55 protein-coding genes, 1 other RNA gene and 1 riboswitch (2 of these 57 cut by a window edge) are annotated in these 57671 nt (G+C 45.5%); of the genes, 2 read left to right on the top strand and 54 right to left on the bottom strand.

Annotation, left to right across the window (positions count from 1 at the left end):
* The 32 genes from ABE547_RS10240 to ABE547_RS10085 all read right to left on the bottom strand — a co-directional run.
* On the bottom strand, nt 1-756 hold the start of the coding sequence (locus tag ABE547_RS10240; RefSeq protein WP_347378683.1) for an FAD-dependent oxidoreductase. Its footprint begins 936 nt before the window's first position; only the first 756 of its 1692 coding nucleotides appear in the window; the start codon lies at nt 754-756; its stop codon lies off the left edge, out of view.
* Between the two features lies 1 nt (nt 757).
* Nucleotides 758-1078, bottom strand: coding sequence for a rhodanese-like domain-containing protein (locus ABE547_RS10235; protein WP_347378682.1), 321 nt, complete (start codon nt 1076-1078; stop codon nt 758-760).
* 14 nt (nt 1079-1092) lie between these two features.
* Nucleotides 1093-1398, bottom strand: coding sequence for a thioredoxin (gene trxA / locus ABE547_RS10230; protein WP_347378681.1), 306 nt, complete (start codon nt 1396-1398; stop codon nt 1093-1095).
* Nucleotides 1399-1467: 69 nt separating this feature from the next.
* Complete coding sequence (locus tag ABE547_RS10225; protein ID WP_347378680.1) at nt 1468-1857, bottom strand: rhodanese-like domain-containing protein; 390 nt, start codon at nt 1855-1857, stop codon at nt 1468-1470.
* Nucleotides 1858-2583: 726 nt separating this feature from the next.
* Nucleotides 2584-4512: a lysine--tRNA ligase gene (gene lysS / locus ABE547_RS10220; protein WP_347378679.1), complete on the bottom strand. Its 1929-nt coding sequence runs from the start codon at nt 4510-4512 to the stop codon at nt 2584-2586.
* A gap of 81 nt (nt 4513-4593) precedes the next feature.
* A complete protein-coding gene (gene greA, locus ABE547_RS10215) occupies nt 4594-5076 on the bottom strand; it encodes a transcription elongation factor GreA (protein ID WP_347378678.1) in 483 nt (160 codons plus the stop codon).
* Nucleotides 5077-5395: 319 nt separating this feature from the next.
* Complete coding sequence (gene dusB, locus ABE547_RS10210; protein WP_347378677.1) at nt 5396-6352, bottom strand: tRNA dihydrouridine synthase DusB; 957 nt, start codon at nt 6350-6352, stop codon at nt 5396-5398.
* 22 nt (nt 6353-6374) lie between these two features.
* Nucleotides 6375-7148, bottom strand: a complete 774-nt coding sequence (locus ABE547_RS10205; RefSeq protein WP_347378676.1) for a type III pantothenate kinase — start codon at nt 7146-7148, stop codon at nt 6375-6377.
* A 10-nt stretch (nt 7149-7158) separates the two neighbouring features.
* Nucleotides 7159-7509, bottom strand: a complete 351-nt coding sequence (locus ABE547_RS10200) for a DUF6145 family protein (protein WP_347378675.1) — start codon at nt 7507-7509, stop codon at nt 7159-7161.
* Nucleotides 7502-8482, bottom strand: a complete 981-nt coding sequence (locus ABE547_RS10195) for a biotin--[acetyl-CoA-carboxylase] ligase (protein WP_347378674.1) — start codon at nt 8480-8482, stop codon at nt 7502-7504. The genes ABE547_RS10200 and ABE547_RS10195 overlap by 8 nt, the downstream gene beginning before the upstream one ends.
* Nucleotides 8483-8493: 11 nt before the next feature.
* A complete protein-coding gene (argF, locus tag ABE547_RS10190) occupies nt 8494-9486 on the bottom strand; it encodes an ornithine carbamoyltransferase (RefSeq protein WP_347378673.1) in 993 nt (330 codons plus the stop codon).
* Nucleotides 9487-9525: 39 nt separating this feature from the next.
* A complete protein-coding gene (locus ABE547_RS10185; RefSeq protein ID WP_347378672.1) occupies nt 9526-10470 on the bottom strand; it encodes an SPFH domain-containing protein in 945 nt (314 codons plus the stop codon).
* Nucleotides 10464-10907 (bottom strand): NfeD family protein, encoded by a 444-nt coding sequence (locus ABE547_RS10180; protein WP_347378671.1) that lies wholly within the window; start codon nt 10905-10907, stop codon nt 10464-10466. Before ABE547_RS10180 ends, ABE547_RS10185 begins: the two co-directional genes overlap by 7 nt.
* A gap of 75 nt (nt 10908-10982) precedes the next feature.
* The gene (locus ABE547_RS10175) at nt 10983-11783 is read right to left on the bottom strand and encodes an RNA methyltransferase (protein WP_347378670.1); all 801 of its coding nucleotides are present in this window, start codon (nt 11781-11783) and stop codon (nt 10983-10985) included.
* 49 nt (nt 11784-11832) lie between these two features.
* A complete protein-coding gene (locus ABE547_RS10170) occupies nt 11833-12480 on the bottom strand; it encodes a TrkA family potassium uptake protein (RefSeq protein WP_347378669.1) in 648 nt (215 codons plus the stop codon).
* Between the two features lie 61 nt (nt 12481-12541).
* Nucleotides 12542-13921 (bottom strand): potassium transporter TrkG, encoded by a 1380-nt coding sequence (locus ABE547_RS10165; RefSeq protein WP_347378668.1) that lies wholly within the window; start codon nt 13919-13921, stop codon nt 12542-12544.
* Nucleotides 13922-14500: 579 nt separating this feature from the next.
* A complete protein-coding gene (locus tag ABE547_RS10160) occupies nt 14501-15190 on the bottom strand; it encodes a response regulator transcription factor (RefSeq protein ID WP_235248821.1) in 690 nt (229 codons plus the stop codon).
* Nucleotides 15183-16679 (bottom strand): HAMP domain-containing sensor histidine kinase, encoded by a 1497-nt coding sequence (locus tag ABE547_RS10155; protein WP_347378667.1) that lies wholly within the window; start codon nt 16677-16679, stop codon nt 15183-15185. Before ABE547_RS10155 ends, ABE547_RS10160 begins: the two co-directional genes overlap by 8 nt.
* A 100-nt stretch (nt 16680-16779) precedes the next feature.
* Nucleotides 16780-17967, bottom strand: coding sequence for a methionine adenosyltransferase (gene metK / locus ABE547_RS10150; protein WP_347378666.1), 1188 nt, complete (start codon nt 17965-17967; stop codon nt 16780-16782).
* A gap of 214 nt (nt 17968-18181) precedes the next feature.
* A riboswitch (SAM riboswitch) is annotated at nt 18182-18280 on the bottom strand.
* A gap of 82 nt (nt 18281-18362) precedes the next feature.
* Nucleotides 18363-18533 carry a hypothetical protein gene (locus ABE547_RS10145; RefSeq protein WP_347378665.1) on the bottom strand — a complete coding sequence of 57 codons (171 nt, stop codon included), beginning with the start codon at nt 18531-18533 and terminating at the stop codon, nt 18363-18365.
* Between the two features lie 69 nt (nt 18534-18602).
* Nucleotides 18603-19799: an MFS transporter gene (locus ABE547_RS10140; protein ID WP_347378690.1), complete on the bottom strand. Its 1197-nt coding sequence runs from the start codon at nt 19797-19799 to the stop codon at nt 18603-18605.
* Nucleotides 19800-19878: 79 nt separating this feature from the next.
* The gene (locus tag ABE547_RS10135; protein WP_347378664.1) at nt 19879-21171 is read right to left on the bottom strand and encodes a UDP-N-acetylglucosamine 1-carboxyvinyltransferase; all 1293 of its coding nucleotides are present in this window, start codon (nt 21169-21171) and stop codon (nt 19879-19881) included.
* Between the two features lie 211 nt (nt 21172-21382).
* Nucleotides 21383-21892 (bottom strand): shikimate kinase, encoded by a 510-nt coding sequence (locus ABE547_RS10130; protein ID WP_347378663.1) that lies wholly within the window; start codon nt 21890-21892, stop codon nt 21383-21385.
* A gap of 66 nt (nt 21893-21958) precedes the next feature.
* Complete coding sequence (locus ABE547_RS10125) at nt 21959-22315, bottom strand: hypothetical protein (RefSeq protein WP_347378662.1); 357 nt, start codon at nt 22313-22315, stop codon at nt 21959-21961.
* A gap of 34 nt (nt 22316-22349) precedes the next feature.
* Entirely contained in the window at nt 22350-22637 is a 288-nt protein-coding gene (locus ABE547_RS10120; protein ID WP_347378661.1) for a hypothetical protein, read from the bottom strand.
* Nucleotides 22638-22698: 61 nt separating this feature from the next.
* Nucleotides 22699-23190, bottom strand: coding sequence for a tRNA (cytidine(34)-2'-O)-methyltransferase (locus ABE547_RS10115; protein WP_347378660.1), 492 nt, complete (start codon nt 23188-23190; stop codon nt 22699-22701).
* 71 nt (nt 23191-23261) lie between these two features.
* The gene (locus ABE547_RS10110; RefSeq protein ID WP_347378659.1) at nt 23262-24431 is read right to left on the bottom strand and encodes an aminotransferase class I/II-fold pyridoxal phosphate-dependent enzyme; all 1170 of its coding nucleotides are present in this window, start codon (nt 24429-24431) and stop codon (nt 23262-23264) included.
* Nucleotides 24431-24937, bottom strand: coding sequence for an Lrp/AsnC family transcriptional regulator (locus tag ABE547_RS10105; protein WP_347378658.1), 507 nt, complete (start codon nt 24935-24937; stop codon nt 24431-24433). Before ABE547_RS10105 ends, ABE547_RS10110 begins: the two co-directional genes overlap by 1 nt.
* Entirely contained in the window at nt 24876-25823 is a 948-nt protein-coding gene (locus ABE547_RS10100; RefSeq protein ID WP_347378657.1) for an AIR synthase-related protein, read from the bottom strand. The genes ABE547_RS10105 and ABE547_RS10100 overlap by 62 nt, the downstream gene beginning before the upstream one ends.
* Before the next feature lie 32 nt (nt 25824-25855).
* On the bottom strand, nt 25856-27463 hold the full coding sequence (locus tag ABE547_RS10095; RefSeq protein ID WP_347378656.1) for a VanW family protein: 1608 nt from the start codon (nt 27461-27463) through the stop codon (nt 25856-25858).
* Nucleotides 27464-27633: 170 nt separating this feature from the next.
* Nucleotides 27634-28260: an endonuclease III gene (nth, locus tag ABE547_RS10090; protein ID WP_347378655.1), complete on the bottom strand. Its 627-nt coding sequence runs from the start codon at nt 28258-28260 to the stop codon at nt 27634-27636.
* A 2-nt stretch (nt 28261-28262) separates the two neighbouring features.
* Entirely contained in the window at nt 28263-30041 is a 1779-nt protein-coding gene (locus ABE547_RS10085; RefSeq protein WP_347378654.1) for a DUF4080 domain-containing protein, read from the bottom strand.
* Between the two features lie 144 nt (nt 30042-30185).
* Between ABE547_RS10085 and ffs the strand changes: the two genes are divergently transcribed.
* Nucleotides 30186-30448, top strand: an RNA gene (gene ffs, locus ABE547_RS10080) — signal recognition particle sRNA large type.
* Between the two features lie 109 nt (nt 30449-30557).
* On the opposite strand, the gene ABE547_RS10075 is transcribed toward ffs, so the two are convergent.
* The 10 genes from ABE547_RS10075 to ABE547_RS10030 form a co-directional block, all read right to left on the bottom strand.
* Nucleotides 30558-31496: an LCP family protein gene (locus tag ABE547_RS10075; protein WP_347378653.1), complete on the bottom strand. Its 939-nt coding sequence runs from the start codon at nt 31494-31496 to the stop codon at nt 30558-30560.
* A 69-nt stretch (nt 31497-31565) separates the two neighbouring features.
* Nucleotides 31566-33125 (bottom strand): polysaccharide biosynthesis tyrosine autokinase, encoded by a 1560-nt coding sequence (locus ABE547_RS10070; protein WP_347378652.1) that lies wholly within the window; start codon nt 33123-33125, stop codon nt 31566-31568.
* Nucleotides 33126-33130: 5 nt separating this feature from the next.
* On the bottom strand, nt 33131-34594 hold the full coding sequence (locus ABE547_RS10065; RefSeq protein ID WP_235250674.1) for a polysaccharide biosynthesis tyrosine autokinase: 1464 nt from the start codon (nt 34592-34594) through the stop codon (nt 33131-33133).
* The gene (locus ABE547_RS10060; RefSeq protein ID WP_347378651.1) at nt 34581-35495 is read right to left on the bottom strand and encodes an immunoglobulin-like domain-containing protein; all 915 of its coding nucleotides are present in this window, start codon (nt 35493-35495) and stop codon (nt 34581-34583) included. Before ABE547_RS10060 ends, ABE547_RS10065 begins: the two co-directional genes overlap by 14 nt.
* A gap of 56 nt (nt 35496-35551) precedes the next feature.
* Entirely contained in the window at nt 35552-36307 is a 756-nt protein-coding gene (locus ABE547_RS10055) for a CpsB/CapC family capsule biosynthesis tyrosine phosphatase (protein WP_347378650.1), read from the bottom strand.
* Between the two features lie 155 nt (nt 36308-36462).
* Nucleotides 36463-38259 carry an ABC transporter ATP-binding protein gene (locus ABE547_RS10050; protein ID WP_235250670.1) on the bottom strand — a complete coding sequence of 599 codons (1797 nt, stop codon included), beginning with the start codon at nt 38257-38259 and terminating at the stop codon, nt 36463-36465.
* A gap of 63 nt (nt 38260-38322) precedes the next feature.
* Nucleotides 38323-39495, bottom strand: coding sequence for a radical SAM protein (locus tag ABE547_RS10045; RefSeq protein ID WP_347378649.1), 1173 nt, complete (start codon nt 39493-39495; stop codon nt 38323-38325).
* Nucleotides 39496-39737: 242 nt separating this feature from the next.
* A complete protein-coding gene (locus ABE547_RS10040; RefSeq protein WP_347378648.1) occupies nt 39738-40142 on the bottom strand; it encodes a hypothetical protein in 405 nt (134 codons plus the stop codon).
* A gap of 18 nt (nt 40143-40160) precedes the next feature.
* A complete protein-coding gene (locus ABE547_RS10035) occupies nt 40161-40481 on the bottom strand; it encodes a PqqD family protein (protein ID WP_347378647.1) in 321 nt (106 codons plus the stop codon).
* Between the two features lie 176 nt (nt 40482-40657).
* Nucleotides 40658-41113 (bottom strand): hypothetical protein, encoded by a 456-nt coding sequence (locus ABE547_RS10030; RefSeq protein WP_347378646.1) that lies wholly within the window; start codon nt 41111-41113, stop codon nt 40658-40660.
* A gap of 308 nt (nt 41114-41421) precedes the next feature.
* Between ABE547_RS10030 and ABE547_RS10025 the strand changes: the two genes are divergently transcribed.
* Complete coding sequence (locus ABE547_RS10025; RefSeq protein WP_347378645.1) at nt 41422-42141, top strand: LytTR family DNA-binding domain-containing protein; 720 nt, start codon at nt 41422-41424, stop codon at nt 42139-42141.
* Nucleotides 42142-42192: 51 nt separating this feature from the next.
* Here the strand turns inward: ABE547_RS10025 and ABE547_RS10020 are convergent, their stop codons facing one another.
* From ABE547_RS10020 to ABE547_RS09965, 12 genes are all read right to left on the bottom strand, one after another.
* Nucleotides 42193-43461, bottom strand: a complete 1269-nt coding sequence (locus tag ABE547_RS10020) for a nucleotidyltransferase family protein (protein WP_347378644.1) — start codon at nt 43459-43461, stop codon at nt 42193-42195.
* 17 nt (nt 43462-43478) lie between these two features.
* A complete protein-coding gene (locus ABE547_RS10015; RefSeq protein ID WP_347378643.1) occupies nt 43479-44381 on the bottom strand; it encodes a hypothetical protein in 903 nt (300 codons plus the stop codon).
* A gap of 25 nt (nt 44382-44406) precedes the next feature.
* A complete protein-coding gene (locus ABE547_RS10010) occupies nt 44407-45786 on the bottom strand; it encodes a polysaccharide biosynthesis tyrosine autokinase (RefSeq protein ID WP_347378642.1) in 1380 nt (459 codons plus the stop codon).
* Between the two features lie 3 nt (nt 45787-45789).
* Nucleotides 45790-47286 carry an AAA family ATPase gene (locus ABE547_RS10005; protein WP_347378641.1) on the bottom strand — a complete coding sequence of 499 codons (1497 nt, stop codon included), beginning with the start codon at nt 47284-47286 and terminating at the stop codon, nt 45790-45792.
* A 37-nt stretch (nt 47287-47323) separates the two neighbouring features.
* Nucleotides 47324-48121, bottom strand: a complete 798-nt coding sequence (locus ABE547_RS10000) for a hypothetical protein (protein WP_347378640.1) — start codon at nt 48119-48121, stop codon at nt 47324-47326.
* A gap of 210 nt (nt 48122-48331) precedes the next feature.
* On the bottom strand, nt 48332-48469 hold the full coding sequence (locus ABE547_RS09995) for a hypothetical protein (RefSeq protein WP_347378639.1): 138 nt from the start codon (nt 48467-48469) through the stop codon (nt 48332-48334).
* A 349-nt stretch (nt 48470-48818) separates the two neighbouring features.
* On the bottom strand, nt 48819-54371 hold the full coding sequence (locus tag ABE547_RS09990) for a sialidase family protein (protein ID WP_347378638.1): 5553 nt from the start codon (nt 54369-54371) through the stop codon (nt 48819-48821).
* A gap of 62 nt (nt 54372-54433) precedes the next feature.
* A complete protein-coding gene (locus tag ABE547_RS09985; RefSeq protein ID WP_347378637.1) occupies nt 54434-55585 on the bottom strand; it encodes a radical SAM protein in 1152 nt (383 codons plus the stop codon).
* Nucleotides 55585-56457, bottom strand: coding sequence for a hypothetical protein (locus ABE547_RS09980; RefSeq protein WP_347378636.1), 873 nt, complete (start codon nt 56455-56457; stop codon nt 55585-55587). The genes ABE547_RS09985 and ABE547_RS09980 overlap by 1 nt, the downstream gene beginning before the upstream one ends.
* A gap of 13 nt (nt 56458-56470) precedes the next feature.
* Nucleotides 56471-56716, bottom strand: a complete 246-nt coding sequence (locus tag ABE547_RS09975) for a hypothetical protein (RefSeq protein ID WP_347378635.1) — start codon at nt 56714-56716, stop codon at nt 56471-56473.
* A 23-nt stretch (nt 56717-56739) separates the two neighbouring features.
* Nucleotides 56740-57423 (bottom strand): hypothetical protein, encoded by a 684-nt coding sequence (locus ABE547_RS09970; protein ID WP_347378634.1) that lies wholly within the window; start codon nt 57421-57423, stop codon nt 56740-56742.
* Nucleotides 57423-57671, bottom strand: the 3' portion of a protein-coding gene (locus ABE547_RS09965; protein WP_347378633.1) for a PqqD family protein. 111 nt of this gene lie beyond the right edge of the window; only the last 249 of its 360 coding nucleotides appear in the window; the start codon falls outside the window, past its right edge; its stop codon occupies nt 57423-57425. Before ABE547_RS09965 ends, ABE547_RS09970 begins: the two co-directional genes overlap by 1 nt.

The raw sequence follows: 57671 nt of genomic DNA, 5'->3' as shown, positions 1-57671 counted from the left end.
AGCAAGATGTGTATCCGGAGTGACACCAATGGCAAGAACTACCATATCTGCATGCAGCGGCGTCTCATCTTTCAACAAAATATCTATTCCGCCATCTTTTTCTTCAAATCCTTCTACCGTATGTCCCAAAACAAGCTTCACTCCATGTTTCCGCATCCCACTGTGGATAAAAGAAGCCATATCTGCATCAAAGGGATTCATGAGCTGCTTCGGACGCTGGACAATGGTCACATCTATGCCAAGTTCCTTTAAGTTTTCTGCCAGCTCCAGTCCGATGAAACCACCACCGGCTAATACGGCAGACTTCGGCTGATGCTTATTGATGTACTCTTTGATACGGAAGGTATCTTCTACCGTACGCAGGGTAAATACATTTTCAATTCCTACACCCGGAATCCGTGGCTGCGTTGGCTTTGCCCCCGGAGAGAGGATCAATTTATCATAGGATTTCTCAAATTCTTCCCCGGTTTCCAGATTTTTTACAGAGATTGTTTTTTGATTCGGATGGATCGCAGTCACCTCATGATGAACCTTCATATTGATTCGAAAACGAGTAAAAAAGCTTTCCGGTGTCTGAAGTGTCAGTTCTTCCGGATCTGTAATGACATCACCAATATAATACGGCAATCCGCAATTTGCGTAGGAAATATATCCCGAACGTTCAAATACCGTAATTTCTGCAGTTTCATCCAATCTGCGAATGCGTGCAGCTGCGGTTGCACCACCTGCCACACCGCCTACAATTAATACCTTCATCTTATCGTTCCACCTTTCCTGTATAGGAAGAAATTCCTCCAATGTTGGTTATGTTTGAGTATCCCATACGCTTCAACGCATTTACTGCCTGGCTGCTTCGAGAACCAGAATAGCAATAGACAAATAACGGCGTTTCTTTTGTTGTGACCACTGATGTAACCTTATCTATCATCTGCAGTGGTACATTTTTACTTTTCGGAACATGTCCTTCTTTATATTCCTGGGGTGTACGCACATCCAGTAAAACAGCTCCTGAAACAGATTGATACTCTTTTATGCCCTCATTGATATCTTTTTGTTTGAACAGATCGAAAAATCCCATATTTATGCCCCTCCTTACAGCATTGCAAGAATTGTGTTCTTGGGTTTTGCTCCCATAGATTGATTGACAATTTTTCCATCTTTGATAACAATCAGTGTAGGAATGCTCATAACGCGAAACTGGCTTGCAAGCTCCGGCTGCTCATCTACATTGATTTTTCCAATTTTGATATCAGAGCGTTCCCCTGCGATTTCTTCCAGGATTGGACCTACCATACGGCAGGGGCCACACCATGGAGCCCAGAAATCTAAAAGTACCGGTTTGTCGGAATTTATAACTTCATTTTGAAAATTGTTTCTAGTGATATTGATAACAGACATATGCTCGTCCTCCTTGTCTCTTTTTTGATTTTACTATATCCAAATAATTTTATATCTTCTGTGATGATGTTACTTTTCTGAAACAGTATCTCCTGTCCAGTCATTGATGCCGCCAATTTCCACGATATTCGTATATCCCAATTCTGCCAGTTTTCCAGAAGCCTGTTTGCTTCGGTTTCCACTGCGGCAGTACACCAGAATCAGCTGATCCCTGTCCGGCAGTTCCTGAATATCCTCCGAACCAATCGTTTCGTTTGGAATATTAATTGCATTGGGAATATGTCTTTCACGATATTCTTCCGGTGTCCGGACATCCAGGATAATATAACCACTTTCTTCTTCCATCAGGGTTACAGCCTCATCCATACTGATCTGGCGGTAGCTGTTTTCCTGTTCATTGGATGCTGTACAGCCTGCCAGAAAAAATATAAGCAATAAAAATGAAACCCATCTTCTCATTATAGTTCCTCCTTGTCTTTATAATTGCAGTATACAGAATTTCTTCTTTTCTTTCTGTGATGACATCACAATTCGAGAAATATGGATATCCTTTCCATGTTTGATATTAATCTTCTGAAACGTCTTCAGTCGGCTAAACTGCTTGTGAACATCATGTTCACAAGCAATCTTTGATTGGGCAAGCATTTTTTCAGTCTCGCATTTCTTGATGGTATCTTTTTCAGCCCTTTTCATGGAACATTTCCACTTTCCAATATTTGATGGTAATTTTTGATTGTGTTTTCATGTAAGATATCATTCTCCTTCTCTATGATGGTAAATCAAATTGATTTTTTCATGTAGATTATCCATATTTCTCTCCATGATGGAAAAGCAAGCTGAATTTGTCATGTAAATTATCCATATTCTTTCCTGTGATGGAAAAGCAAGCTGAATTTGTCATGTAATCTATCCGTAATCCTTTCCCGTGATGGTAAAGCTTCTTAGTAGGAACAGCTTGATGCCAAATCCCGCCACCTGACACTGAATCCCGCCGCCAAATCCCCATCATCGCAAATACAATCCAACACAAGCACTTCACCGTACCGTTTTTCTCATGGCAAAAAAGACCTGTGGGCATCTCTGATATCACTCCCTGATATCCTGATACTCCACAGGTCATCTATAATCTGTCTTTCTAATATCTGTCTTTCTAATATCTGTCTTTCTTATCTAATTACATCAATCTTAGTACAGTTTTGCTCCTGCCGGAATGTGATCATCCACCATCAGAAGATGAAGCTTTTCTTCTCCTTCTTCCTGATGTACTGCGCTGATCAGCATACCGCAGGAATCAATTCCCATCATCTTTCTCGGCGGAAGGTTTGTGATTGCGATACAAGTCTTTCCAATCAGCTCTTCCGGCTCATAATATGCGTGAATTCCACTTAAGATTGTGCGGTCTTCACCTGATCCGTCATCTAAAGTAAACTGCAGAAGCTTCTTAGACTTTGGTACAGCAACACAATCTTTCACCTTCACGGCTCTGAAATCGGATTTGGAAAATGTCTCAAAGTCAACATCATCCTTGAACAAAGGCTCGATCTCTACTTTGGAGAAATCAATGACTTCTTTCACTTCCGCAGCCGGTGCTGCCTGTGCCGCATTATTAGCCTCATTCTTTGCAGCACCCTGTGTCTTCATTGTCGGAAAGAGCAATACGTCTCTGATCGCTTCTGATCCGGTCAGCAGCATACACATTCTGTCGATACCGAATCCAATTCCACCTGTTGGCGGCATACCGATCTCCAGTGCGTTCAGGAAATCTTCGTCTGTTGTATTGGCTTCATCGTTACCCTGTGCAAGCTGTTCTTCCTGATCTCTGAAACGTTCTCTCTGGTCGATCGGGTCATTTAACTCGGAGTAAGCGTTGGCCATCTCCCATCCGTTCATGAAGAATTCGAAACGCTCTACGTAGTTCGGATCCTCCGGTTTCTTCTTAGTCAGCGGAGAGATCTCGATCGGGTGATCCATAACGAATGTCGGCTGAATCAGGTGCTCTTCTGCGAATTCCTCGAAGAACAGGCTCAGGATATCACCCTTCTTATGTCTCTCTTCATATTCTACATGATGCTCATCTGCAAGTGCTCTTGCCTGCTCCAGTGTCTCAACTTCATTCCAGTCAACACCTGCATATTTCTTGACAGCATCCACCATGGTAATTCTCTCGAACGGTTTTCCAAGGTCGATCTCAATGCCCTTGTATACGATCTGTGTGGTACCCAGAACTTCCTGTGCCACATGGCGGTACAGGTTCTCTGTCAGATCCATCATTCCGTTATAATCGGTATATGCCTGATACAGCTCCATCAGTGTGAACTCCGGATTATGTCTGGTATCCAGACCTTCATTACGGAATACACGTCCGATCTCGTATACTCTCTCAAGACCTCCTACGATCAGTCTCTTTAAGTATAACTCCAGAGAGATACGGAGCTTGAAATCTTCATTCAATGCATTGAAGTGTGTCTCGAACGGTCTTGCAGCAGCACCTCCGGCATTGCTTACCAGCATCGGAGTCTCTACCTCCAGGAAGCCCTGTCCGTCCAGGTATCTGCGGATCGCGCTGACGATCTTGGATCTCTTAATGAAGGTGTCTCTTGCTTCCGGATTCATGATCAGGTCTACATATCTCTGACGGTAACGCATATCCGTATTGGTCAGTCCATGATATTTCTCCGGAAGGATCTGGAGACTCTTAGAAAGCAGTGTTACAGCAGATGCATGAATGGAGATTTCACCTGTCTTTGTCTTGAACACTTCACCTTCGATTCCAACGATGTCACCGATATCCATCTTTTTGAACTGTTTATAAGACTCTTCCCCGATGCTGTCTCTTGCAACGTAAGACTGGATATTGCCGCTCTGGTCAAGAATATTGCAGAAAGAAGCCTTACCCATCACACGTTTCTGCATGATACGTCCTGCCAGGGATACATGTTTTCCTTCCAGCTCTTCAAACTTCTCTTTTACCTCTGCTGCATGAGCGGTTACATCATATTTTGTAATCTGAAATGGATCCTGTCCATTTGCCTGAAGGTCTGCCAGTTTCTCACGGCGAACCTTTCTTAACTGGTTAATATCTGGTTCTTGTCCTTTTTTCTGCTGTTCAGCCACTTTTTTCTTCTCCTTCCTTATTTGAATTCAGACCTCTCGGATGCGAGGGGCCTGAACGAATGTCTGTCTGAGTGGTAATGCTTACAAACTGCGGCTGATGTGTAATACTTCGTATTCCATCACACCTGCCTGTGTCTCAACTTCAACAGAATCTCCTACTTTTTTCCCGATCAGAGCCTGACCAACCGGAGACTCATTGGAGATCTTACCTTCCAGGCTGTTTGCCTCTGTTGATCCAACAAGCTTGAATTCCATCTCTTCATCAAATGTCTTATCATATACTTTTACGGTACATCCAACATTGATCTTGTCAAAATCTACTTCATCTTCAACAACTACTTCCGCATTCTTAAGGATGCCTTCCAGCTCTTCAATACGAGCCTCGATGTCACGCTGCTCATCTTTTGCTGCATCATACTCGGCATTCTCAGATAAGTCGCCCTGCTCTCTTGCTTCTTTGATCTTCTGAGCAACCTCTTTACGCTTTACAACCTTCAGGTTCTCGAGCTCATCTTCCAGCGCTTTCAAGCCTGCATACGTAAGTAATTTTTTCTTTGTTTCCATGTGTCCTGCTTCCTTTCTTTCCTTAAAACTTTCTCGGTCCTCAAAAAGCCCTTTTCATCTATCTGAAATATCCCCTGCATGTCTGTTTTCACTGCCTGTCTGATCCGGTCATATATGTCCGCAAAGGAATAATAAAGATACTTTCACAATTCCATTATTATACATAATCGACTACAACGTGTCAATCATTTTTCTCTTATTATCTGTCAATCATTTTTCCTTACTACCAACCATTATTTTCCCTTATTATCAGTAATGACAGAGAACTGTGATTATGGATTCAGTATATGTCAGATCGATCTCTTTTATGATCCTTTTTCTAAGACAATCTTTCGTCCAGAAGCTGCTCCAGTTCCTCATAAGACTCCACCTGATTGATCTCATCCCGAAGCTTTGCAGAGCCTTTCATGCCTTTGGTATACCATGCCACATGCTTTCGCATCTCACGGATTCCCAGATAATCTCCTTTAAATTCAATCTGCAGCCTCGCATGACGGAGCATCGTTGCCTTAATAACCTCTTTTGACGGTCTTGACGGCAGTACTCCCGTTCTGTCATATTCTACAAGTTCATGGAAGATCCATGGATTCCCCTGTGCTCCGCGTCCGATCATGACTCCGTCACATCCGGTCTGTTCCCGCATGGCAAGCGCCCGTTCCCCGGAAGTAACATCTCCGTTTCCGATGACCGGTATGGAGACCGCTTCCTTTACCCGACGGATAATCTCCCAGTCAGCCTTACCGGAATAATACTGTTCTCTCGTTCTCCCATGAACAGCCACCGCAGATGCCCCTGCTTCTTCGATGACTTTTGCCACCTCAACCGCATTGACATGATCATCGTCAAACCCCTTTCGGATCTTGACCGTGACCGGCTTCTGAATGGCTCTGACCGTCTGACTGACGATCTCATAGATCAGCTTCGGGTCCTTCATCAGTGCAGAACCCTCTCCATTTTTTACCACTTTCGGAACCGGACATCCCATATTAATATCCAGGATCTGAAACGGAAGCTCTTCAATCTCCTTTGCCATCTCACTGATGATCTTCGGATCGGATCCGAACAATTGCAGAGACACCGGATATTCCTGGGGATGGATGGAAAGCAGAACTTTCGTATTCTTATTTTTATACTGCAGTGCTTTTGCACTGATCATTTCCATACAAAGAAGACCTGCTCCCTGCTCTTTGCAGAGCAGGCGAAACGGCAGGTCTGTGACTCCGGCCATCGGAGCCAGAATATATGGATTCTCCAACTGTACATTTCCAATCTTCATGCTACGTCGGTCTCCTGATTCTCTATCGTCTCTTATTCTTCTCGTATATGATCCGCAATCCCTTCAGTGTAAGCTGGGAATCATACACATCGATCACATCCGTCTCGGCTGCAATCATCTTTCCGAGGCCACCGGTCGCTACAACCTTCGCATTGGTATATCCGGATTCCTCTTTCATCTTATTAACAATGTATTCCGTCTGTCCGATCTGGCCATACACAAGGCCGGCCTGCATACTGGAGATGGTCTCTTTGGCAAGAATGGAATCCGGTTTTACAATCTCAATCGACGGAAGCATTGCCGCCTGTCCCCACAGAGCCTGTCCGGATGTCCGGATTCCCGGTGCTGTTACACCTGCCTCAAAGGTTCCGTCCGGTCCCACAAGATCATAGGTGGTAGCTGTTCCAAAGTCCAGAACGATCACCGGGCCTCCATGCAGTGTATATGCTCCCACTGCGTCTACGATACGGTCTGATCCGACCTGTCTTGGGTTCTCCGTCACGATACGGATGCCTGTTTTGATTCCTGCAGATACCACGATTGGTTTGATTCCAAAGTACTTGATGATTGCACTTCCAAGGGAATGCATCACAGCCGGTACTACAGATGCGACAATGACCGCCTTGATCTTCTTGCTGTCGATTCCCTGACACTCCACCATCTCTTTGATCGTAATTCCGTACTCATCCGATGTCCGTTCCATTTTCGTTGTCATGCGGAACGTTCCACGAAGGTTTTCTCCTTCAAAAACGCCCAGTGTGATATTGGTATTTCCCACATCGATTACCAGAAGCATCTTTTTCCTCCTATTCCTCTGCCGGTTCTTCTTCCACATCTTCTCCCAGGAAGAAGACTCTGTAATATAACTGCAGCGCCTGCAGCAGATCCTGTTTTTCTCTCTGAAGCTCCTTGATCTTCAGCTGACTTCCGATATCGTCAAACATCGGATCAAATTCTTCGGATGTCACTTCGAAGCAGAGTTCTCCGTCTTCTTCGTACACCAGTGTCAGAATTCCTCCCACGTCATGTACATAGAGTACACACATGATCTTCAGCTCATCCTTGACCTCCTGCGGGAGCTGTTCAAAATCCGGGTTCAGATAATATTTCTCTTCATAAGCATTTGCTCCACACAGAACGACTTTTCCATCATACATATCCATACACTCCTCTTACCGATACTTCTCCGGCATATATCTCTTTTTCCTGCCCATCCACGGTCCTTACGATCAGTTCTCCGGTCCTGTTGATTCCCAGTGCATGCGCTTCATACTCATTTCCCGGCTCCAGTACCCTGACTTCTCTTCCCAGATTGACCAGCATCGCGTTATATCGATCCTGAAGACCTGAGAGGTCTTCCGTCTCCATGAACACTTCATAGAACTGCTCAAAGCATTCCATGATGGTGGCAATCAATACAGAGCGCCTGACAGAACTTCCAGTCTCGATCTTAAGCGAAGTAGCCGTATCACGAATCTCCTCCGGAAATGTCTCCTGATTCACATTGATACCGACACCAATGACCACATAATTAATATAATCAATCTCGGTACTCATCTCAGTCAGGATCCCGCAGACTTTCCTGCCATGAACGATAATGTCATTCGGCCACTTGATCTTTGTCTCAAGTCCGGTCACCTTACGGATTCCCTCTGCCACAGCCATTGCCATGACCAGTGTCAGCTGCGGTGCCTTCGTCGGAAGAACATCCGGATGCAGAAGAATCGTCATATAGATGCTGCTTCCGGCCGGAGATACCCAGACACGCCCTCTTCTTCCTTTTCCTGCCGCCTGCATATCAGCGACAAACAGTGTGCCGTGCGCTTCTCCTTTTTCTCCGTACGCTTTCGCCTGGTTATTCGTGGAATCCGTCTCATCGTAATAGACAACCTTTTTTCCCGCCCATGTGGTATTCATAAGGCTTTCGATCTCTGCTCTCGACATCACATCCGGACTGTCTATAAGGCGGTACCCTTTATTGCGTACCGCCTCTATCTGATATCCCTCTTTTTTCAGTTGTTCGATCACCTTCCAGACTGCCGTGCGTGACACATGAAAGTGTTCACACAGCTGCTGTCCGGATATGTAGGCGTCATTTTCCTTTAATAAACGTAATATCTCTGATTTCATACTGCCGGTTCTTATCTCTCTCCCAAAGTTGCGACCATCACAGCCTTGATGGTATGCATGCGGTTCTCTGCCTCATCAAACACCTTAGACTGTGGAGACTCAAATACTTCATCCGTTACTTCCATATCATCCAGTCCGTATTTGTCATGAATCTGCTTTCCGATCTTTGTCTTCAGATCGTGGAAAGACGGCAGACAATGTAAGAAGATCGCTTTTTCACCAGCATTTTCCATTACCTGTCTGGTCACCTTATATGGAGACAGCTCACGGATTCTTTCTTCCCACACTTCATCCGGCTCACCCATGGATACCCATACATCTGTATAGACCACATCCGCATCTTTTGTACCATTCTCGATATCTTCGGTCAGCGTGATTGTTGCACCGCTTTCCTTGGCATATCCCTGACAGGTTGCTACCAGCTCTTCATTCGGGAAATAATTTCTGGATGTACATGCCACAAAATGCATTCCCATCTTGGCACATGCAATCATCAGTGAATTACCCATATTGTATCTGGCATCTCCCATGTATACCAGCTTGATTCCTTTTAAATATCCGAAATGTTCACGGATGGTCAGAAGATCTGCCAGCATCTGTGTCGGGTGATATTCATTGGTCAGACCGTTCCATACAGGAACACCGGCATATTTTGCCAGTTCTTCCACGATCTCCTGCCCAAATCCGCGGTACTCGATTCCGTCATACATTCTTCCAAGCACTCTTGCCGTATCCTCGATGCTCTCCTTCTTGCCGATCTGAGATCCGCTCGGGTCAAGATAGGTTGTTCCCATCCCCATATCATGCGCTGCCACTTCAAAAGAGCAGCGGGTTCTGGTACTCGTCTTTTCAAAAATCAACGCAACATTCATTCCTCTGTACTTATCAATCAGAACACCGTTTTTCTTCTTTTCTTTCAGATCTGCTGCCAGATCCAGAAGATAGGTAATCTCCTCCGGTGTATAGTCTTTCAGTGTCAGAAAATTTCTTCCTTTTAAATCCATTCTTTTGCCCTCGCTTTTTTCTCGTGTGTAATTACAGTTTTATACTTCTTCCTTTGCACCCACTTCTGCCAGAGACTTTACAAGTCCTGCCACACCCTGGATCTCAGACGGGATAATGATCTTTGTTGCCTTACCGTCTGCCGCTTTTTCAAATGCTTCCAGGCTCTTCATCGTAAGTACTGCCTCATCTGCTCCTGCTTCCTTCAGGAAACGAATACCGTCCGCATTGGCTTTCTGCACCTTAAGGATCGCCTCCGCCTCACCTTCCGCCTCACGGATCATAGCTTCCTTCTTCGCTTCCGCACGCAGGATCGCCGCCTGCTTTTCTGCTTCCGCATCCAGAATTGCAGATTCCTTCTGTCCTTCTGCCACAAGGATGGTTGACTTCTTCTCTCCTTCTGCTCTCAGGATCGCTTCTCTTCTTTCACGTTCCGCCTTCATCTGCTTTTCCATGGCATCCTGAATGGCTGCCGGCGGAATGATATTCTTAAGCTCTACACGATTGACCTTGATGCCCCATGGATCCGTCGCCACATCCAGAGAAGCTCTCATCTTGGTATTGATCGTCTCTCTGGAAGTCAGTGTCTGATCCAGCTCCAGATCGCCGATGATATTACGAAGTGTGGTTGCCGTCAGGTTTTCGATCGCCATGATCGGATTCGCAACACCGTAGCAGAACATCTTCGGATCTGTGATCTGGTAAAATACGACCGTGTCGATCCGCATCGTTACATTATCTTTTGTGATCACCGGCTGCGGAGCAAAGTCTACCACCTGCTCTTTTAAATCCACTCTTTTTGCCACACGATCAATGATCGGAAGCTTAAAATGAAGTCCGGTACTCCAGGTTGCCTGATAGGCACCCAGTCTCTCGATGACCAGCGCCTGCGCCTGTCTTACGATCTTAATACAAGAGATCACAAGCAGGATCACGATCACCAGTAATATCACACCCATAATCTGTCCAATTATTCTTCCTAACATTCTCTCTCCTCTCTGGCCCTCACAATCAGTTTCACGCCCTGAATCCCATTTACAACAACTACCGTATTCTTTGCAAGCTTTCCATCCGGTTCATCCGTCTTTGCGGCCCATTCCTGACCTCTGATCTCAACCCGGCCTCTGGCCTCCAGGGTATCGATATCTTCGATCACCAGTGCACGCTGCCCGATCAGGCTCTCCGCATTGGTCTTAAGCCTCTCCTGGTTAAAATACTTTACCGCAAGCGGCCTCGTCAGAATCAGAAGAAGCGCTGATACCACTACGAACACAACAATCTGCACGGTATTGCCGAATCCCAGAAGTCCTGCTGCCAGCGCCATCAGTGCGCCTCCGGCAAACCAGATCGTTGTCAGTCCCATTGTAATGATTTCAATCACCAGCAAAACGATAAATATTGCCAGCCAATAGATCGTCTTCATATTCTGTCCTCTCTTTTTACTCCTAGTATTACTATTCTTTTATATTACTATACTCTCAGAAAGAAAGCAAATCTTTCACAGCAGTTCCTGATCCCGTCTCTGCCGCCCTGCTTCAAACATCAGGATACTGGCAGCGATTGCCGCATTCAGGGATTCCACCTGTCCGCACATTGGAATTTTGATATATGCATCTGCCTCATCCGCAACCTCTCTTCGAAGTCCGTTTCCTTCATTTCCAATCAAAAATGCGCAGGAAGTCCGGTAATCTTCCCTGTCATAATCCCGTGCGCCCTCCAGATGCGCAGCATACGTGCGTATCCCGCGGGCTTTGAGGTTCCGGATCTCCTTCACCAGATCCTTCACATGCAAAAACGGCATACGGTACACAGAACCCATGGTAGAACGAATCGTCTTTGGATTGTATACATCCACGCATTCCTGATCCATAATGATTCCCGTGACCCCGGCTCCCTCTGCAGTCCGCAGGATCGTTCCCAGATTGCCCGGATCCTGCAGGCGGTCCAGCACCAGGATCAGTGGACACGTACCGCCCATGACCTCTTCCTCTGTATATTCCATCTGGCTGACCACGCACAGGATCCCCTGCGGAGTCTTCGTATCCGACGCATATGCATATACCGTATCCGACAGTTCCTCCGGTCGGATGCCGGACGTTCCAAGCACCTGATCCACCACCGCTCTTTCCTTCTTATAAAAGGATTCCGACACATATACTTCCTTCAGCTGTCGAAGCGGCACTTCCCGGAACATCCGGATGCCTTCTACGAGGAATACCTTTTCTTCATCTCTTGCCTTTCTCTTTTTCTTCAGATTCACCAGGCGCTTGATCCTGGCATTTGAAGTGCTTGTAATCATGCAGCTTCCTCCCTCATCTCGATAGATATTTCCTGAATACACATGCCTTTTAATCCTGAATCTCCTTCAGCATTTCATTGGAACCCACCAGAATCAGAACCATTCCTTTTTCCAGCTTTTCTGCCGGATCAAAATTGATCTTCACCTCTGCTCCGATCTCGATCCCCACTACGTTGATTCCGTATTTTTTTCGGATATCCAGTTCCTGCAACGATCTGCCGATCCATTTTGTCGGAACCGCAATCTCTACCAGGCTGTAATCCGGCGACAGGGAGATCCATTCCGTAAAGTCCGCAGACATCAGAGTCTTGGCGAGCCGGATCCCCATCTCCTTTTCCGGAAAGATAACTGCATCTGCACCGATTTTCTTCAGAACAATCGCGTGAAGCTCATTCTTCGCCTTAGAGATCACATACGGAACCCCGATCTCCTTACATACCAGTGTAGCCATGATGCTGGCCTCCATATTATCCGCAACCGCGACCACGACTCCGTCAAGGTTCCGTGCTCCGAGGGAACGGACCACTTCCGGATCCCCAAAGTCCGCTCTCATCGCATAGGATACACGATTCGCAACCTCTTCGATCCGCTCCATATCGTCATCCACGGCTACAACCTCACAGCCCAGACCCTGCAGTGCGACCGCCACACTTTCTCCGAAGCTGCCCATTCCGAATACCGCATACTGTTTTTTCATACTTTCTTCCTCCATCGTCTGTCTTCCACATATATTCTATTCATATTCTAATCTGATACGATTATCCTACCATGATCCGCTCTGACGGCAGCTCCCGGATCCGGTCTCTCGGATTCGGTTTTCCCGCAAACAAAAGCGCAAGCGTCATCGGGCCGAGTCGTCCCGCAAACATCATGATCATGATCACAAACCTGCTCGCCACAGATAACCCCGCTGTCACATCGGCTGTCAGCCCCACGGTACCGATTGCAGACGCCGTCTCATACATGATATTTAAAAATGGCGTGCTGTCGGGTTCAAAGATGGCAACCAGCGTCGTCCCGGTCAGGAATATGGTAAATGCCAGCATAATGATCGTAATTCCCATGCGGAAATTGCTTCTGGATATCCTGCGTCCAAAGCATTCCGTATCGTGTCCGCCCCGCACCAGTGTAATGCAGGTAAGAACAAGCATGGTAACCGTCGTTGTCTTCACACCACCGGCCGTTCCTCCCGGCGATCCTCCGATAAACATCAGGATCATACATACGAATCTGGTCTCCTCATGCATACTCGCCTGCGGTATCGTAAAGAATCCCGCGGTTCTCGTCGTCACTGACTGGAACAGAGAAGTCATCAGTTTTCCGCCAAAGCTCATCTGCCCGATCGTCTCCGGATTCTGATATTCCAGCACAAGTGTCAGCAGCGTTCCGATCCCCAGCAGCACTGCGGTTGTCACGATCGCCAGCTTAGAATGCAGCTTCAGGCGCGTGAACCACCATCGTTTCGGCACCTCGTGCCTGTGGATTCGTTTCCCATTTTCAATCACATCATACCATACGGTAAATCCCAGTCCTCCAAGAACGATCAGAAGCATGGTCGTAATATTTACAAGCGGATTCAATGCATACTTTGCAAGACTGGAATCTCCCAGAATATCAATTCCCGCATTACAGAATGCCGATATCGAATGGAACAGTGCATATCCTGCTCCTTTCACCGGACCGTATTCCGGAATAAACTGAACAGCATACAGGAGCGCACCGGCCGCCTCGACCAGAAGTGTTCCTGTCAGAATCCTTTTTACCAGACCCACCATGCCGCCGATGGAATCCATATTATAGGTTTCCTGAATCAGGACTCTCTCTTTTATCGTAATTTTACGTTTTAATATAATAAAAAATGCGGTCGCACAGGCAATCACTCCCAGACCGCCGATCTGGATCAGTATCAGAAGTACCACCTTCCCGAACAGTGTAAACTGTGTCGCAGGCGTCACCGTCACAAGTCCTGTCACACATACCGACGTTGTCGCCGTAAACAACGCATCCAGAAATGTGATGGGCTTCTGATTGCTGACCGGCAGCCATAGAAGAACTGCTCCCGCCAGAATCACAGCAAGAAATCCTCCCACCAGGATTCCCATCGTATTCCATCTGATACTCCGCTTTTTCTGTTTCATTCATCCGTCCCCGTTCTGTTAAGATTAAGATACTATAATTCTTCACTATGGCATCATTATATTGATTATACAAAAAACTGTCAAATAGAATGAACATCCCGACTCGATACAACGATACAACTTGCAGCCGGGGTATCCCCTGCTGCAAGCTAAGCCTCCGGCGGATCGCAGAAGCGCGCAGATGAAAGCTCCTTTGAAGCGCGCCTCGAGGCAAGTACGCCGGTGGCGTACTTGAATAACACGCTTTATGGGCGTATCTTGAAAAACGGAACGATTTCCCCCAACAAATCTGAGTTTTTAATGAAAACTGAGGAGATAATGGGCATTGCTGCTATGTTAATTAACAATTGCCCAATTATATTGAAAACAGATTGAAGGATTTCACATAACCGTGAAAAAAGAGGAGATCATAAAAGAAAAATAATATATATGCCCAACAGGCTCATCCAGCCACGGTTCAGTAAGACCATTTTTCAAAAGCCGTCTTTCTTTATAAACATCACGCCCCCTATATACAAAAAAGGAGCCACCGGTCTACAGATGAATCCATCATCTCTTTCGCAGTGACTCCCCTTCTTCTTATATTTTAAAACGATATCCTACTCCCCAGATGGTCTCAATATACTGCGGATTCGACGTATCCATCTCCACCTTCTCGCGGATCTTCTTGATATGCACCGTCACCGTTGCGATATCCCCGATGGATTCCATATCCCAGATCTCCCGGAACAGTTCTTCCTTGGTGTATACATGGTTCGGATGACTCGCAAGGAATGTAAGAAGATCAAACTCCTTGGTCGTAAATGTCTTTTCTTCCCCATTGATCCATACGCGTCTTGCAGTCGTATCGATCTTCAGTCCACGAATCTCAATGACCTTGTTCTTTTCCACCGCGCTTCCAGTCAGCCGGTCATATCTTGCCAGATGTGCCTTCACTCTTGCAACCAGCTCACTCGGGCTGAACGGCTTGGTCATATAATCATCCGCACCAAGACCCAGGCCACGAATCTTATCAATATCATCCTTCTTTGCCGATACCATGACGATCGGTGTATTCTTCACATCTCTGATCTGGCGGCAGATATCAAACCCGTCAATCCCCGGAAGCATCAGATCCAGAATAAACAGGTCATATTCTTCATTCAGCGCCTTCTTGAGTCCTGTCTCACCATCATTGGCAACCTCAACCGTAAATCCGCTTAATTCCAGATAATCCCGCTCTAATTCTGCAATCGCTTCCTCATCTTCTACAATCAATATCTTACTCATGAATCGGTACCTCCTGATATTTTCTGAGAACAAAATACATCGTCGTTCCAGTCTTTTCTCTGCTGGTAGCCCATATCTTGCCTCCATGTTCCTCTACAATCTTCTTTACCACCGACAATCCTATACCGCTTCCTCCGGTCGCAGAATTCCTCGATGCATCTGTACGGTAAAACCGGTCAAATATATTCGGAAGATCTTTTGCGGCGATGCCCTTGCCGTTGTCTTCCAGTTCTATCTGTACGAAGTCTCCCACATCTTTTACCCTCAGATTGATGACACCTTTTGTTTTATCCATATATTTCAGAGAGTTATTAATGATATTGTGGATGACCCGCTTAATCTGTTCCGCATCCGCGATCACCTTTACGCTGGGGTCTACATAATTAAAATACCGGAATTCTACATTACTGGATTCCAGTTCCAGCGACAGATCCTCCGCACAATCATCAAAATATGCATTTACAGAGACAATATTAAAATTATAAGGGATCTTATTCGTGTCAATCTTGGAATACAGCGTCAGCTCATTAATCAGGGTGTCCATCTCATTTGCCTTGTTATAAATGGTTCTGACGTATCTGTCCACCTTCTCCGGCGTATCGGCAACACCATCCATAATTCCCTCTGCATATCCCTTGATCGTCGTAACCGGAGTCTTCAGATCATGAGAAATGTTGCTGATCAGTTCCTTACTCTCTTTATCGTACTTCACTTTTTCTTCCGCACTGTCCTTCAGCCTGCGGCGCATCTCTTCCAGATCCTGACATAAGCTTCCCAGCTCATCATCTGCATCCGGACGCAGTTCAAAATCAAGATTCCCCTCCTTGATATTCTGTGCCGCCGACTGCATCTTCCTGATCGGTCCCATGACAGCCCGATAGATCCACAGGACAAAACATGCCGTCGTAAGTATCAGTGCAAGGATAATTCCAAACACGATATCCCAGAAGAATTCCCGCACTTCCGGAATGACATTGGTAAGGTCAGACACGATAAACGCACTTCCCCGTTCGCCATCGGCATACAGAAAGTCCACCTGCTTAACCAGTGCCTGTGCATCTCCGCCAAGATACGTACCATTTTCCGATGTATAAGTTGATTCTCCATATGCAGGAAGCTGACTGATAACTTCCGACGCTTTTTCCGAATCCGTTCCCACATACACAATAGTATTGTCTTTTCGGACTACCAGATATGCTTTCTTTTCTTCTATTTTACGATTAAATACATCCAGACAGGTCGCATCTTCCATCTTCTGAGGCTCCTGCCGCGACATTTGTGTCAATTCATGATACGGCTCTTCCGTCACTCTCGACAATACCTGCAGTGAATTCGTAAACGATTCAAATGTTGCATCCGTGATTCCATACGTTTTTTCAATGGAACTCATCTGGTACATACTCAAAAGCCATATGATCGTAACACTCAGAACGATCGGGATGATCGTCACCGTAATAAACGCAATGATCAATCTTGTTTTCAGCTTCATACACAACGTCCTCCGCTAAAAGTATAGCATGAAAAAAGGCGCTTCACACCAAAGCGCCCATAAACATTTCTAAAATTTTTATAAAAAATCCACTGTATACTTACAGATACTTTTTCAGATCTTCCACCTTGTCAAGCTTCTCCCATGGGAACTCAACATCTGTACGTCCGAAGTGTCCGTATGCAGCAGTCTGCTTGTAGATCGGTCTTCTGAGATCCAGCATCCTGATGATTCCGGCCGGACGAAGATCAAAGTTCTCGCGGATCATCTCTACCAGCTTCTCGTTACTGATCTTTCCGGTTCCAAATGTGTCCACCATGATAGAAGTCGGATGTGCCACACCAATTGCATAGGACAGCTGAATCTCACATTTCTTCGCAAGTCCTGCTGCAACGATATTCTTTGCAACATAACGTGCAGCATAAGCTGCGGATCTGTCCACCTTGGTACAGTCCTTTCCGGAAAATGCTCCGCCGCCGTGACGCGCCATTCCACCGTAGGTATCTACGATGATCTTTCTTCCCGTAAGTCCGCTGTCTCCGTGAGGTCCGCCGATTACAAAGCGTCCCGTCGGATTGATAAAGAACTTGGTTCCTTCATCTACCATTCCTTCCGGAATGATTGCATCAAATACATACTTTTTGATATCTTCGTGAATCTGTTCCTGTGTCACATCCGGATCATGCTGTGTTGACAGAACAACTGCATCCAGACGGGAAGGAACTCCATTTTCATCATATTCAACTGTAACCTGTGTCTTTCCATCCGGTCTTAAGTATGGAAGTGTTCCGTTCTTTCTTACTTCTGTCAGACGGTAAGAAAGCTTGTGTGCAAGTGCGATCGGGTACGGCATCAGTTCCGGTGTCTCATCCGTTGCATAACCAAACATCATTCCCTGATCTCCGGCACCGATTGCCTCGATCTCTTCATCAGACATCTTATTCTCTTTCGCTTCCAGCGCCTTGTCAACACCCATTGCGATGTCACTGGACTGTTCATCAATAGCAGTAATGACTCCACATGTATCAGAGTCAAAACCGAACTTTCCTCTGGTATAACCGATCTCTCTTACGGTATCTCTTACAATTTTCTGAATATCCACATAAGCGTTGGTCGTAATCTCACCCATGACAAGTACAAGTCCTGTTGTGGTACATGTCTCACATGCCACACGGCTCATCGGATCCTGCTCCATGAGTGCATCCAGAATCGCATCCGATATCTGATCACACATTTTATCCGGATGGCCTTCCGTTACTGATTCAGACGTAAATAATCTTTTCTCCATGTTTTTCTCCTTTCCTACTGAAAGAGACCTCCCTTACATTCACCGCTCTTTTCCATTCGAAGAGTGTCTCTTCCCGCTTACTTTCTCCCGGATCGATACTGCCTTTGCATCCGGTTCTCCTCATCGGTAATGATTGTGAAAAGCGTCCGGACTTTGCAGGCAGAAAAAACAGCCCGCAGATAAGCGGACTGTTTTATATCATCATAAACCAATCCTCTTATTGTTCGATCACTCGCTCAGGTTGGCACCTTCCGTTCACCGGGGTTGCCGCAGTTTCACAGATCCTTTGTATCTCCGCTGCTCTGAATAAGAGAAAGTTTGCTTCATTCATTATAATATTTTGTAACAGTAAGACTGTACACCCTTTTCAACACTATGTCAATAGGTGTCTGTGCCTATTTTCCCTTTTTCTTATTATCTCTTACAATCAGAACGATACCGATAATAAGTGGAAGGAAAAATCCAATCAGCTGGAATAATCCCATAGAAAATAAATTTCCGTTCACAATGGATCCAAATACTGCAATCGCCTGGATAATAAATAATACAATACTCACTTTATTCATAAATACAACTCTCCTTTTATAAAATTTTCATGTATTATATTAATATTTTATAAAGTCAATGTCAATCCTTTACAACACCTTCGCCATAATGAATCCTGCCACGCATGCAATTGCTGCGATCAGGAACGAACACGTCAGGCCTGCAGCGTCCAGTAATCCGCTGCACATCACAGACACCAGACCATATCCCAGCATGACCGCTCCAAAGTTCATTCCCTGATACTGCATTCCGAAGCGGTCAGATACCAGTACCGGGAATACACTGACCACACCCCCGTATACCAGACAGACCACAGAGATCAGTATAATAAAAAGAAAGCCTCTTGCAATGATAAGCCCTGACACCGCCACTGCTGCAAGGGCGTACATGATCCGGATCACTTTTGTCCGTTCCACCTTATCCGACAGCCACGGGAGCGCAAACCGACCGGCAATGTTGGCAAACGAAGCAATCATGACACCAGCAAGTGCCTGTGCACTGCTCAGTCCCCGTTCCATTCCCAGAGACTTCATAAGTGGATTCACAAGAACATACGCCGGAACAGCCAGCGCCATTGTAAGGCTGATCAGATAATACTCTTTTGTCGCCATCATCTCCCGCGTCGTATACTGACGTACTCCTGAATGTTCACCATTGTTTTCCACACCGTTTTCCACCGGATTTTCCCCATATAATTTCTCACGTGCTTCCTCACATCTTTCCGGCAGCGGCTCTTCCATAAAAAATGCACCCATACACAGGATTCCATAGATGACAGTAACCATCAGCATTGCATAACGGTATCCATGCAATTGCAGGACATAATCACACAGCGGGTTCATGATGACTCCCGACACACCGACCACGCCGACCGTAATCCCCGTCACCAGCCCCTTTTTATCCGGAAACCAGGCCTGCGGAACAGCAACCAGCATGCTGAAGGCGCAGCCCGATCCCAGGCCTCCCAGCGCACCATATCCCAGAGAGATCAGCCACGGCATCTGATAAGGCGCCATGGCAGCAAGAAAAAATCCCCCGCACATTACCAGACTTCCTGCAAGGATCGTCCTTTTCGCTCCGATCCGGTGCTGCAGATATCCGCCAATCATATTCCCCAGCGCAAATATGGCGATAATAATCGTAAACGGCAGACTTGAAGCCGCCAGAGACAGCTCATACTCTTCCCTCACATAAGGCTGGAAAACCGTCCAGATATAAGGATTCCCATGCACAAAATTCACGACCGAAGCAATCAATAATATAAAATACCTGTTTTTTCTCCACATCTTATCCACACACATTCCCCATTTTCCACTTTAAAAAGGGACGGAGGATTTTTAAAAATCCTCCGTCCCTTTTTAAAGTTTAGCCAACTTTTAATTTGAATTTCTGAATATCTTTTTCTGACGCCACTTTTTCAATCATTCCACCAAGGCTGCGAAGTTTTTCCTCGAATCGTTCATAACCTCTCTGAATATATATGATATCATCCACGATTGTGATGCCCTCTGCTGCCAGTCCTGCGATACACAGCGCAGCACCTGCACGAAGATCCGGTGCGCTGACTCTCGCTCCGGAGAATCCCTCCACTCCTTCAATCGTTGCTGAATTTCCTTCTATCTTGGCATTTGCACCCATTCTTGCCAGTTCGTCCAGATATTTGAATCGATTTTCAAATATGCTTTCCGTGATGATACTTGTCCCCTTGCACAAAGCCAGTGTAACGCCGATCTGCGGCTGCATGTCTGTCGGGAATCCCGGATACGGAAGGGTCTTCACGTGTGTACTTGTAAGTCCTCCTTTGGATACGACACGAACCGCATCATCAAACTCTTCTACCTCACATCCGATCTCTACCAGTTTGGCAATCGTTGCCTCCAGATGTTTTGGGATGACATTCAGCACTGTCACATCGCCTTTGGTGGCTGCTGCCGCAAACATAAAGGTTCCTGCTTCTATCTGATCCGGAATTACGGAATATTCTGTACTGTGCAGACGGGAAACACCACGGATCTTGATCACATCCGTTCCCGCACCTCTGATATTGGCTCCCATGCTGTTCAGGAAGTTCGCCACGTCTACGACATGCGGCTCTTTTGCCACATTCTCCATGATCGTTGTTCCCTCAGCCATCGTTGCCGCCATCATAACATTGATGGTCGCACCCACACTTACTACGTCAAAATAAATATGCTTTCCTACCAGTCTGTCGGCTTCAGCAATAATCTTGCCGTATTCAATCTCTACATCTGCTCCCAATGCGCGGAACCCTTTCAGATGCTGGTCAATCGGTCTGCTTCCGATATTGCATCCGCCCGGAAGTGCTACTTCCGCACGTTTGTATTTTCCAAGTAATGCTCCTAAAAGGTAATAAGACGCACGAATTTTTTTGATATAATCATACTCAATATCAACATTGCAGATACTCTTTGCATTAATCTTTACTGTATGCCGGTCAATCCGGTGTACATTCGCGCCAATTCCTGCAATCGCGTCCAGAAGCACATTAATATCATTTACATCCGGCAGATTATCTATCAGCACAGTTTCATCCGTCATAACCGCTGCAGCAAGAATTGCCAATGCCGCATTCTTCGCTCCGCCAATCTCCACTTCTCCAACAAGCGGATGTCCGCCTTTAATAATATATTGTTCCATCTTACACCTCTATATTACTATCTATTCACTCTCTCAAATCTCTGTCTTACCATCTATATTCGTGGCTATTATATCATAAAATTCCAAATTGTAAAATATTTTTTACAATTATGTAATCTGATTGTAACACTTCAGCCATCACCAGGCCTACGGACACGGCATTTCAGCATGACTGCAGCCGTCTGACCAATGATGGCTGAACCGGACAATATCAGAGAGTTTTATTCGATTCCAGCGCATCCAGCACCTTCTCAATCGTATCTTCCAGCTTCAATCCGTCTTCACACACTGTCACATCAGCATATTTTTCAAAAAGCTGTACCCGCTCATCATAGAGAGCCTTCAGGGTCTGCCCTTCTCTGAGTACTACCCCGCGGTTTTTTGCATTATTCAATCTCTGATTTATTGTTTCAAATGATGCCTGCAAATATACAACCGTACCGATTTCTTTGTAATGCCGCATCGCATTCTCACAATAAACAACACTTCCTCCCGGAGAAATAACCGTGTGCGTTGCATCAACCCCGGCATTTACACGGTCTTCCACTTCCAGAAACCCTTTCGTTCCTCTTTCTTCAATAATATCCTTCAGTAATTTTCCCTCTTCTTCCTGTATCAGAAGGTCTGTATCCATAAACCGGTATCCCAGGCGCTTCGCCACTACCACACCTACCGTACTCTTTCCCACCGCAGGCATTCCGATAAATATAATATTGTCCATAGCAGTCTTCCTCCTTCTACAGTCAAAATCACTCTTCCGAATGATTGATCTGTAGTATTACGTCCTTTAATATAATTTTCTCTTATATCTTCTGTGTTCTTGTCTTCTGCGGCACAATTCCTGATACACCATTACCTCCACAAGATCCTGTAGCCATTTCCCCGGATCTTTTTCTTCCTCTTTTGCACGATCATAGATTCTTCTGCACATCAGACGAAGCTGCAGCCGGTCCGGATACTCATCATACAGCATACTTCCGTCATATTCCATGCGGTCGCATTCTTCTTCTATATATGGAACCATGCGTTTTGCCGTATCCGGATAGATACTTTTCATATAGTCATAGTCCCGACGATATAATCGTTCATCATCATATAAAAGCGGTATCGGATACGCCATATAAAAGGGAAGTTTCTTCTCCATATTTATACGCTCCTTAAAACGAATATCTATCCTATCATATGCCCGCTCTTTCCTTTTGGTGAATGCTGCGGATGATATATTCCGCCTGTTCCCGGTCTTTTGCCGGTACCAGAATCTCGTACTGATTCATATAATTCCGGTTCATCCCAACGCTTCCCGCGGTCCCACGGGAAGTCCCCCGTCCATTTCCCAGAAACTGTGTATCATGATTATGTACTCTGCATTTATATTTGATTCCTTCTCTTCCTAATGCATCTCTGATATCTCCGCAAAGAGACATATCATATCCGATATACACGGACTCCATTTTTTGGAACAACATACCCATGCCCCCAAAACACCTTGCCGCCAAACGACTTCTCTATGGCATATCAGCTCTTCTGCTACCACTGCAGCCTGTGCAGACGGCCTTCCAGATTCATGCCGGCAAATCCATTCTGCCTCAGCGCCTCATACAGGACGATCGCCACCGAATTCCCCAGATTCAGAGACCGGATGTCTCCTACCATCGGAATGCGTACACAGTCCTCCTTATGGTGTATCAGAATCTCTTCCGGTATTCCTGCACTTTCTTTTCCGAACATGATATAACAATCCGGTTCATAAGATACGTCTGTATACACTTTTTCAGCCTTCGTTGTAGCCATATAGATTCTGGCGCCCGGATTTTTTTCAAGAAAATCATTATAATCAATATATGTTCTCACATCCAGCTGCTCCCAGTAATCCATCCCCGCACGTTTCAGACTCTTTTCATTCAAACGGAATCCCAGCGGCTCGATCAGATGCAGCCTGGTATTCGTTGCTACACAGGTTCTTCCGATATTTCCCGTATTTGCCGGTATTTCCGGCTCATGCAATACAATATTCAGCATAACGCTTCTCCTTTTCATCTGATTTATGCAACCTGTCAACGCAATCTGTTACTCTCAACAGATTCTCTTCTCTAACGTTCATTTCTCAAACGCCCGATAAAGCTTCCCAGACGCCCGATCGCCTCTTTCAGATCCTCCAGCGAATATGCATAAGAAACTCTTATATATCCTTCGCCACACTCTCCAAACGCACTTCCCGGAACAACAGCTACTTTTTCTTCCTCCAGGAACCGCATCGCAAATTCTTCTGAAGTCATGCCGAATTCCTGGATATTTGGAAAGATATAGAATGCTCCAAACGGCTCAAAACAATCCAGACGCATTCTGGCAAATTCATGCATCAGAAAACGCCTTCTCTGATTATAAGCCGTCCGCATCTGCTGTACTTCATCTTCACAGTGTCTCAGTCCTTCCACTGCCGCATACTGGCTGTTCGTCGGTGCACACATGATCGCGAACTGGTGAATCTTCACCATCTGTTCTGTGATCACTGCAGGTCCGCATATGTATCCCAATCTCCATCCGGTCATGGCAAATCCTTTGGAGAATCCATTGATCACCAGTGTCCGTTCTTTCATTCCCGGAAGGGAAGCGATCGACACATGATCGTACTTATAAGTCAATTCCGAATAGATCTCATCTGAAAGCACATACAGATCATGTTTTCGGATGACTTCTGCGATTGGTTCCAGATCTTCTCTGGTCATAATAGCTCCCGTCGGATTATTGGGATAAGGCAGTACCAGAATCTTTGTCTTCGGCGTAATGTAAGACTCCAGTTCTTCTGCCGTCAGTTTAAATTCATTCTTTTGCTGAAGTGGAATGACAACCGGAACACCATCCGCCAGAATGGTACATGGCAGATAGGATACATAGCTTGGCTGTGGAATCAGCACCTCATCTCCCGGATCCAGCATTGCACGAAGTGCAACATCGATCCCTTCACTTCCGCCTACCGTTACCAGGATCTCATGATCCGGATCATAATTCACCTGAATCTTTCGATTTAAATATTTTCCAATCTCTATCTTCAGTTCTTTGAGTCCTGCATTGGACGTATAAAAGGTACGTCCCCTTTCCAGAGAATAGATTCCCTCCTCCCGGATTCTCCACGGCGTATCAAAATCAGGCTCTCCTACGCCAAGAGAGATTGCATCCGGCATCTCACTTACGATGTCAAAGAATTTACGAATTCCAGATGGTTCAATGCCGGTTATTTTTCTTGATAGTGGATTTCTCATTACGGTGTCACCAGCATCCTTTCTGATTTTTTCTTTTCAATCATAAGCGTTCCGTGATCTTTGTATTTCTTCATAATAAAATACGTCACGGTGCTGACTACATCCTCGATCGGCGCCAGCTTACTTGAAACAAATCTGGATATTTCCTGAATCGTCCTTCCCTCGATCAGAACCATCAGATCATATCCTCCGGAGATCAGATATACCGCTTCCACCTCCGGATAATTGCTGATTCTCTCTGCCGTCTCATCAAATCCTTTATCTCTCTGCGGCGTTACCTTTACCTCGATCAGCGCATTTACATACTCACTGCCTGCTTTATCCCAGTTGATCAATGTATGATAGCCACAGATGATCTGTTCCTTTTCCATGGCTGCCATCTCATTGGCAATCGTTACTTCATCCGTTCCCAGAAGAACTGCCAGTTCTCCAATCTCTACTCTGCTATTCTTCTCCAGATACAGAAGGATCTGTTTTCTGATCTCTGCTGTCTTTCCTGTCTCCATCTGTCTTACCTCCATCAAATAACCGAAGAATCTCATCTGGCGCCGGACGGTCTATATACCGCACTTCTTCTCCGTTATGTATAATTTTATCATTATTGTCCCTGGTGCGTCCGATTACAGACGCCGGAATCTTCTGTTCTCTCAGCGCATCTGCCAGTACTTCCCCATCGTCAGTTACCATAAGAAAACTTCCTGTGGATATCAGCTGATACGGATTCAGGCGAAAATGTTCGCAGACTTCTATCGTCTCCTGCAGGATAGAAAATTGTTTCATATCCAGCTCCAGTCCCGTATCCAGTTCTTTTGAAAGTTCCCACAGTGCCGCCAGAATACCGCCTTCCCTGATCTGACGTACGACAGATACGCCCCTGGCTTTTGCAACATCAATTTCCCGCAGCGCAAATATCTTCTGCCTGTAAGAAAGTATCTGATTGATAAATGCCGGGGCAAAACGCATCTTTAACTCTTTTTCTCTTTCTTCTGCAATTCTGAGCATGCCGTCCATACCGACCCAGCCCACAAGGACAATGTCCTTACCGGCTCGTGCGGTTTCCAGGCACCAGGGCTCTTCCTTCGGCGCGTGTGCAATTCCCGTAACGATCGCCATTGGATAATTCACAACCGGATTCTGTTCACCTGTAAGTTCCATCAGTTCTATCTGCTGCTCTCTGCAGGCTTCCTTAAGCATCTTACGCATTCCGTTGATCCTGGACTTATATACATACGGCGGAAGCAGAATGCGGGCACTGACACCACAGCAGGGCGCACCTGCAGCAGCCAGTGAATTCACTGCCTGTGCGAGTGCATGAACGCCGATATATTTTGACTGACCACATACATAAGCCGTCTCACTTATCATCTGCTCTGTCTGTGTCTCTACTTTCATCTGCTGCCGATTTCCTTTCCATCACTATACTTTTACTGCGAATTCGAAGTCTGGTCTTCCCCACCCGACTCTTCTCCAGTCGATGCCTGGGACGATGAACCCGATGACGAATCCGACGATGCACCGGATGCCAGATTGGCCGCCTCATTGATTGCCGCATTAATCTTATCCAGATCCTGTGTTGCAATCGCATTTCTCACCAGCACCGTCGCGGCAGGATTATTCGATGCCGTTCCGATCTCTATGATCTGATCCGATTTTTCGTAGGTACTGTTATTCACGATCTCCCGTTTGACTTCCTTACCGTTTTTATACTCTATTTTCCACAGCTGTGCCACTTTTCCGGTGTGCGGACTTCCGGAATACTTCATGCTTCCAAGCGCCGCCTGCGAGTTTTCCTGATATACGACTCCGTAATCTTCCGTTTTCAGTGTCTCACTTTCAAATTCGATCGTACGGTCCGGATCCCTTGTTTCTTTTCCATATATGGTAAATCTGAGCTGATTGTTATCATCAATCTCACCTTCCAGATAGATCGGTGTCTCATAACTATTCTGGAATACAAAGTCCAGATAATCACCCGCGATCGCCGCGTCTCTGGACGGGTCGACATAAGCAACCAGCATAGAATGCGGATATCTTTCAATCACTTCAAGTTCTGCATACAGTACTGCATTATACAAAGTAGTGGATACCTGGCAGATTCCTCCGCCATAAGAATTCACCACCTGCCCGTTTTCATACGATCCGGCTTCCACATACCCATGTTCTGCGTCATATGGCGCCGTCACGTCATGCACGGAAATCTTCTCTCCCGGCATCAGGATCTTACCGTTGAGATGTTCCACGCCGGTCTTCAGATTCTGCCACCGTTCTCCTCCTCCGGCATCTGTGGAAAATGTACCCAGTACATCCTGAATGCTTTCCAGATCTGTCTTCACGATCGACGGTTTTTCCGTCTTCAAAGGCAATTTCACGGAAAACTCGCTGTGATCCCATTCTCCGTTTAATTTCTTTTCTATCTTTTGAATCGCGGCCTTCATATCGACCGTCTGCCCATCCTGCTCTTCCGTAATCTTAAATGCATTTCCTTTTCTGACGATCTGCGCATCTTTGGCATGCTCCGCCAGCGGAACTGCTCTCTGCGTGATCACCTGCTTTGCTTTCTCATCATCCAGCGAGATCTCACAGGCAAATACTTTCTTCTCTTTCTTCAGCCTGCCAATCTGCCGGCTTCGGATCCAGACGCTCCCCGTCTTGCCATACTCGACCGCCTTTTTGGTAAGTTTATCAATATCTGCATATTGAATCCCCATCTCCTCAAGCGTCGCTACCGTATGCTTTTCGTCCACTTTCAGGCTGACTGTCAACGTTTTGTCCTTCTCCTGCTTTTCCACAAGAACTGCTTTCGCTTCCTGACGGCTCATGCCGGAAACATCACATTCCCCGATATAGATATTGTCACATATCTTATCCTCCGGGAATCCCGACACATAATGATACAGTACCGCGTAGGTGATTCCCACAACGATACACGCAAATACAAGCGCCATTCCCAGGATCAGTATCCTTCTTTTCCTTCGCAGGGCAGCTTTCCTTCTGCTGTTTCCTCTTTTTATCCTGTGACGATTCTCAGCCATTCCCCTTCTGGTTCCCCCTTAGTATTCTCATTAAACCAGGTATGGAATAATCATGGTCGCAATCATAGCGACAATTACAACCATAATAACGATTGCGATGATTCTCCTGGTCCTTTTATTATTAAAATTCATGAATTACTTCCTTCTTTCATAAAATTCCTCTATATTTTTTACATTCTATACTGTTTACAGTATTTTTTCAAGAAACAATCCGCACATTTTGGATTCCTTGCCATACAGATTGTTCTCCCAAATGTAATAATTTGAATATTATACAATATCCAGTGGTCTTTTGGCAATTCTTTCATCAGATCCTGTTCAATCTTTTCCGGCTCCTCATTCTTTGTAAGCCCCAGTCTTTTGGAAATCCTCTTCACATGCGTATCCACTACCACACTCGGATCATGATAGATATTTCCCCGGATCACATTGGCAGTCTTCCTTCCCACCCCTGCAAGCGATGTCAGATCCTCCAGCGAACGCGGAACCTCTCCGCCAAATTCGTCACGGATCTTCTTCATGCAGGCAATCAGATTCTTCGCCTTATTGTGATAGAATCCGGTCGGCTTGATATCCCGCTCCAGCTCCTTAAGGTCCGCGTCAGCGATTGCAACCACAGACGGATATTTCTGAAACAGATCTTTTGTCACGATATTGACCCGGGCATCTGTACACTGGGCAGAAAGCATTGTGGCAGCCAGAAGCTGCCAGGGAGTCTCATAATTCAGGTAACAGACGTACTCCGTTCCATACTGCGCATCGAGTATCTCCAGTATTTCTTTCGTTCTTTTTTTCATAATCACACACTTTCCACTATACAGACACGCGCTTCCTGATTCAACGGATTACGTTCCATATAATCAAATAATATATATTCCTTTGTCGATGCAAAGTATTCCAGATGGGTCATCTTGCGCATCTGATTTCTGTCGTAGGCTTCATATGCAGGCAGATAACGCCGGCTGTTTTCTTCATTTTCATAAAAACTTCTAAGTTCAGCCTTCTCCACCTTATATTCTCCCGCAAATTCCGGACGACTCTTCGCATTTTCCCGAAGATAATAGTCATACGTCAGTTTTTCCCGGTAATACTCCACCTTCTGTGGAAAATGAAGTGCGATATATTCCAGCAGGATCGCATATCTTGTACTTCGCTTGTGCTGAACGCTTCCATATCCGCTCTCTTCATAAAAGTGACTCAAATCATCGTACATCTGAAATGCAGAAGCATACTCCCGTACCAGTTCCTCCATCGTATTCGTGAACTGTCGGCTGTTATAATATACCTCCACCATCTCTTCAATGCCCTTCAGACGCATGACGTCCTCATAAGATAACCATCTCGTATACAGCACTTCATATGGCGGCCGGTCCTTATGGACCAGTCCGTATTCTTCCTGATGCTCCTCCATAAAAGATCCCTTCAGCACTTTCAGAAATCCCAGCTGAAGCTGCTCCGGACGAAGCGCATAGACATCATCGAATGACTTTGCAAAGCTTTCTATATCTTCATACGGGAGACCCGCAATCAGGTCCAGATGCTGGTGAATATTGCCCATATTCTGAATTCGCCGCACAATACCTGCCACCTTTTCAAAATCCATCGTTCTCCGTATCGCGCGGATGGTATCCGGATTCGTGGACTGCACCCCGATCTCCAGCTGGATCAGCCCCGGACGCATACGCTCCATGAGCGCCAGCTCCTCCTCATTCAGGATGTCTGCTGCCACTTCAAAATGAAAATTCGTAATCCCATTATCATGTTCCAGAATATACTGCCAGATCGCCATCGAATGATCATGCCTGCAGTTGAATGTACGGTCCACAAACTTCACCTGCGGCACCTTATGATCAATAAAAAACTGAAGTTCCCGTTTTACCAGAGACAGATCACGGAACCTCAACTTCTTATCCACAGATGACAGACAGTAACTACAGGAAAACGGACAACCGCGACTGCTCTCATAGTATACAATCTTATGTTCAAATTCCTTCATATCCGCATAGACAAACGGAACCTCACTCAGGTCCATCACCTCTCGCCAGGAATTCTCCACAACATCCCCATTCAAAAGGCGAAACGTAATCCCATCCACATGCAGAAGCCTGTTATCCACCTGTAGCCGGATCCTTTCCTCACTTTGCCGAAAGTTTTCCCCTTTCTTTCCTGATATATCCACCATTTCCGAAGAATCATCCACACAATGATAGATCCGGCACAACTTTGCAAACGTTACTTCCCCCTCGCCCTTCATCACGCCCTTCACCTGAGGCAGACGACGAAGTACCTCCCTGGCATCATACGAAACTTCCGGGCCGCCAAGCCAGATCGGCATCCCCGGCCGGAGCTTTCCAAGCTCCCGGATCAGCTCCTCCACGAAATCCAGATTCCATATATAACACGAAAAACACAGCACATCCGGCCTTCTCCGGTAGATATCCATCAGAACATCATCCACCTGCTGGTTAATCGTATACTCCACAATCTCAACATCCGGGTCCGCCGCATACGCCTTCAGACTGTATACCGCCAGATTCGAATGAATATACTTCGCATTAATCGCAACTAATAAAATCATCCACCTTCACTCCTTTACTTTATTATAAATGGGGGACAGGGGATTTTCAATTTGGGACGGAGGATTTTTAAAAATCCTCCGTCCCAAATTGAAAATCCCCTGTCCCCCATTGACATTTTTCCCAAAACACGTTACAATATAGACTCGTGCAGCCGGGGTGTTAGCGGTACCTTGTACCTGCAATCCGCTATAGCAGGGGTGATATTGCGCGGAGGGCATTTGTTTGCAGAGCTGCCCTTGATAAGTGGCGCTGAGGCTTGGGTCTTACGCGACGGAAATCCGTGAACCGTGTCAGGTCGGGAACGAAGCAGCACTAAACGGAAGCTTCCGGGTGCCGTAAGGGTGCCTGGGCTGAGTTAACTGTCAAGGTAACGTCTGTGAATCTTCGTTCGAAGCGCAATGCACGAAAAAAGATAATAATATGTGAATGTGCATAATATTAGAGCTGTTGTTCCGGCAGTATCACCTGCCCACACAACAGCTCTTTTTAATTCCGTCAATCATCGCTGACTATAACTAATACAGCAGATCTTCTATCATCTTTTTATTTGCGTCCACGTCTATTTCCAGTACATCCATTCCTTCGTATACGATCGGCGTATAGGTGCCGTCCTGTGGCGCACACGCCTGCTGCATCTTCAGATCTTCTGTTGACAGTACTTCTTTCGCCATATTGTAGATCTCTGTAACGCTCATATTCGTTTCAACCTGTGTCACACAGTAGTTAATCAGCGGAAGCAGTGCGGATATATCTTTCTCCGACATGATCTTCCGATAGATTCCGTACATGACACTTCGCTGTCGTCTTGTTCTCTCAAAGTCACTTCCCAGTGTTCTGTTTCTTGCATGTGCAAGTGCCTGTGATCCTGTAAGCGTCACATCTCCGGCAACGATATCCGGCATGCCATTCTTGCGATAATATTCCGCCTCTTCCTCGGAAATATATACTTCTACGCCTCCGATCTCATCGATCACGTTGACCAGATTATCAAAACTGATCGTCACATAGTTCTGAATGTCAAGACCATAGGTCTGGTTCAACGTATTGATCGTAAGTCCGACTCCGCCATATGCATAGGTATGTCCCAGTCTGCTCCTGCCATAACCGTCGATATCAACAAGCGTATCACGCATGAAAGAAATAACCGTTGACTTATTCTGCTTTTTGTTAAATGACACCAGCATCATACTGTCTGAACGTCCCTTATCAGAATTCGGATCTCTGGAATCTGTACCAACCAGCAGGACGTTGAATACATCCTTATCTTTTTGATCTTCCTCAGCAATCTTTACTTTTTCCGCTTTCGGATCCACCTCGTCCTTGGATACGACCCCTACCGTGTCTTTATAAAACATCCACACAATAGAACCATAGATCCCAACGATCAGCAGCACGACTGCCAGTATGATGATTCCGACAATCTTCCGTTTTTTATGCTTTCGAAAAAATTTCATTTTCCAGATGCCTCCTGTCTCCTCTATCTCTTCTATTCCTTCTACTATCTTTTATCTCTTCTATTTCTTCTATTCTTTTATGACTCGTCCATATCGATCCGTAGATCCCTTCTCCTCCGATGTGCCGCGTGCATATGTTCCATATCGGCTGTAAGATCCGTAACGGCTGTATGCGCCGTATCTGCCGCCATAGCCACCGTACCTTCCATTGTAGCCTCCATAGCCGTATCCATACCCCCGGCCCTTCGAAGACGCATCATTGTTGAACACATATCCAAGAACATGGATTCCACTCATAGAAAGCGCCTGTACTCCCTCCAGAATCTGGCGCATCTTCGTATAATCATAACGCACCACATAAAGTGCGGCATCCACATACCTTGCAAGCAGCGGAGCATCCGCCAGAAGCTCTGACGGCGCGGTATCCAGCACTACAATGTCACACTGCTTTTTCAGTGTATCAATCACAGCTTTCATTTCCCGGGTTCCAAGAAGACTTGCATCCTTTCCGTTCGGCTCCCCGCCATACATCACCAGAAGACTTCCTTTTCCGTGTACACTTCCCTCCGGAAGCTGAACAGTCGTCAGTGCTTCTTTGATCGTCACCTGCTTCCGGATGACCTGTCCCAGCCCCGGATGCACTTCCTGCTCATTCATCACTCCTGCGACCGAAGGATTTCTCGTATCACAGTCCACAAGAACCACCCGTTTCCCCTGCTGCGCCATCGAGATCGCAAGATTCGCCGCAAGCGTCGTCTTTCCTTCGCCCGGAATCGAACTGGTAACCAGAAGTGTATGACTTCCTTCCTCTTCCAGCGCCTTCACAACCCGGATGCGAAGCTTGCGGATCGCCTCAAGATAGCCCTGTGAGATTCGTTCATTCATCAGGCTGACGGAATTATGAAATGTCTCTGTCTTTCTTTTTTTCATCCGAACATACGGAACACTTCCCAGATCCGTCAGATTCAGATTCTTCTTCAGCTCTTTCTTTGACTTTACCGTCCTTCGCGAGAATACATAGATCAGCAGTATAACACATCCGATGATCGCACCTTTGAGCGCGCCCCGCTTATAGGACCCGCGAATCACCTCCACGCGTTCTGTATCTGTCGGAATACCCGTTTCATCCAGAATCGTAAGTGTCGTCTCTCCCAGTACGAACTCTGCAATCTGCGGGTAATTTTCAATCACAGACATCAGTGTCTCATATGCCATCTGCGGATCATTGCAGGACACGGAGATCGTCAGAAGATTCATTCCTTCCTCCGCTTCAACATGAATCGTTCCCGGCATGGATTCCATTCCCATATCTTCCGCAACCACGTCTTTGAGCACGCCACTGGTAAGAATATACGGAAATACTTCCGCCATCTGCTGTGCAGATTCCACATTGACATACTCCGTTCCATTTCCGGTAGTCACGGATACCGTTGCCGCTGCCACATAATTAGACTGATAATTCGAACTGACGGAAAAGTACGACTGCACCGCACACACCACTGCCAGTACAAGAATCAGCCACCACAACTTTTTAATCCCGTGAAAGACATCAATCATAATATTCGTAAGATCTATCTTCTCAGGCATCTTATTTTGTTCGTTTTCCGATCTGCTTCTATACTCGTCCATATGCCCTACTTTCCTTCGTTCTCATTTTTACTCACTCTGTTATAGTTACTGTAACGTCCATACCTGCTGTACTTTCCATAGCGGGTTCCTGTAACCGGGCTTTCCGCCAGGCTCTCGAACGTCTGCACACCATTCAATACCACTCCGAGTACCTTCGTATGATTATCCCGGAAGTCATCCATCACTTCATTGATATCCTCCGCATACATATAATTCTGTCTGGCAACGATCATTACCGCATCTGCATTCCTGGCAAATATCTGGGCATCCCCGATCATTCCCGCCGGAGGTGTATCGATGATCACATAATCCACAAACTTGCGGCACGCTGTCAAAAGCTTACCAAGACGCTCCGTATTCAACATCTCCGTAGACGTGGAATAGCAGTTCTTGCCTCCCATAAAAAGCATATGCTTCCGGTTACACTGAAGCATGACATTGCCCAGCTGTCCATTGCCTTTGAGATATTCACCCATCTCATTTTTCTCTTCCAGATCCATTCCCAGAATCAGGAACTGAGACGGACGGCGGATATCTCCGTCAATCAGCAGAACCTTCTTGGACTGGGCTGCAAACGTAATCGCAAGGTTTGCCGCCACCGTAGACTTTCCTTCATTCTCAGACACACTGGTTACGACCAGGACCTTCCGGTCTTCTTTGGCCATCTGATATTCTACCTTTGCGGCAAGCTTTCGATAACTTTCCACAAAACGGAAACTGGCCACCGGGTTATCTACCAGAATAGCCTCTTTTTTATGCTGAACAGCCTCTTTTATCGTCTTATATTTCCACTCATAGCTGATCGCGCCAAGGCTTCTGGCATCCAGCTTACGCTCAATCTCTTTTTCCTGCTTCACCGTATTGCTCATGTAGGAAAGCATTCCAAGAAGAAGGATTACGATCAGCGCACCTCCCAGAAATCCTTTCTTTGCATCGCCCGTGGCATCCAGCGGATGATCAGGCGCATAGGGGATCACCGGATCCTCCAGCACATCCATCACCGCATTTCCCACGGTATATAAAGACACACTGCTGTAATTGTCCATGACCGTGCGGATAATATCAATGGAATCCTTCGGCGTATCTGCCGTCACTGACAGAACCAGCATGTTGGTTCCTTCCAGAACCTTCGCATTGATCTCTGCATTCAGTTCGTCGACCTTCATCTTCTCACAGATTGTCTTCTCCATGATGTTACTTTTTAATATTTTCTGAAATGTCTTCGCCATCGTATTGGCAGATGACAGATTACTGTATGCATTGGAATCGCCCCTGGACGCAACCACAAATGTTGCCTGTGTCGTATATTCCGGCACATATTTTACGCTCACCACAACATAGGTCAGCATAGCTCCGGCGAGCGCTCCGAGTAAAATCACCCACCAGTTTACCAGGATATCGTGCAGCAATGTAAATGGTTCGATCTCGGATTCCATAAATTCAGACATTTCATTCCTACTGTTCTCCATCCTGTTCTCCTTCCTGTTCACCTTCTACCACAACATACATTCTGGTCACAGCCGTCGGTGCCCCCTCTGCCGTATAAGACAGATCGATACTGTACACGCCGGGAGTCGCATAGTCCACATTGGGTGTTACCGCGATTCCCTCCATCGTTCCGGCAAGTCTCTCACCATCCTGCTCATATGTATACCCCATGCCGTTTATCTCCATCCCGATCACATATGCCATCGGGTCAATCGCCTGATTCACTGAGGTATACACGATGTAAGATGACAGCATCGGATACCACTTGGCCTGTTCCTGACGATCCCCGGATTCTGTGATCACAACTTCCAGAGGAACTGAGCATACATCCCCGGCACTGTTGCTTACCTGTGCAGTAATCATATAAGTCCCTGCCTGCACATAATAAAAGCTGCTGTCTACACTCGTCCGGATCTGACTCGTCAGATCTCCGTCGAGACAGTCCGAAGCAGTCATATTCTCTATAAGATTAACCTTATCTGCTTCTGTCGTTGAGTACCGAAGCGGCGCAGCCAGGTAGATCCTCGGCGGCACATAATCCGTATATTCTACGGTTCGCTCCAGTGTCCCCGCCTGATTCGCTTTATCAAACACCACGTACGTCACTGTTCTTTTTCCTTTAGATATAAAATGTGACATGGACGAAACACGAATCGAAGAGGTCAGATCCCCGTCCCGGTTATCCTTCGCCGTTACTCCCTGCATCAGCGCTTCCTGCTGCACTTCCTTTTCGTCTGCAACACTGATCGTCACCGTATCTTCCTCACAGGTAATCACCGGCGGGGTATGATCTTCCAGCATTCGCGACTTTACATTATATGCAGCAAATGCCACACAGGAAAGCACAAATACCAGACTTACTATCCACTTTAGTCTTCTCATGACAAATCTCCTTCATATATATACTAACATTCAGGGCCGCTTCACGGTCCGGCATACTATCGCCCGGAAAATGGAATCGGCTCCAGCTTCAGGATCGGCTTATTTGCACAGATTCTGGCAGGATTCTCATGAAACAGCACATCCAGTTGTTTTTTAGAATATTCCACACCAAGCTCCGCATAAGCATCCCGCATATAGGTCGTCCTCTGAAACGGGCTGTGCGCATCGCTCGCCACCACAGATACCAGATTGTGATGCAGCAGCCTGTGTGACGCAATCTGTGCGCCTTCTCCGAATCTTCCGAGGAGACTTCCCTTATTCACCTGGATCACATACCCCTGCTTGCGCCATCTCCATGCCCTCTGCGGATCATCCTGTATAAATTCATACCGTTCCGCATGTGCAATCACGGGCTTTGCACCCACATGCGCTACACGCTCCAGCAGATCATCCGCATAATCCGGATCCTCGTCAAACGAAAACTCTATCAAAATATAGCGGCTCTGATTCAGCGGCATGATCTTACCGTCCACGATCAGATCCGGAAGATCTTCTGTCGCATACGCCTCCATCCCCGGCAGGACCTGAATCTTCAGATTCTCCTCTCTGGCTGCACGAACCACACTCTGGTACCGTTCAATATATTCCTGCCCGAAATAATTATCGAACAGTCCCGGAAGATTACAGTGCGGAGTCGCAACGATCGCCTCCACGCCACTGTCCTCAGACATTCGGAGCATTTCCATTGTATCATACATATCTTCCGCACCATCATCATATCCCGGAAGAATATGCGCATGTATATCTATCATTGTATCATCCTTTATCTTCTGAAATGTTATAAAATCATGCATATTATATCACAATAGATTTTAAAATGCACCCGCTATCACAAAAATCGCCGTGTCCCTCATTACAGTTCATATCCATAAAGAAAGATACAACGATTCCATTCCCTGTCCGACAGTTAAAAATCCATTGCCATCCTGCTGGCCATCTCTTCATCCAGTTCCGTCACTTTTGTCTCCATAACACGATATACCCTCTGACACAGGTTCAGCACACTTGGTCTGTGTGTTGTCACAATACAGGTCTTATTCGGCTTCTGCTGTACAATATTGCGAAGCACCTGCCGTTCTGTCGTCACATCCAGCGCAGACGTCGCCTCGTCCAGAAGCAGAACAGGTGCATCCCGGAGCACCGCCCTTGCAATGGCGATCCGCTGGGCCTGTCCTTCCGAGAATCCCCGGCCGCGTTCCCCGATCCTGCTGTTGATCGTATCCGGCATCTTCTCCACAAAGTCCCACGCACAGGCAATCTTCAACGCCTCCACGATCTCCTCATCCGTTGCATCTTCCTTCACCATCCGCATATTCTCTGCAATGGTTCCGGATAATATGGTATTGCCCTGCGGGACATAGGCAAACAGATGCCGCGTCTCTGCATTCAGCACAACTTCCTTTCCATCAGAAGCAACAATCAGCGCACTTCCCGCCTCCGGACGAATCAGTCCGAGGATCAGACGGATCATCGTCGTCTTTCCTTCACCGGATGGTCCCACCAGCGCCACGATCTCTCCCGGACACGCCCGGAACTGTGACTGATGGATGACCCTCGTCCCTTCTGTATAAGAGAACTCCACATCCTTCATCCGGATCTCGAATCCGTCCCCCGCAAGCTCATCCAGCTCGGAACTCTCCGGAATGTGCACTTCCTTCGGAAGTTCCACCAGCTCCCGGATCCGGTGCGCCGACACCGAACTGTTCAAAAATGACGGTATGATCGATACCACATTGTTAAATGCGCTCGAGAGCTTACTTCTCTGCTGCAAAAACAATGTCATCGTTCCATACGTGATATCATGCGTCCATAGCCGGAACAGACAGTATCCGAATGCCAGAAACTGCACCATCGTTCCCATGATCGACAGCACAATATTCGTCTTAATGGTAAATAAATTATATTTCAGGCTGATGTCTTTGAACCTTCCCTGCCACCAGCGCATCTTCTTACTGTAATGTGGGGCAATTCCAAATGACTTAATCGTATCAAAGTTGTAAAATGTCTCCACCTCAAATGTCATCAGATTACTGCTCATCTCACGGACCTTTTTGCTGTAATCCCGCTGTTTCTTAATCATAAAACGGGACATCAGAAGCATAAAAGGTGCACTTCCCAGCGCGATCACTGCCATGATCCAGTCATAATGCATGATCACAAAAAAAGTCGCGATAAAATTATAGACCGCAATAATAATCGACGGAAGCCAGCTGATGGCATTGCCGCTGACCGTACTGATATCCCCATTGAAACGGTTCAATATATCTCCATTACTGTATTGATTGATTTCCAGCCAGTCCGCGTCCACGATCTTATCAAAGATATCCGCCTGGATGTCATTGTTGATGTCAATGGAGAGCCTGGTTGAGATCCGGCTGATCACACTGTCAAAGACCAGACTGAATACCGTACTTCCTACCATGATGGCAATCAGAAACGGAAGTTTCTCCATCTTATACCCCGTAATGATATCAATCAGATACTTGCTCGCCACGCTGCTTACCAGCCCAAGCGACGTGCTCAGAATTCCAAGCACCACGTAAAATGCAATGGCACCCTTATATCTGGCACTGTAGCTAAAGATCCATTTCCAGTCATCAATAATCTCCGAAAATGTTCCGTCTTTCCATCTTCCGATCAGGATATCCAGAGATTCAAACCCCAGATTCCTTCCATTTCCATTGTCCTGCTTCTGCTCTTCCATATACAACCCTTCATGCTCATAATAATATGCATATTATAACATGTCCGCCACATTTTTGTGTATTTATTTCAAAGTGCTTTCTTCCTGGTACTGATTCCGGGTATACGATACCGATTCCGTATCGTCCATCGACTCCAGACACCGTATCGTTTCCCGGGTATACCGGCACAGATATTCCGGCACCGCATCATATGCCCCGCACTCTGCTTTCGCACTCGCCGCACAGGTATTGCATATCTTTCGAAGCTTACACGCACTGCACGCGGCACTGGTCCGTATCCTCGAAATCCCCTGCACTACCTGTTCCCAGGCTTTGGAGAATCCTGTCTCTGCCACCGGGACACTCGGTTCATCCAGCACGACACAGGCTCGCATCTCCCCCTGCCAGTTAATGGTATACGAACTCTTTCCGGCACGGCAGGTCATCTCCCCCGGAACCGGATCCCCTTCCGGGGTATGTCCGGCAAGCTCCAGAGTCTTCTCCCGGTACTTCGCAAACAGCTCTTCGCCCATCTCTCTTCTTAAGACCTCCACTTTGGCCCGTCCTGCCTCCTCCGGACTCATCCGCGCCTGCAAGTTATACGGACAGCTCCTTTCCCGCACTGACGGGTACATATACGTATCGATCCGCACCGGAACGTCCAGTTCTTCTCCCCGTGCAGTGATCTCCATCCGGTCATTCATATTGCCCTTTGCAAGGCTTCCGTTGATCTTCACATCCACGCCCCGTTCCCTCAGAAGTCGGATCCCGCGCATGGTTCTTTCATATCCTTCCGGGAAATGGCACAGATTACGATACGTCTCTTCACTCGCTCCATACAGCGTGATATTGATCCTTCGGGGCCGGTTTTTCCTGAAAAAATCCGCCCAATCCTCATCTATGAGCGTTCCATTTGTATTGATCGTCACGATCATCCCCAGTCGGCGAAGTTCCTGATACAGGGTACGAAACTCCGGGTAAAGGAGTGGCTCTCCGCCTGTCAGCAACACGAACAGCGTACCTGCTTTCACCATCTGACGCGCGATATCAAGCCATTCATCCAGAGTACGAAGCCGCCCCTTTGCTTCCATCTCCTCCCGGCTCATCCTGACATAACACATGTCACAGTTCATGTTGCAGAGCGGAAGAAGCTCCAGGATGCCGTAGAGGGGGATCTTATTCTTTTCAGCATGTGCAAATAAAGCACGCTCAACTGAGGTGCTGTCTTCCAGAATGTCCATGTGTACTCCTTTCATACGTTCATCGTACGGTATGAGGATGGATGGGTGGGGTGTACAAGTGACGCAGAACTCATCCGTTCCGTGAGCAAACACGTCGGTTTCTGCTGGCGCTCGTATACCACCACATCCTGTCCATCTCCACACAGTACGGATTTTCCAAACCTTCCATATGATATAAAAGAAGCTGTTGTAAAAGGTCCTGCCAGAAGGCATCTGCCTGATTTACAACAGCTTTTTTATTCATTTTACAGTTCTGTTTATGACTTTGCAGTCTCCCATTTGCTCATGTCAAGATTTTCAGTACAGTGTGTATTATTACCCCTTGGTCCTCTCCATACAATTACCGGAGTCACTGTATCCTCTTCAAACCAGCCTCCATCTACTACATAATATCCGTTCAGGAACGAATCTGTACTTTCTGCCTCATGTGTGGTTCCACATGCATGATATTCGCTTAAATAAGTATCTGCACGATACCCCCAACCTCCTGTTTTCTGCAAACCTTCCTTTCCATTGGACTCCAGGTACACGCTTCCGTATACTCCTCCGCCTGCATCACATGTAAATTTATATACTACACCGCTTTCTCCACATGCTGCAACATACTCATTTGCAACAAACTTCTCAACATTCATCATTGGTTTTCTGTAACTTCTTGCCATGATTGTCTTCCTCCCTTATCATTCTTTTAAAATAAATATTACCTGACTCTTAATACCTATATCTAGGAACTCGCATATGTCTTCAGTGATATCCTGTCCTTCTGTATCGAATTCTTCAGCTACTGCATCCACCAGTGCCTGGATTGTCTTCGGGCTTTCCAGCTCGTTCCAAAGAAATGCACCGACTTCATCCAATTGTATCACTCCATTGAATTCCGGAAGTTCTTCTCCCGTTTTTTCCTGGTAAACCCCTCCGGTATCTACAGGAACCAACATGAACTCGCCAGCAATTTCCCGGACAAGGAAGCCTTTTCTAGCCACAAAACGTTGTTCCATCATATATTTATCTCCCCTGTACAAATGGTATTATATAAGAATCTACATTATAGTTCAAATATATTTTACTCATATCGGATAGCAATGTCAATTCTCTTCTCTTATTTTTCCGTATTTTTTATAACATTTTACTGTATTTCGTTTCACCGCATTACTCTTTTGAGGAAGTTTCCGGGATATTATTCCCTGGTTCGTCTTATTTTCCCGTAGATCCGTACGATCATTCTCCGGAACGGAATCAGCCGGATCCACACATGTTCGAAGAATTCCCACCAGAAATCTCCGGGTTCTATCCATTTCCCTTTTCTCTTTACACGGATAATCCGGGCAAATATCTGTTCTTCGGAAATGGGACCTTCCATCTCCCACTGAGCGTCTCCGATCATGTAATATCCTTCCGAGCTTACTCTGCAGATACGATGCATCACATACTGACCGCTGATCCTCTGGTAAAATACCATGTCTCCTTTTTTTAGTCTGCGATCCGGCTCCGGCTTACGAAAGCAGATCATGTCTCTGTTATGTATCAGGAACGGTGACATGCTGCTTCCTGCGATCTGCATACTGACCACCTGTCCCTCTTCTGTTAATTCACGTAATACGGACACGTATTCTCTTGTATTCACGACTTTCATATGTTATATTTCCTTTTTATTTTCTGTTTTTATCATACCATCCGGGCTTCCGTCCCGCAAGAATACACAATCTATTCTTTTTGCTCTTTTTTTCCCCTTATTCCTTATTTCATCTTTGTTTGACTTGTTTTTAACACAATTCGAACTTTTCACAACTTACCGCTTTTATTTCATGCAAATATATGCCATTTTACGTCGTATTATGACAGTTTCATAGCCTGTTTTTCGAATTTATGATATATTAAAAGAAATATCTGCCCTGTGAATTATTTATAATTCAAAGCGATATTGTAGGGAGGAGGGATTACATGTTTATTTCTGTCTGCGATCCTCATTCAGCAGATGTGAAACAATTAATCGGACTCTTGGCTACCTGCATGAAAAAGTATCTGCTCGACGATTCACTGCTTGATATCGATATTTTTTCTACCACTGATGAACTTCTGGCTTCTCAGAAAGACTACACCCTCATCTTTCTCGGGATATTGTTCAATGGCACCAGTGGCCTTGAAGCTGCCAGGCAGTTGAAATCACGCAGGAAACAACCGATCATTATTTTCACGACAATAAGCCCCGACCATTGTCTGGAAAGTTATGATCTTGGAGTTGAAGGTTATATTTTAAAACCTGTCACAAAAGAACGGCTAGAAAAGATATTTACCCGCTATATACTTCCAGCCTTTCCACCAACGAACACTCTGAATATTTATTCCAACCGGCTTTTATTCCATATACCGGTTCGGGAAATTCGATATATTGAGAGTATCGGAAGGAAATGTATCGTCCACACCGCCAATCAGGCTTATGAGACGAACCTTGCCCTGAATTCCATCGAACAGACATTGAACAGCACATGTTTTGTCCGGTGTTACAGAAGTTATCTGGTAAATATGTATTACATCGAAGCTGTATTGGATTCGGAAATCCGCCTGGTAAATGGCGAACGGATCCCGCTGACACTGCGCAAACGCAGTTCTATTATACAGATCTATAACGAGTATCTCATTACTCATTCGGCCGAAAAGTAAAGGGAGCAGCCGTATCAGTGATCCTGTGATTACCGATACGGCTGTCTTTTTTTAATCAATGATGTGATATTGCCGAAGCAGTTCCACCCGGTTCATCCCGATCTCAACACTGTTTTCTTCTTCGTTTCCCAATCTGCTGCCATGCTTCCCACGCTTCAGATACTGGATACAGCGCATGATCCACGCCGTCGGGAGCAGCCACGGATATCGTTCTAACCACGGATAGCCCCTCTTCATATACGAGATTGGTGGAAACAGGGAAGATCCCAGAGAAGCGACCGTGTCTTTTTTTCCTTTCTTTACAGCAGCCAGCGTCATATTGGAACTGTGCTTTCTTTCCATAGAGCTGTCCCCGAAGATTCCGCTGTCCAGAAGATCCATAAGCAGTGCACTGCAGTCTGTCCCGGGCCATGTGATCTCATCTGAGATACCGATCTCTTTCCCGGACATTCCAAGATACCTCTCACCAATCTGCAGAAGTCCGCAAAAGAACATGTCCATCCGCAGTTCTTTCAGACGTCCCGCAATGTATGCCCAGTCAATCTGTTCGCCATAATGTTTTGCCAGCATCATAATATCACTCACCTGGCGGATACCAAAGCCACTGTGAAGAAAATGCTTAAAGCTGTGACAGATCAGATAGTACAGATGATCTGTCGGATGAAGCGTCCACACCTTCGTATCCTGTATCTTTTCACAGATACAGCGGTCATGCACTCCTTCAAACTCCCGGTTGAGGTGCCCGTAAGCACCGGATTCCTCTGGAAACAGAGACAGATGGAGTTCAATATATACGCCATTTTTCGAATTCAGGTAAGGAACTTCGTGCGGGAGACCTTCCGCAGGAAGTTCTTTTCTCTGGAATCCCTCTTCCTGCATAATGCGGTCACAGGCTTCAAATTCTTCCGGACGCAGAAGTACGTCTTCATCCCCGGACACACGATAATCCGGCTTTGCGTATAGATTTCTGCATACGATCCCCTTCACAACCAGCGGCTTCAGACCATTGTCGCACAACCTGCGATACAGCCTGAGAAAACCTTCCGTACGCTGCACCTGCAGCATCACATCACGAAGCGCCGTCTGTTTCCATCGCATCGCAAGAAGACCAGACTCTTCCCCGGATAGCTGCGGTGCTCTCCAGATCATCTCATATACAATAGAAGCAATCTTATGCACAGCCGAAAGTCTGTATAATTCCTCAATCTCCTTGCCGTCTATCGTATCCGGCAGCGCATATTCCGTCTTTCCCTCCATAAATGCTTCCATAATATGAAGCAGCTCCGTCTGCACTTTGGTCAGTCTATATTGCTCACTCATTCTTTGTTACTCCCGTCTTATATCCTGTTCTCTCCTGTTTCATCCTGTAAAATCGCCCGTTCCAGGCACTTCACCGCATCCTCCGAGATATTGCATTCCAGACGGTAAACCGGTATTTCCCGAAGCAGAATCTCCAGCTGATCCATAACCTTCATCTGAAATGGAATATCCCAGGTATTGATCGTAATCTGTCCCATCAGTTCCCGAAACGCTTCCACCGGCTTCATGCGATAAGCAAGGTTCTCCTTCGCCTGCTTCAGCATCACTACCGCACGGATCGGGTACGATTCATTGTAACAGATTTCAGAACTGCCGCAGACCGGCCATCCACAGGCATACCAGCCTTCTTCTTTTCGCAAAAGCAGCGAGCGGTCTCCGTTGACAGTCCGGGTTCCCCGATACTTCTCCCACAGATCCGCCTGTGTGGATTTTCCCGTCTCTGACGGCGCCGAAAACAGAATCGCCTGATCCTCCCGGCACATATATGCGGAATGAAGAATCAGCCCCGCATCCCGGATCATCTGCTTTTCAAGACTCAAAGCAGAGAGAAAAACCGTGTCATAGATCAACATATGCTCCGTGCCGCGATCAAACCAGACCTGTACGTGGTCTTCATCCTTCTGACAGGTTACCGCATACGGCATCTTTGCCCCATGAAAATTAATGACTCTGCACTCTCCGCATTCTGTAGTAAATACATGCAGGTTGTCACGTTTTACTTCCCGTGATCCTTCAAGCTTCCGGGCCCTCAGCATGGATTCAATGCTCTGTATGTCATCGCTGAACTCCAACGTGTAGATGACGGCCCCGGTTTCTCTTTCATTCGTCAAAAACTTTTTCAGATTTTGGGGACTTAACATATCATCCGGCATATTTAATTCTATCTGTATCCGGCCAATCAGATATCTGTTACTTCTCATCTGTCTCTCCTTTACCGCTTCCGGTCTATACACCATTCAGAATTCCGCCGATAATCTGCACCTGGCTTTCCGCCAGATGCTCCATGCCATCCATGATGTGATCCACTCTGGCAAAATCTTTTCTCACCACGAACACCGCAGCGTCCGCGTACTGCGCAAGCACAACAGCATCCGTCAGAAGTCCTGCCGGAGCACTGTCAAGTATCACATAGTCTGCCCACTCTTCCATTCTGGCTATGATGCGGTGCATGAACTCCGTTCCAAGAAGTTCTGAGCCATCCCTGAGAGATGTTCCGCCCGGAAGGAACATCAGACGCATCTCCGGGTCAAGTCCCATATCCTTACTCTTAATGATACATTCCGCCAGTTTTTTCTTATGCTCAAGCACTTCCCCGAGACCTTCCCCCGGATCCAGATTCAGGATCTTACGGTCCGTCGGATGTCTCAGGTCACAGTCGATCAGAACCACTTTCTTTCCCGCCTGTGCAAGAGAAAGTGCAAGATTAACAGCAATCGTACTCTTACCTTCTCCGGCAAGCGCACTGGTGATCAAAAATGTCTTCAGATGGTACTCATGTGCATGATATTCCACTTTATTGCGGATCATACGAAATGATTCCTGAAGCTTTTCTTCCACTTTCGGATCCGTCAGAACCATCCTCGTCTGAGAAGTTCCGGATCGTCTCTTTTCATGTATCTCCGGGACAGTTCCCAGGCATCTGGTATGCATCCATCTGTGAATGTCCGATTCCTTTCGAACGGTTCTTCGGGTCACCACCAGAAGTGCCGTCCAGAGAGCCGCGATCAGAAATCCGAATAAGCCGCCTTTCAGAGCACTTTTCTTAAATTCCTTCGGATTATCCGGCTCCGGCGGGATTCCTGTCTCATCCAGCATCTCCATATTAGTCTTGCCAACAATCACTTCCGATATCTCCGGATAATTTTTAATCACAGACTGCAGAATCGCATATGCACGTCCCGCATCCCGGTCAGTAACAGAGATCGTCAGCAGATTCGTATTCTCGGCAACGTTCGCCTGAATATTTCCCGTCACACTGCCGGTTCCCATATCCTTTGCAACTTTACGCTTCAGAACACCGCTAGTCAGAATATAGGGAAATGTCTTGGCCATCTGCTCCGCAGCCGAGTTATTGTAAAATGCCACCGTTCCGGATTCGCCAACTCCCTGTTGGTCTCTCTGTATATTCACCGTAAACGTTGCGGATGCCGTATAGCGCGGCTGATACTGCACCCTGGCGCGAATATAAAATATGCCGGTTCCAAGCAGCGTCAGAATCAGAACCCACGCCCACATTCTGCGAAAGATACGGAAATAATCCGACAACATCTCTGTAATGTCGATCAGCTCCGGTTCCTGGCTTTTTTCATTTTCCTGAACACCCATCTATCAGCTCTCCTCTTTCTTCTCTGCAACTGTTTCCTGCTCATCCTGTCTGCGGTCATAGTAAGACTGGTATTTGCCGTAACCATAATACTTTCCGTAATGATACCTTCCATAACCATAGCCGTAACCGTAGCCGTAACCATATCCGGAACTGATGATCGCTCCGCTTACCAGTACATCATTGAATACACAGCCAAGAAGCCCCTTTCCATAACGATCCAGCATATCAATCGTATCATTAATATAAGGAACCTTCGTATAATTCTGCTTTACAACCAGCAGTGAAAAATCCGCCTTTCTGGCAAGAACTTCTGCATCGGCTCTTCCCTTTGCCGAAGGTCCGTCAATGATTACAAAGTCCATCTTTCCTCGCATGGCATCCAGAAATGCCTCAAATCGCCTGGAACCAAGAAATTCAGTCGACCTGGCATGCGGCACATTGTTAACCAGAAGATACAGGCTTTTATCCTTCATCTGAAATACCAGATCTTCAATATTTCCACCGGGATGTTCTCCCAGTCCGGCTCCGTTCGGCACATCCACTCCCAGAAGATCTGCAAGCCCACTTCTGCGCAGGTCGCCTTCTATGAGCAGAACCTTTTTCCCTCTCTGAGCCATGGCAAGCGCCAGGTTCACTGCCACCGTCGTCTTTCCTTCCTTCTTCATCGCACTGGTGATCAACAGTACATTTCCCTGTTCCTTACTGCTCTTATATAAAAGCTTCGTCCGCATCTTCTTGATCGTTTCCACAAATCCAAAGCTGACTGCCGGTTCGGTAATCAGTATATTCTTCTTCTGCCTCTTCAGACGTGCTTTCAGATTCCGATAGGAAGACTCATGATTCAGCGTTCCGAATACCGTCGTATCCAGCTTATCAGCCACTTCATCTTCGCTCTTTACATTGTCCCGCTGATAAGACAGTACGGACAACAGAAGAATGATCAGCGAAACTGCTGCGAGAAATCCTTTTTTCATCACAGCTTTCCCCTGAAATGCCACATCCGCCGCGGAAGGGAAGTCCGGTTCTTCAAAGACCTCCAGCACAACTTCTCCCAATACATTCTGAGACACTTCCGGATAATGCTCCAGCATACTGTTCAGCAGCCGGAACGAGATCTCCGGGGAATCGCTGGTCACAGATACCGTCAGAAGATTCGTCTCCGGCACAACCGCAATCTTGATCGTACCCGGAAAACGCTCCATATCCAGAGACTCTGCCACCTTTTTCTTCAGAATCTGACTGTCCAGTACCGACTGAAATGTATCCGTAAGCTTCTTTGTCTGACTTTCGTTGGCATACGCACCGGTACTTGTTCCTCTCGCCGATACTACAAACGTCGTACTGGATGTGTATGTCGGATGATATGTAATCGCAGATGCAATATAGCAAAGCAGCGCAGCTGATATCCCAATGAACAGTATCACCCACCAGTTTCTCACCACGTCCCAGACAATATTGTAGATTGTCTCCATCTGCTTTTTCTGTGTTTCCTTCTCCATGTCCTTTGACCTTTCTTTCAAGAATACCTGCAAGTCCTTACTGCACGACTACGACCAGCCTGCTCTTTCCGTTGGATGACGTACCATTGACAATATAGTCTGCATAATACGTACCTGCCTCTGCAGTATTTACATTGGACTGAATGGTAAGCGTCCCCTCTCTGTCAGCTCCGGCATAATAGGCAGCCGGATCAAATCCATCTCCGACAGACAGATAGATCAGATAATCACTCAGACTCACGTGGATTCCCGAATAATTCTTCTCCGATATACTGATCTGTGTCTTCAGATACACCGTGTTACCACCGCTGTCCATCACGCGAAACTCCACAGGATACTCCCCTGCCGCCATCGTGTTGACCGTTTTTTCCAATGAATACTTAATATTCGAAGTCAGATCACCATCCAGCACACTGTCTGCCGTAATACAGGACAGGATGTCGATGCTCCCACCCGCCGAATAACACAGCGACCCGGTCATGTGAAATACCGGCGGCTCATAATCCTCATATACCAGCGTACGCTCACATCTTCCAACATTCATGCTTTTATCCACCGCTGCATACGTAATGATCCGGGTTCCCTCCTCCGTAAACGCAGACAGACTCTCGATCACAATCGAATCCGTCACATCTCCCGAACGATTATCCTTCGCCGTCACGCCTTTCAGCAGATCTTCCTCCTCAGCCTCAACCGACACCTTCAACTCCTCACTGTCACAGGTAACCACCGGAGGCTTATTATCCTGCACCACCTTGCGATATCCCTGAAACGCAACGAACGCTCCTATGGATACCAGAAGCAGCAGCACACTGAATATCTTTAACTTCTTCATCTGAATGCACCTCTTTATCCAAGACTTTCCGCTCAAAAGCGAAAGTCAGATTCTACATAATATCTGCATAATAACCCTTTATACTATAACAAAAAAGAGAAAAAGAAAAAAGACCGAAAAAATGAAAAACTTGTCTTTTCAGCCTTTTTGAATGCGTTCCGTTACAGGAAGCAGGGAATATGAAGTTCAGCAAGTCCCGGCACCGACAGATTATCCCCAGTACTTCTGTACCTCCTGTTCCGCCTGCTCTCTGGCGCACTGATACTTCTCCATGACTTTCCGGACTGCAATCTCTTTCGCGATTCCCAGATCCTTTACAATCTCTACAAGGCCCCGAATACCCTTCAAATATCATTCCGTTAAACAAATCTGCAAATCGCTCCGGATTTCCCATCCACTGCCTGACCGCAGCATTTCCCTTGCCCATGCTGTAACCTCCTTTTTGTATTCTGCTTTTCATTAAGATTGAAATAATCGGCGAAACTGCCTTTGAATTTATGAACCGTTTTCGAAACGGATGATCAGATGAATGAATGGCCATAGCCCTCGTCTGAATTCTTGATGTGGAAATCAGTATAACATATTCGTTTTCTAAAATCAATCATTTCTATATCAATTAATAAATATTATATATTTCATATTATAATTTCAAAAGAGACACAAGATAATCTCCTGTGCCTCTTAATTTCATTATTCCTTAATATACATATACCGTCTTGGTACCACTGGAACCGTATTTCACACTGGTTCCAAGTAATGTCATAACTGTATATCCTTCCGGAGCTGCCGCTCTGATATCAGATGCTGTAAAGGATGCTTTTGAGCTGCCTGAAGTCTGAACTTTTGTCAGCGTTGCTGTTCCAACACTCTTGCCAAATAACTTCTTATAAGTAACATTCAGTGTCGCAACCTTTCCGACCTGTACAGTTACTGTACCATCCGCACCGTAAGCAACTGACTGATCTGCCACGGCTGCTTCATCTGCAAATGCATAGCCATCCGGAAGAACAGCCTTTGCAGCCTCTAAAATGTCTGCTGCCGCAAATACATTCTCTTCCCCTTCTGCACCTGTAGCAGTCAGGGATGTGGAAGCAAGTTCTGAACCACTGTAGTCAACAACAGAGATGTTCAGGTTGGCATCAGCTTCAACAACCGGAACTTCCGGCTCCTCCATTAATCCAAGTGCAATCAGTGCATCATTGAAATCATCTTCATCTAATTCTGCAAATGCTGCGTTTGGATCGTCACAAATCTTCAGATTCGTAACTGCAAGAATACCATCCCCAGTATTTGTAACCGTCACTGTTCCATCGTTAGTCTTCGTAATTTCATAGAACATATCCGTATCAGATGTGATCGTCTGAGATGTTCCATTGACCGTACATGTAACCGAATCATTCACAGCCTTCAGACCAAGCTCCAGTTTACGATCTGTAGACACTTTAAATACAAGTGCCTGCCCTTTCTTCAGATAGATTTCTTTTTTCGGACCTTCATTCAGTAGAGTATCTGTGTTATCTGCAGAATTAAGCTCCGCATTACTTAATACAATAACTCTATCAATTATTCCATCTGTTTTCTCAAATACCTGCGCATAAATATCAGCGCTATCTTTTCCTGCATTTGCATTCAATGCGGTTAACACTGCGTCTCTCAGATTAAAGAATGTCGGATTTTCTTCCAAGTCGCTTGCATAAGCAGCATTGGTTGCTTCATCTTTTAGTGTACCATAAACACGGAATCCATCTAATCTAACAGAATTTGCATTAGTCGTTGTAATTTTCACTCTATAATCTCCATGTTCCAAACCTTTTATAGAAGCGATCACCGAATTATATGCACCTGTTGAAACCTGATCACCATAAGCGCCTGTTGCTGCGGTCTTAATAGTCATCAATTTTACAAGAGTACCATCTGCTTTAAACAGCTGAGCCATCACGTTACCGGTACTAGATGCACAATTTGCAAATATATCAATACCTGTACCTGTGAATGTGAATTCCGCAGTACTTCCTTTTGCATTAGATACTGCCTCTGTGCTATTAGATGGGCCTGTCGTTTCTGCTGCATATTTTGCATCATAACCATAATGATTCCTAGAACCAACTATCGAAGATGTCTGAGCACCAGTACCCTTGCCGCCTCCTGTGAATCCGCTTAACGTCGCAAAACCTTCTTCATAATAAACTGTCGTAGCAGGAATAATACGAACACCATAGCTCTGTCCATTTGACAATGATAGCGTCACATGATCATTATCCTTCAATGTTGTGTTTGGTGTATAAGTAAAGGATGTTCCATTTGCTGAAATCGTACCATATTTCGCGATACCGGATGAAATCGTAGTATTACCTAAAACATCACCCAAATTAATACTTACCGGCAAACCAAAGTCAATGACATATTCTGGCATGTTAACTGTAATATCTGCAACTGCTGATGCTTCAGACGTCAGACTACCTGCACTATACTGTGAGCTGTAACTATAGGAGAAGTCTGCTGTATTGGTAATTTTTCCATCCTTTACAACGTCTGCATAATTACTCATTGTTAATGTCAGTGATGTTGTATATGTATAAGTTTTATCGGATGTCGTTGATGTCCCCAAATCTGGACTGCTGATACCATTATTATTCGTTAACTCATCAGTCAGAGTTTCATTATCATAAGTGATGGTACCGTATGTAGCATTGGTTGCATAACGAGTAACAACTACGCTGTAATTGATCGTATCACCAATTTCAACCTTCATACCATCCGTATATGCTGTTTCTGTTCCGTCATGAGTAATAGACTTAATTGTTTTCTCAACAGTAGGCAATTTCTGTGCAACAAACTTACATACCTTTGGAGAACTTACAGTTCCAAATCCTTCTGTTGAATTCTTTGTTATGGTTGTTGCACCATCACATCCCAGTGCAATAGCATTGGAAAACAGTACCTTCATCTGGTCAATGGACATATTGCCTTCCAACAAAGCCCAACGAAAACCATGCAGAGAATTATTTATTGACTTCCATGCAGAATCACTTGAACTGGAAGGAATTGCGCTCGCATTGGCATCATTAAACGGCCATGCATCACTGCCCGTACCATCTGGATTACCATTGGAAAGTGTATAATACTGATCCGCAGAACCCGAGATACTCATGTAGGTTAATGCGTAACCCTCATCAGGTGCTGCAAAGAACATGATATTAAAATGACCTGTATAGGTGCCATTTTCTGTCCAATTACCGGTTGTAACACCTGTTCCGTTAACCGGAATCAGTTCGCCACCATTGATTGAATAATAAACTGTACAATTTTCGATCGTATTGATATTGAAGTAAATATCCTTGGAAGTTGTATTGGTATCTGCATCTCCTTCTGTGACTGTTACCAGCCATTTGGCAGTTCTGACAACATTGCCATCCGCATCTTTTATGGTAGCAGTTACAGTTACCGGACTGTCTGTAACATTCTGTCCTGCGAGGATTGCTTCATTGGTATAAGCTTCCGCAGAAGTATCGTACTTGCCAGCCACACCTACATAATTACTATCTGCACTGGACCATGTCACTGTTTCTCCATTATTCAGATCAACTGATATGATTGTTGTTTCGTTTTCTTTGATAGAAATAGGGGTACCATCATTGACGGTCACATTGTATTCAACTCCCGCTGTTGTAACCTTTGCCGTACCATCTTTCAGCCCAGTAAAGGTAATCTCATCATCTTTCACCTCTGTTTTTACCACAGATGAATTCGAATTCGTTACACCGGATGCTACTGTGCTGTCTGTATAAGTGGCAGTGCCTCCAACAGATATTGACACAGTCTCTGTCTTTCGTTTGACTGTAATATTATACAGAGTTGTTCCTACAATAGCTGTAGTCTCACCGGCAGCAACACCTGTAAAAGTAATTGTTGTAGAAGCAGGAACTGGATCCGTTGTTGACTGCGTATAAACAGTAATATTTGCTATTGAAGAAGTATCTTTCGTTGATTGCGTACCAATCTGAGTTACATTACTGGTAGAACTCGTTATAGAATACCCCCAAGTATAAGTATAGGACCTACCGCTCCAACTCCAACTAGAACTGCGCTTTGCATATACCGGATAATAATTAGTGCCATCTGGAGTATAATAATATCCACTTACAGTTGTCCAGTTACTTTTATTACTACTAATCAAAGTATCACAGGTAACACTGGCTTCAGTATACTTCTTTCCGCCTTTCTGACCGTCTTCCCCTTTCACTTGCATAGTTGCAATTATTGCATTAGGATTAGTATAATTGCTTGAATAATTTCCAGTATCATCCGTAACAGTCTCGGAATCTCCGACATACAACATAACATCTTTTGTGCTTATATCCTCCAGACTCAACACACCCTGTACAGAGAAATGTGGTGCTGTGAAGGTATAAACTCCATCCTTTAATTTCCCTTCCGTAAATGTTAAACTACCGTTTGTATTAACTGTAAAACCTGTCAGTTGCTTCTCATTAAGGTCTTTCATATCGTTAGGTAATACAATAGATACATCCGCAGAATCTGTATATGAACTATCATTTAACGTAATATCATAAGCCACATAAGTCTTACCTGCAAGTCCATTCACTTGAGCCTCTTTCACGTCGATACTGGTCAATTCTTTACCACCTGGAGCTGTAACTACCGTTTGGGTTGTTTCATCTGTTATCGTTGAGCCATTCTCCGTTCCCGCATTCTCAGAATCCACATCTAATCCCAGATCATACGTCTGAAAATCCATGGTGTAATAGCAATTATCACCGGTTCCCCATGCACTTTCCTGATTTTCATACAGAATAGCTACCTTACCATTTGATAGCTCTGTCAGACATGAATACATAAACTGACTGTTATTAGACGTAACAGAGATCGCCTTATCACTCTGCCAACTCATAGTATTATCGGTATTTACATAACCCACAAAAATCTTACCGTTTAATCTGGCACTTGCACTGCTACTATTAGATCCATTACTACCAGAACCAGTCGGACAGGATACCAGTATGACGTCTTTACCACCAACCGTCTTGGAGTACTTGATAGCGGATATCTGTGTATTGGAATTGGTTGCAATACCCGTATTCACAGGCGTTCCCCATGCACTATTGGCATAATCCACATAATACAGCTTACTCTCTCCATTACGGTAGAAGAATCTAAGGGTACCATCTTTCAGTTCCACAACAGCTGCTTCCGAACTCCACTTACTCGAAGTTGCCTCCGAAGATCTTGTCCATGTTGCCCCGCTATCCGCAGAATAAATGAACCCCATACACTGAGAATCAGCACTTCCATTATAACTGTAAACCGGGAAAATAATTGTCCCTTTACTTGTCACCAGACCACGTCCCGGTCCTGCCAGGCATACCTGTTCACTGCTTGTCTTCACATTCGGGATCAAGGCCGGTTCTGACCATGTCTTACCGCCATCTGTAGATTTTGTCAGATACAGATAACCGGTACGAACTACCTGATATGGAGAATCAGAGAAGAACAGATTCGTATCACAATTCGTTCCTTTAATGTTAAAATAGGCATCAACTGTATATCCACTAACAACATTATTACTGCTGTCATAGATCTGTCCATCTTTCAGATAATAATTGTATGTGCTGGATCCCGCTGCTGCCAGTTTCAGTGTACCATCACTATTAAATCCAACTGCTGTGGAAGGTGCCGTATTTCCAGATCCATTCAGAGCCACTCCATAAGGATACAGGTCTGTCAGCATGTATACTGTTTCACCATCTGTTGCCAAAGCCGGGTCGATAAATGCTGTGGAACCGGAGCCATTGTATACATTTCCATTATCTCCCAGATAGTTGGCAAATGTATAGTTCCAGTTAGCTCCATTGTCTGTAGAGTAAGATACGATTGTATCCAGACCTCCGCCGTCATAAGTCGTATTCCAACGTGCATCAGCCGCTGCGACAATGGTTCCATTACTCAATGTTACCATAGCCGGAATACGGAAGCTGTTGCTTCCTGCCGTTCCTTTTACAAAAGGATTACCGGTAGTTGTTCCGTCTGCAGGCTTTGTACCCATAGTCAATGACAGCGTTGACGGAGTATATTCTTCAGTAACTTCTGTGTCATTGCCTTCTGTTTGTTCTTCTGAGGATGTTTCTGGAGATCCATCTGTTCCTGTCGCATACGCATTCAACGACACGGATCCAAATGTCATACACAGAACTAACATCCACGAAAGAATTTTCTTGACATGTTTTTTCATAATTGACCTCCTCATTTATTTTTTCTTCATATCTATCATCTATATTAAAAGCAAAAACTGCATCATTTTTGCTGTTTAACCGTATTGTTTCCTTGTAATATTTCTTCAGCCAATATTTTCATTTCTTTTACTGTCCTGCACAGATATACCGGAATTCCTGATACATCTCCTGTTTCAGCAATCGCCATCGCCGCACATGCATGACAGATTTCCTGATTTTCACATTTACTACAGACACCAGATAATTTCATACTACTGCATATCTCAGCCAATTGTTTCCACGCTGATAAGAAATCCATTTCATATACATCTATCCTTGGTGTTGTAACCATGCCACACGGCAACATCTGTCCATCCCACGTAATCCAGAAAGAAGCATTGCCCGCACGACATCGGATTCTTCCATCTACCGGATCTATACAACTTTCATCCAGTCCGGGCGGCGGAACACTTCCTTTTATGATCTGTTCCAGATATTTCAGCCACCGTTCCTCTCCATTCTGAAGAAAATAAGTTTTTAAACGATATCTTGCAGATTCTTCCGGCGTAAATCTTTCATTAACCCCTATCATGTCAGGATCTCGTCTGACAGGCGGGAACATATAAGGTGCAACCTCAAGAATTAAATTTCTGTCTTTTGCATATTGAATCATCTCTTCCAAATCACCTGCATTTACCGGAGTAAGCGAGCAATTGAGTTTTACCTGAATTTCGGCCTTTTTTAATTCCGTGATCGCCCGGTCCACTTTTGAAAATACACCTTTTGCATCGCACAACTTTTCATAAGTGCGATCTGATGCTCCATATAATGTAATATTGACTCTTCTCGGCGGCAACTTTTTCAAACGTTCCAGAGCGGCTTCATCTATCAGTGATCCATTCGTATTAATAGATACCAGAAACCCCATCCGAATCAATTGTTCATACAACACCCAGAAATCCGGCCAAAGTAGCGGTTCTCCTCCTGTAAGCAATAGATACAGCATTCCTGCATCGTGTGCTTCCTTCGCAATCTCCACCCACTGTTCCAACGTCATCATGGATCTTGAGTGTTCTCTCACTTCCTTTGCCGTCTTTCTCACATAACACATCCGGCACGAAAAATTACAGATTGGAGATAGTTCAAAAGTTCCACTCAAAGGTATTTTTGCCATACTTGCCTTATGAAGCATATATTCTGATAATGTAAGCGTCTTTTTCACATTTCTTGTCATTAGATATCTGCCCCCATTAACAACGACTGTTTTAATCTCTCCACTGCTTGTTGATCCGGAGTACATTGCATCTCATACACAGAAATCTCTGAAGTTAAACTCAACGCAAGATCACAGGATATTTCCACACACTCTGGGTTCCATGTACTGATTGTCATTCCCGCATATACTTTACGAAATGCTTCTGCCGGATTCAGCTTATAAACGATAGAGTTTTCTCCACGCTTCAGCATAACAATTGCCCGAATCGGTACACTTACATTTTTGTGACACCTGGACGATCCAGCGTATGGCGCTCCATATGCATACCAGATTCCATTCTCTTTTTTAAGAATCGGACGATCTCCGTTTATAATAGAAGCATTTTCATATCGGCACCACAGATCGCCTTGCGTAGACTTACCTATTCCGGAGCTTCCCGAAAAAAGAATCCCACCATAGGGAGTATCTACTGCACAGGCATGTAGAATCATACATTTTTCCAATTGCAAAATAGTTTCCCATGCGATATGAAAAAAGCAATTATCACTCTGATTCAGATTTTCACTCCCACAAGAAAGATATCTTACTTCTATGGATCGCTTCTCCCATTCATAAGATGCCACAGCATATATCTGTCCATCCTGATTCACATTTCGAAATCTCCGAAAATAGCGCCCGCCCGCATCTTGTCCAACATCAAACGCCAGCTCGTTATGGCTCCATGGCTCCGTCACTACCGGAAGTTGATCTACTTGATGAAACGTCACCTCATAATCATATGATTTTACTTTTTCACATTGAAACGGGCGAAAACGTTCCGAGACAGTTATTTGGCTTTCTGTTTTGAGTGCAATAATGATTCCTGCAATTTTAAACCAGTAACAAAACATCTGCTAATCTCTCTTAAGAAGTAAAAACATTATATCCATCCGTTCCAGTGAATTTACAGTAATCTTCCCATACTTCCGGACCATATGTACAGTTTGCTCCTGCTGTATAAACGGTGTATCCCAAATCAATCCCTTCGATGTCATTAATAAAGCAATTCGTTTCAGCCTCTGCATGGTTCAATGCCGCACTACAATTTGCCACGGTATGAGACAACTCAAAGTTCTCATATACCAAATCCGGCTTTACATATTTCTTCATTCGCAATCTCCTTTTCTTATTATTTATTTTGATAAACGAACAACATCTGCTGTTCCTAAGAAGCAGTCTTCTGCCTCAATTACTACACTGCCATTCGGCATGATATCTTCTGCCGGATAGCTATATGTCAAGCCACCGTAATATACTCCATCGATAATACAGTGACATTCGACCGTTAATCCACTCAGAGTTTCCTCTGACTGATTCAAAAGTGTGACTGTTGTCTCATTTACCTCAACAACAACCTGATCCTTCATTAATGGAACTTCATCAAGATACTTTGCATCACATTCTATCGAAATACAGGTTGCATCACTTGAAAGCACCTGATTCTGATTGTCAAACACCCATACTTTTTGTTCAGACGGAACATCTGCAACAGACATATGCAGTTCTGTATCATCGCTCATATGTACTGTTATCTCCGCGGATTCCAGATATTTCCCTGATTGATTTACAATCTCTAAAGATGCAATATCATCCGCATATTCATTATCACAGTCCGGATTCTCTATGCTGGATTGAAATAATGAATTGACAAGCAACCTTTCTTCATCCAATGCATAAGGAAAACTAATCTCTATCTTCTTATTCTCCTTAGTTTCTTCTGCATCTGTTGTTTTTGTATCTTTTTTACCTGAACATGCTGTCACCATAAGGAGAACTGCAACCATCAGAAAAATTTGAATTATTTTTTGTTTTTTCATCACGCCTTGTCTCCATCCTGTTCTATCAATCCAGTATTAAAAAGTTTTATAAGGAAATTTCTCACATCTGTACGCGCTGTATCCCGATCAACTTCATACTCCTCGAGAATTGCATCCACTAATTCCTCTTCTGTATGTTCTTCCTGTAGTAGTCTCCATAAAAACACTCCACTTTCTGTCAGAGAAATCATCCCGTGAAGCTTTATCGCCATTTTACCAATCGGAATCAACACATAGTCTCCTGCGAT

Origin of the sequence: Dorea sp. YH-dor226, assembly GCF_039832105.1 — a bacterium.
Taxonomy (GTDB): Bacteria; Bacillota; Clostridia; order Lachnospirales; family Lachnospiraceae; genus Dorea_A.
This window is presented reverse-complemented; position numbering and strand designations above follow the sequence as displayed.

Excerpts from the sequence above, each read along its gene's own strand:
- ABE547_RS10225 (WP_347378680.1), bottom strand. The coding sequence starts at position 1,857 with ATGAGAAGATGGGTTTCATTTTTATTGCTTATATTTTTTCTGGCAGGC.
- ABE547_RS10160 (WP_235248821.1), bottom strand. The coding sequence starts at position 15,190 with ATGAGTAAGATATTGATTGTAGAAGATGAGGAAGCGATTGCAGAATTA.
- metK (WP_347378666.1), bottom strand. The coding sequence starts at position 17,967 with ATGGAGAAAAGATTATTTACGTCTGAATCAGTAACGGAAGGCCATCCG.
- ABE547_RS10050 (WP_235250670.1), bottom strand. The coding sequence starts at position 38,259 with ATGGAAGAGCAGAAGCAGGACAATGGAAATGGAAGGAATCTGGGGTTT.
- ABE547_RS10045 (WP_347378649.1), bottom strand. The coding sequence starts at position 39,495 with ATGAAAGGAGTACACATGGACATTCTGGAAGACAGCACCTCAGTTGAG.
- ABE547_RS10085 (WP_347378654.1), bottom strand. The coding sequence starts at position 30,041 with ATGATTTTATTAGTTGCGATTAATGCGAAGTATATTCATTCGAATCTG.
- ABE547_RS10125 (WP_347378662.1), bottom strand. The coding sequence starts at position 22,315 with ATGGAGAAGAAACTTCCCTTTTATATGGCGTATCCGATACCGCTTTTA.
- ABE547_RS10020 (WP_347378644.1), bottom strand. The coding sequence starts at position 43,461 with ATGAGTGAGCAATATAGACTGACCAAAGTGCAGACGGAGCTGCTTCAT.
- ABE547_RS10030 (WP_347378646.1), bottom strand. The coding sequence starts at position 41,113 with ATGAAAGTCGTGAATACAAGAGAATACGTGTCCGTATTACGTGAATTA.
- ABE547_RS10140 (WP_347378690.1), bottom strand. The coding sequence starts at position 19,799 with ATGTGGAGAAAAAACAGGTATTTTATATTATTGATTGCTTCGGTCGTG.
- argF (WP_347378673.1), bottom strand. The coding sequence starts at position 9,486 with ATGGATTTAAAAGGAAGAAATTTTCTGACACTGAAAGACTATACACCG.
- ABE547_RS10205 (WP_347378676.1), bottom strand. The coding sequence starts at position 7,148 with ATGCTTCTGGTAATCGATGTGGGAAATACCAATATCACACTGGGCGTT.
- ABE547_RS10165 (WP_347378668.1), bottom strand. The coding sequence starts at position 13,921 with ATGAAACAGAAAAAGCGGAGTATCAGATGGAATACGATGGGAATCCTG.
- ABE547_RS10175 (WP_347378670.1), bottom strand. The coding sequence starts at position 11,783 with ATGATTACAAGCACTTCAAATGCCAGGATCAAGCGCCTGGTGAATCTG.
- ABE547_RS10040 (WP_347378648.1), bottom strand. The coding sequence starts at position 40,142 with ATGGCAAGAAGTTACAGAAAACCAATGATGAATGTTGAGAAGTTTGTT.
- ABE547_RS10155 (WP_347378667.1), bottom strand. The coding sequence starts at position 16,679 with ATGAAGCTGAAAACAAGATTGATCATTGCGTTTATTACGGTGACGATC.
- ABE547_RS10185 (WP_347378672.1), bottom strand. The coding sequence starts at position 10,470 with ATGTTAGGAAGAATAATTGGACAGATTATGGGTGTGATATTACTGGTG.
- ABE547_RS10120 (WP_347378661.1), bottom strand. The coding sequence starts at position 22,637 with ATGTTGTTCCAAAAAATGGAGTCCGTGTATATCGGATATGATATGTCT.
- ABE547_RS10180 (WP_347378671.1), bottom strand. The coding sequence starts at position 10,907 with ATGAAGACGATCTATTGGCTGGCAATATTTATCGTTTTGCTGGTGATT.
- ABE547_RS10065 (WP_235250674.1), bottom strand. The coding sequence starts at position 34,594 with ATGGAGAACAGTAGGAATGAAATGTCTGAATTTATGGAATCCGAGATC.
- ABE547_RS10010 (WP_347378642.1), bottom strand. The coding sequence starts at position 45,786 with ATGGGTGTTCAGGAAAATGAAAAAAGCCAGGAACCGGAGCTGATCGAC.
- ABE547_RS10130 (WP_347378663.1), bottom strand. The coding sequence starts at position 21,892 with ATGGACAATATTATATTTATCGGAATGCCTGCGGTGGGAAAGAGTACG.
- ABE547_RS10075 (WP_347378653.1), bottom strand. The coding sequence starts at position 31,496 with ATGAAATTTTTTCGAAAGCATAAAAAACGGAAGATTGTCGGAATCATC.
- ABE547_RS10105 (WP_347378658.1), bottom strand. The coding sequence starts at position 24,937 with ATGGAGACAGGAAAGACAGCAGAGATCAGAAAACAGATCCTTCTGTAT.
- ABE547_RS10095 (WP_347378656.1), bottom strand. The coding sequence starts at position 27,463 with ATGGCTGAGAATCGTCACAGGATAAAAAGAGGAAACAGCAGAAGGAAA.
- ABE547_RS09985 (WP_347378637.1), bottom strand. The coding sequence starts at position 55,585 with ATGACAAGAAATGTGAAAAAGACGCTTACATTATCAGAATATATGCTT.
- ABE547_RS10195 (WP_347378674.1), bottom strand. The coding sequence starts at position 8,482 with ATGAAATCAGAGATATTACGTTTATTAAAGGAAAATGACGCCTACATA.
- ABE547_RS10115 (WP_347378660.1), bottom strand. The coding sequence starts at position 23,190 with ATGCTGAATATTGTATTGCATGAGCCGGAAATACCGGCAAATACGGGA.
- dusB (WP_347378677.1), bottom strand. The coding sequence starts at position 6,352 with ATGAAGATTGGAAATGTACAGTTGGAGAATCCATATATTCTGGCTCCG.
- ABE547_RS10035 (WP_347378647.1), bottom strand. The coding sequence starts at position 40,481 with ATGATGGAACAACGTTTTGTGGCTAGAAAAGGCTTCCTTGTCCGGGAA.
- ABE547_RS10170 (WP_347378669.1), bottom strand. The coding sequence starts at position 12,480 with ATGAAAAAACAGTATGCGGTATTCGGAATGGGCAGCTTCGGAGAAAGT.
- ABE547_RS10055 (WP_347378650.1), bottom strand. The coding sequence starts at position 36,307 with ATGATAGATATACATGCGCATATTCTTCCGGGATATGATGATGGTGCG.
- ABE547_RS10070 (WP_347378652.1), bottom strand. The coding sequence starts at position 33,125 with ATGGACGAGTATAGAAGCAGATCGGAAAACGAACAAAATAAGATGCCT.
- greA (WP_347378678.1), bottom strand. The coding sequence starts at position 5,076 with ATGGAAACAAAGAAAAAATTACTTACGTATGCAGGCTTGAAAGCGCTG.
- ABE547_RS10005 (WP_347378641.1), bottom strand. The coding sequence starts at position 47,286 with ATGGAGAAGGAAACACAGAAAAAGCAGATGGAGACAATCTACAATATT.
- ABE547_RS10100 (WP_347378657.1), bottom strand. The coding sequence starts at position 25,823 with ATGAAAGTAGAGACACAGACAGAGCAGATGATAAGTGAGACGGCTTAT.
- ABE547_RS10200 (WP_347378675.1), bottom strand. The coding sequence starts at position 7,509 with ATGTATGATGGAAAAGTCGTTCTGTGTGGAGCAAATGCTTATGAAGAG.
- ABE547_RS09990 (WP_347378638.1), bottom strand. The coding sequence starts at position 54,371 with ATGAAAAAACATGTCAAGAAAATTCTTTCGTGGATGTTAGTTCTGTGT.
- ABE547_RS10145 (WP_347378665.1), bottom strand. The coding sequence starts at position 18,533 with ATGAATAAAGTGAGTATTGTATTATTTATTATCCAGGCGATTGCAGTA.
- nth (WP_347378655.1), bottom strand. The coding sequence starts at position 28,260 with ATGAAAAAAAGAACGAAAGAAATACTGGAGATACTCGATGCGCAGTAT.
- ABE547_RS10235 (WP_347378682.1), bottom strand. The coding sequence starts at position 1,078 with ATGGGATTTTTCGATCTGTTCAAACAAAAAGATATCAATGAGGGCATA.
- ABE547_RS09975 (WP_347378635.1), bottom strand. The coding sequence starts at position 56,716 with ATGAAGAAATATGTAAAGCCGGATTTGGTATATGAGAACTTTGAGTTG.
- ABE547_RS10135 (WP_347378664.1), bottom strand. The coding sequence starts at position 21,171 with ATGGAACAATATATTATTAAAGGCGGACATCCGCTTGTTGGAGAAGTG.
- ABE547_RS10015 (WP_347378643.1), bottom strand. The coding sequence starts at position 44,381 with ATGAGAAGTAACAGATATCTGATTGGCCGGATACAGATAGAATTAAAT.
- ABE547_RS10110 (WP_347378659.1), bottom strand. The coding sequence starts at position 24,431 with ATGAGAAATCCACTATCAAGAAAAATAACCGGCATTGAACCATCTGGA.
- ABE547_RS10025 (WP_347378645.1), top strand. The coding sequence starts at position 41,422 with ATGTTTATTTCTGTCTGCGATCCTCATTCAGCAGATGTGAAACAATTA.
- ABE547_RS09970 (WP_347378634.1), bottom strand. The coding sequence starts at position 57,423 with ATGAAAAAACAAAAAATAATTCAAATTTTTCTGATGGTTGCAGTTCTC.
- ABE547_RS10060 (WP_347378651.1), bottom strand. The coding sequence starts at position 35,495 with ATGAGAAGACTAAAGTGGATAGTAAGTCTGGTATTTGTGCTTTCCTGT.
- ABE547_RS09980 (WP_347378636.1), bottom strand. The coding sequence starts at position 56,457 with ATGTTTTGTTACTGGTTTAAAATTGCAGGAATCATTATTGCACTCAAA.
- ABE547_RS10000 (WP_347378640.1), bottom strand. The coding sequence starts at position 48,121 with ATGAAGAAGTTAAAGATATTCAGTGTGCTGCTGCTTCTGGTATCCATA.
- trxA (WP_347378681.1), bottom strand. The coding sequence starts at position 1,398 with ATGTCTGTTATCAATATCACTAGAAACAATTTTCAAAATGAAGTTATA.